53 protein-coding genes (2 of these 53 only partly in view) are annotated in these 56,099 nt (G+C 65.3%); 19 read left to right on the top strand and 34 right to left on the bottom strand.

Translation table 11 applies throughout. The features are described 5' to 3' along the window. From allB to ACR42D_RS03310, 10 genes are all read right to left on the bottom strand, one after another. On the bottom strand, positions 1-1,346 hold the 5' portion of the coding sequence (gene allB, locus ACR42D_RS03265) for an allantoinase AllB (protein WP_484565433.1). 34 nt of this gene lie to the left of the window's left edge; the window shows 1,346 of its 1,380 coding nt (coding positions 1-1,346); the start codon lies at positions 1,344-1,346; the stop codon falls past the left edge of the window. Next, positions 1,339-2,058 (bottom strand): aspartate/glutamate racemase family protein, encoded by a 720-nt coding sequence (locus ACR42D_RS03270; protein WP_484565434.1) that lies wholly within the window; start codon positions 2,056-2,058, stop codon positions 1,339-1,341. The genes allB and ACR42D_RS03270 overlap by 8 nt, the downstream gene beginning before the upstream one ends. Positions 2,059-2,069: 11 nt before the next feature. Further along, a complete protein-coding gene (locus tag ACR42D_RS03275) occupies positions 2,070-2,900 on the bottom strand; it encodes an ABC transporter permease (protein WP_484565435.1) in 831 nt (276 codons plus the stop codon). 18 nt (positions 2,901-2,918) lie between these two features. Next, entirely contained in the window at positions 2,919-3,767 is an 849-nt protein-coding gene (locus ACR42D_RS03280; RefSeq protein ID WP_484565436.1) for an ABC transporter permease, read from the bottom strand. A gap of 61 nt (positions 3,768-3,828) precedes the next feature. Beyond that, complete coding sequence (locus ACR42D_RS03285) at positions 3,829-5,124, bottom strand: ABC transporter substrate-binding protein (protein WP_484565437.1); 1,296 nt, start codon at positions 5,122-5,124, stop codon at positions 3,829-3,831. 16 nt (positions 5,125-5,140) lie between these two features. Beyond that, positions 5,141-6,253, bottom strand: a complete 1,113-nt coding sequence (locus ACR42D_RS03290; RefSeq protein WP_484565438.1) for an ABC transporter ATP-binding protein — start codon at positions 6,251-6,253, stop codon at positions 5,141-5,143. Positions 6,254-6,327: 74 nt separating this feature from the next. Beyond that, positions 6,328-7,056: an amino acid ABC transporter ATP-binding protein gene (locus ACR42D_RS03295; RefSeq protein WP_484565439.1), complete on the bottom strand. Its 729-nt coding sequence runs from the start codon at positions 7,054-7,056 to the stop codon at positions 6,328-6,330. Beyond that, entirely contained in the window at positions 7,037-7,693 is a 657-nt protein-coding gene (locus ACR42D_RS03300; protein WP_484565440.1) for an amino acid ABC transporter permease, read from the bottom strand. Before ACR42D_RS03300 ends, ACR42D_RS03295 begins: the two co-directional genes overlap by 20 nt. Further along, a complete protein-coding gene (locus ACR42D_RS03305; protein ID WP_484565441.1) occupies positions 7,690-8,358 on the bottom strand; it encodes an amino acid ABC transporter permease in 669 nt (222 codons plus the stop codon). The genes ACR42D_RS03300 and ACR42D_RS03305 overlap by 4 nt, the downstream gene beginning before the upstream one ends. Before the next feature lie 48 nt (positions 8,359-8,406). Then, positions 8,407-9,207, bottom strand: coding sequence for a transporter substrate-binding domain-containing protein (locus ACR42D_RS03310; protein WP_484565442.1), 801 nt, complete (start codon positions 9,205-9,207; stop codon positions 8,407-8,409). Between the two features lie 344 nt (positions 9,208-9,551). On the opposite strand from ACR42D_RS03310, the gene ACR42D_RS03315 reads away from it, so the two are divergent. From ACR42D_RS03315 to ACR42D_RS03335, 5 genes are all read left to right on the top strand, one after another. Next, positions 9,552-10,241, top strand: coding sequence for a FadR/GntR family transcriptional regulator (locus ACR42D_RS03315; RefSeq protein WP_484565443.1), 690 nt, complete (start codon positions 9,552-9,554; stop codon positions 10,239-10,241). A gap of 85 nt (positions 10,242-10,326) precedes the next feature. Further along, positions 10,327-10,773, top strand: a complete 447-nt coding sequence (locus ACR42D_RS03320) for a CGGC domain-containing protein (RefSeq protein WP_484565444.1) — start codon at positions 10,327-10,329, stop codon at positions 10,771-10,773. Positions 10,774-10,953: 180 nt separating this feature from the next. Further along, positions 10,954-11,625, top strand: a complete 672-nt coding sequence (locus ACR42D_RS03325) for a carbonic anhydrase (protein ID WP_484565445.1) — start codon at positions 10,954-10,956, stop codon at positions 11,623-11,625. A gap of 352 nt (positions 11,626-11,977) precedes the next feature. After that, the gene (locus ACR42D_RS03330) at positions 11,978-12,508 is read left to right on the top strand and encodes a DUF2087 domain-containing protein (RefSeq protein WP_484565446.1); all 531 of its coding nucleotides are present in this window, start codon (positions 11,978-11,980) and stop codon (positions 12,506-12,508) included. A gap of 336 nt (positions 12,509-12,844) precedes the next feature. Further along, positions 12,845-15,667, top strand: coding sequence for an FAD-binding and (Fe-S)-binding domain-containing protein (locus tag ACR42D_RS03335; RefSeq protein ID WP_484565447.1), 2,823 nt, complete (start codon positions 12,845-12,847; stop codon positions 15,665-15,667). Between the two features lie 540 nt (positions 15,668-16,207). Here the strand turns inward: ACR42D_RS03335 and ACR42D_RS03340 are convergent. The 3 genes from ACR42D_RS03340 to corA form a co-directional block, all read right to left on the bottom strand. Then, positions 16,208-16,810 carry a YceI family protein gene (locus ACR42D_RS03340; RefSeq protein ID WP_484565448.1) on the bottom strand — a complete coding sequence of 201 codons (603 nt, stop codon included), beginning with the start codon at positions 16,808-16,810 and terminating at the stop codon, positions 16,208-16,210. An 87-nt stretch (positions 16,811-16,897) separates the two neighbouring features. Beyond that, positions 16,898-17,182, bottom strand: coding sequence for a hypothetical protein (locus tag ACR42D_RS03345; protein ID WP_484565449.1), 285 nt, complete (start codon positions 17,180-17,182; stop codon positions 16,898-16,900). 22 nt (positions 17,183-17,204) lie between these two features. Beyond that, the gene (corA, locus tag ACR42D_RS03350; RefSeq protein ID WP_484565450.1) at positions 17,205-18,269 is read right to left on the bottom strand and encodes a magnesium/cobalt transporter CorA; all 1,065 of its coding nucleotides are present in this window, start codon (positions 18,267-18,269) and stop codon (positions 17,205-17,207) included. 137 nt (positions 18,270-18,406) lie between these two features. Between corA and ACR42D_RS03355 the strand changes: the two genes are divergently transcribed. Next, entirely contained in the window at positions 18,407-19,480 is a 1,074-nt protein-coding gene (locus ACR42D_RS03355; protein WP_484565451.1) for a mechanosensitive ion channel family protein, read from the top strand. Positions 19,481-19,599: 119 nt separating this feature from the next. Next, positions 19,600-19,776, top strand: coding sequence for a PLDc N-terminal domain-containing protein (locus ACR42D_RS03360; protein WP_484565452.1), 177 nt, complete (start codon positions 19,600-19,602; stop codon positions 19,774-19,776). A 26-nt stretch (positions 19,777-19,802) separates the two neighbouring features. On the opposite strand, the gene ACR42D_RS03365 is transcribed toward ACR42D_RS03360, so the two are convergent. From ACR42D_RS03365 to ACR42D_RS03380, 4 genes are all read right to left on the bottom strand, one after another. Next, on the bottom strand, positions 19,803-20,828 hold the full coding sequence (locus ACR42D_RS03365) for a succinylglutamate desuccinylase/aspartoacylase family protein (RefSeq protein WP_484565453.1): 1,026 nt from the start codon (positions 20,826-20,828) through the stop codon (positions 19,803-19,805). 31 nt (positions 20,829-20,859) lie between these two features. Beyond that, positions 20,860-21,765, bottom strand: coding sequence for a 30S ribosomal protein S6--L-glutamate ligase (gene rimK / locus ACR42D_RS03370; RefSeq protein ID WP_484565454.1), 906 nt, complete (start codon positions 21,763-21,765; stop codon positions 20,860-20,862). An 8-nt stretch (positions 21,766-21,773) separates the two neighbouring features. Then, complete coding sequence (locus ACR42D_RS03375) at positions 21,774-22,253, bottom strand: ATP-dependent zinc protease family protein (RefSeq protein ID WP_484565455.1); 480 nt, start codon at positions 22,251-22,253, stop codon at positions 21,774-21,776. 85 nt (positions 22,254-22,338) lie between these two features. Further along, a complete protein-coding gene (locus ACR42D_RS03380) occupies positions 22,339-24,174 on the bottom strand; it encodes an SLC13 family permease (protein WP_484565456.1) in 1,836 nt (611 codons plus the stop codon). Positions 24,175-24,395: 221 nt separating this feature from the next. Here ACR42D_RS03380 and ACR42D_RS03385 point away from each other — a divergent pair, with 221 nt between their 5' ends. From ACR42D_RS03385 to ACR42D_RS03395, 3 genes are read left to right on the top strand one after another with little or no spacing between them, the layout of a single operon-like run. Continuing rightward, complete coding sequence (locus ACR42D_RS03385) at positions 24,396-27,188, top strand: PAS domain-containing hybrid sensor histidine kinase/response regulator (protein ID WP_484565457.1); 2,793 nt, start codon at positions 24,396-24,398, stop codon at positions 27,186-27,188. Then, positions 27,185-28,357 (top strand): TMAO reductase system periplasmic protein TorT, encoded by a 1,173-nt coding sequence (gene torT, locus ACR42D_RS03390; RefSeq protein ID WP_484565458.1) that lies wholly within the window; start codon positions 27,185-27,187, stop codon positions 28,355-28,357. Before ACR42D_RS03385 ends, torT begins: the two co-directional genes overlap by 4 nt. Before the next feature lie 3 nt (positions 28,358-28,360). Further along, the gene (locus tag ACR42D_RS03395) at positions 28,361-30,310 is read left to right on the top strand and encodes a cache domain-containing protein (RefSeq protein WP_484565459.1); all 1,950 of its coding nucleotides are present in this window, start codon (positions 28,361-28,363) and stop codon (positions 30,308-30,310) included. Here ACR42D_RS03395 and ACR42D_RS03400 read toward each other — a convergent pair. The 5 genes from ACR42D_RS03400 to ACR42D_RS03420 all read right to left on the bottom strand — a co-directional run bounded on the left by ACR42D_RS03400 (position 30,307) and on the right by ACR42D_RS03420 (position 36,278). Beyond that, positions 30,307-31,503: a hybrid sensor histidine kinase/response regulator gene (locus tag ACR42D_RS03400; RefSeq protein ID WP_484565460.1), complete on the bottom strand. Its 1,197-nt coding sequence runs from the start codon at positions 31,501-31,503 to the stop codon at positions 30,307-30,309. The two genes, ACR42D_RS03395 and ACR42D_RS03400, sit on opposite strands and share 4 nt — an antisense overlap. A 92-nt stretch (positions 31,504-31,595) precedes the next feature. Next, the gene (locus tag ACR42D_RS03405) at positions 31,596-32,579 is read right to left on the bottom strand and encodes an ABC transporter permease (protein WP_484565461.1); all 984 of its coding nucleotides are present in this window, start codon (positions 32,577-32,579) and stop codon (positions 31,596-31,598) included. A 2-nt stretch (positions 32,580-32,581) separates the two neighbouring features. Continuing rightward, the gene (locus tag ACR42D_RS03410) at positions 32,582-33,625 is read right to left on the bottom strand and encodes an ABC transporter permease (protein ID WP_484565462.1); all 1,044 of its coding nucleotides are present in this window, start codon (positions 33,623-33,625) and stop codon (positions 32,582-32,584) included. Further along, the gene (locus tag ACR42D_RS03415) at positions 33,622-35,100 is read right to left on the bottom strand and encodes an ATP-binding cassette domain-containing protein (RefSeq protein ID WP_484565463.1); all 1,479 of its coding nucleotides are present in this window, start codon (positions 35,098-35,100) and stop codon (positions 33,622-33,624) included. The genes ACR42D_RS03410 and ACR42D_RS03415 overlap by 4 nt, the downstream gene beginning before the upstream one ends. Before the next feature lie 2 nt (positions 35,101-35,102). Continuing rightward, on the bottom strand, positions 35,103-36,278 hold the full coding sequence (locus tag ACR42D_RS03420) for a BMP family lipoprotein (RefSeq protein ID WP_484565464.1): 1,176 nt from the start codon (positions 36,276-36,278) through the stop codon (positions 35,103-35,105). Positions 36,279-36,666: 388 nt separating this feature from the next. Here ACR42D_RS03420 and greA point away from each other — a divergent pair, with 388 nt between their 5' ends. The 4 genes from greA (at position 36,667) to ACR42D_RS03440 (ending at position 41,230) form a co-directional block, all read left to right on the top strand. Beyond that, positions 36,667-37,155 carry a transcription elongation factor GreA gene (gene greA / locus ACR42D_RS03425; RefSeq protein ID WP_484565465.1) on the top strand — a complete coding sequence of 163 codons (489 nt, stop codon included), beginning with the start codon at positions 36,667-36,669 and terminating at the stop codon, positions 37,153-37,155. Positions 37,156-37,217: 62 nt separating this feature from the next. After that, positions 37,218-37,994, top strand: coding sequence for a hypothetical protein (locus ACR42D_RS03430; protein ID WP_484565466.1), 777 nt, complete (start codon positions 37,218-37,220; stop codon positions 37,992-37,994). After that, a complete protein-coding gene (locus ACR42D_RS03435) occupies positions 37,991-38,635 on the top strand; it encodes an RluA family pseudouridine synthase (protein WP_484565467.1) in 645 nt (214 codons plus the stop codon). The genes ACR42D_RS03430 and ACR42D_RS03435 overlap by 4 nt, the downstream gene beginning before the upstream one ends. Before the next feature lie 411 nt (positions 38,636-39,046). Beyond that, positions 39,047-41,230: a glutamine synthetase III family protein gene (locus ACR42D_RS03440; protein ID WP_484565468.1), complete on the top strand. Its 2,184-nt coding sequence runs from the start codon at positions 39,047-39,049 to the stop codon at positions 41,228-41,230. A 539-nt stretch (positions 41,231-41,769) separates the two neighbouring features. Here the strand turns inward: ACR42D_RS03440 and ACR42D_RS03445 are convergent. From ACR42D_RS03445 to ACR42D_RS03495, 11 genes are all read right to left on the bottom strand, one after another. Then, positions 41,770-42,030, bottom strand: coding sequence for an amphi-Trp domain-containing protein (locus ACR42D_RS03445; RefSeq protein ID WP_484565469.1), 261 nt, complete (start codon positions 42,028-42,030; stop codon positions 41,770-41,772). A 194-nt stretch (positions 42,031-42,224) separates the two neighbouring features. Beyond that, entirely contained in the window at positions 42,225-42,995 is a 771-nt protein-coding gene (locus tag ACR42D_RS03450) for a ParA family protein (protein WP_484565470.1), read from the bottom strand. Between the two features lie 16 nt (positions 42,996-43,011). Then, on the bottom strand, positions 43,012-43,197 hold the full coding sequence (locus tag ACR42D_RS03455; RefSeq protein ID WP_484565471.1) for a hypothetical protein: 186 nt from the start codon (positions 43,195-43,197) through the stop codon (positions 43,012-43,014). 35 nt (positions 43,198-43,232) lie between these two features. Next, positions 43,233-43,793, bottom strand: coding sequence for an amphi-Trp domain-containing protein (locus ACR42D_RS03460; RefSeq protein ID WP_484565472.1), 561 nt, complete (start codon positions 43,791-43,793; stop codon positions 43,233-43,235). Between the two features lie 26 nt (positions 43,794-43,819). Continuing rightward, positions 43,820-45,004 carry a GAK system CofD-like protein gene (locus ACR42D_RS03465; protein ID WP_484565473.1) on the bottom strand — a complete coding sequence of 395 codons (1,185 nt, stop codon included), beginning with the start codon at positions 45,002-45,004 and terminating at the stop codon, positions 43,820-43,822. A gap of 11 nt (positions 45,005-45,015) precedes the next feature. Continuing rightward, complete coding sequence (locus ACR42D_RS03470) at positions 45,016-46,113, bottom strand: HprK-related kinase B (protein WP_484565474.1); 1,098 nt, start codon at positions 46,111-46,113, stop codon at positions 45,016-45,018. Continuing rightward, entirely contained in the window at positions 46,110-46,982 is an 873-nt protein-coding gene (locus tag ACR42D_RS03475; protein ID WP_484565475.1) for a GAK system ATP-grasp enzyme, read from the bottom strand. The genes ACR42D_RS03470 and ACR42D_RS03475 overlap by 4 nt, the downstream gene beginning before the upstream one ends. An 18-nt stretch (positions 46,983-47,000) precedes the next feature. Further along, the gene (locus ACR42D_RS03480) at positions 47,001-48,653 is read right to left on the bottom strand and encodes a phosphate signaling complex PhoU family protein (RefSeq protein ID WP_484565476.1); all 1,653 of its coding nucleotides are present in this window, start codon (positions 48,651-48,653) and stop codon (positions 47,001-47,003) included. Between the two features lie 4 nt (positions 48,654-48,657). After that, the gene (locus tag ACR42D_RS03485; protein WP_484565477.1) at positions 48,658-48,924 is read right to left on the bottom strand and encodes an amphi-Trp domain-containing protein; all 267 of its coding nucleotides are present in this window, start codon (positions 48,922-48,924) and stop codon (positions 48,658-48,660) included. 17 nt (positions 48,925-48,941) lie between these two features. Continuing rightward, entirely contained in the window at positions 48,942-50,102 is a 1,161-nt protein-coding gene (locus ACR42D_RS03490) for a hypothetical protein (RefSeq protein WP_484565478.1), read from the bottom strand. A gap of 24 nt (positions 50,103-50,126) precedes the next feature. Beyond that, on the bottom strand, positions 50,127-50,651 hold the full coding sequence (locus ACR42D_RS03495; protein WP_484565479.1) for a GAK system XXXCH domain-containing protein: 525 nt from the start codon (positions 50,649-50,651) through the stop codon (positions 50,127-50,129). 188 nt (positions 50,652-50,839) lie between these two features. Here ACR42D_RS03495 and ACR42D_RS03500 point away from each other — a divergent pair, with 188 nt between their 5' ends. Continuing rightward, positions 50,840-52,564, top strand: a complete 1,725-nt coding sequence (locus ACR42D_RS03500; protein ID WP_484565480.1) for a bifunctional metallophosphatase/5'-nucleotidase — start codon at positions 50,840-50,842, stop codon at positions 52,562-52,564. A gap of 482 nt (positions 52,565-53,046) precedes the next feature. Here ACR42D_RS03500 and ACR42D_RS03505 read toward each other — a convergent pair whose 3' ends face one another. Then, positions 53,047-54,036, bottom strand: a complete 990-nt coding sequence (locus ACR42D_RS03505; protein ID WP_484565481.1) for a Gfo/Idh/MocA family protein — start codon at positions 54,034-54,036, stop codon at positions 53,047-53,049. A 108-nt stretch (positions 54,037-54,144) separates the two neighbouring features. Between ACR42D_RS03505 and ppnP the strand changes: the two genes are divergently transcribed. The 4 genes from ppnP to ACR42D_RS03525 form a co-directional block, all read left to right on the top strand. Next, positions 54,145-54,459 (top strand): pyrimidine/purine nucleoside phosphorylase, encoded by a 315-nt coding sequence (ppnP, locus tag ACR42D_RS03510; RefSeq protein ID WP_484565482.1) that lies wholly within the window; start codon positions 54,145-54,147, stop codon positions 54,457-54,459. A gap of 8 nt (positions 54,460-54,467) precedes the next feature. Beyond that, positions 54,468-54,878 (top strand): hypothetical protein, encoded by a 411-nt coding sequence (locus ACR42D_RS03515; RefSeq protein WP_484565483.1) that lies wholly within the window; start codon positions 54,468-54,470, stop codon positions 54,876-54,878. Between the two features lie 11 nt (positions 54,879-54,889). Beyond that, complete coding sequence (locus ACR42D_RS03520) at positions 54,890-55,687, top strand: substrate-binding periplasmic protein (RefSeq protein WP_484565484.1); 798 nt, start codon at positions 54,890-54,892, stop codon at positions 55,685-55,687. Positions 55,688-55,883: 196 nt separating this feature from the next. After that, positions 55,884-56,099, top strand: partial view of a UDP-glucose--hexose-1-phosphate uridylyltransferase gene (locus ACR42D_RS03525; protein ID WP_484565485.1) — the 5' end (the start) only. It continues 849 nt past the right edge of the window; 216 of the gene's 1,065 nt are visible here — the first part of the coding sequence; the start codon lies at positions 55,884-55,886; its stop codon lies off the right edge, out of view.

Below are 56,099 nucleotides of genomic sequence, written 5' to 3' on the forward strand. Positions count from 1 at the left end.
TTGCCGGAACCGGCGCGGCCGGTCGGCCGGTGCTTGCCCGTATCGGAATCGAATCGGCAGACCATCTCGCCCCGCAGCCACGTCTGTTCCACGCGGCCGGTGCAGGACAATCCGGCATAGGGGGTCTGCCTGTGCTTGGTCAGAAGATCCTCGGCCCGGATGGTCCATTCGGCCTCGGGGTCGAAGATCACGAAAGTCGCCTCGCTGCCCTCTTCAAGCGTGCCCTTGCGCGGATACTGGCCGATGAACCGCGCGGGTGCGGCGCTGTACAGCCGGACCAGGAGCTCGGGGGAGAGCCCGCGCCGGACCACGCCCTCGGTGTGCAGCAGGGGGAAGAGGAACTGGACCCCGTTGATGCCGCCCCAGCACCGGTTGAAGGAGTCGCGCTCCTTTTCGAAGGTCTCGGCGGGCGAGTGGTCCGTGCCGATGAAGTCCACGGCCCCCTCCTCGATGCGTCGCCACATGCCTTCCACGTCGTCGGCCGAGCGCACGGGCGGGGTGCACTTCAGCCGACCGCCGATGGCGCGCAGGTCGTCGGTGGTGCACAGCAGGTACTGCGGGCAGGTCTCCACGGTGACCGGCGCGCCGCGCTTCCTGGCCTCGGCGACCATGTCCACCACCTCGGGCAGGCTGGCGTGGCAGACGTGCAGGTGGCCGCCGGTCTCCTCGCACAGGCCGATGACATGCTTCGTGGCCTCGATCTCGGCCTCCGGGCAGTGGATGGCCAGGAAGCGGGAAATCTCGTCCTCGCCGCCGTGGTCTTGGCCCGCGATGCGGTCCATGACCGTCTGGTCCTCGCAGTGCACGCCCACAAAGGAGCCAAGCCGACGGGCTTCGGAAAAGCCGCGTTGCATGGTCTCCGGCGCGGGCATGGGGAAGCCGTCCCCGGCGTCGCAGGTGAACATCTTGAAGCCGTAGGCCCCGGCCCCGGCCATGGGGTCCATCCGGTCCACGTTGTCCTCCACCAGCCCGGCCCAGATCGCGTAGTCCACCACCGAGCCCCTGGCCGCGCGCTCGAACTTGTCGCGCACGTCGGTCTCGGAAAGGGTATACGGCTCGTTGGACAGGGGCATGTCCGCGAACAGGGTCACGCCCCCGGCCGCCGCAGAGGAGGAGCCGGTGAAATAGTCCTCGCGCCGGGTCAGTCCCGGCTCGTTGAAATGCACGTGTAGGTCGATGAACCCGGGCATGATCAGCTTGCCCGCGCAGTCAAGGACCTGTACGCCTTCAAACCGTGTACCGGGGGCCGCGATACGGGCCACTTCGCCGTCGCGGATACCGATGACGCAGTCGCGGGTGGCGTCCTCAAGGACCAGGCGGACGTTTTCGAGCACGAGATCAAACATGATGTTCTCCGCCGGATACCGGGGTTTTGGCCAGGGGGTATGCGTACCCGCCGGTCTTGCTCGTCCTGAGGTTCAGGGAGACGAGGGATTCCACGAACTTGATTGCGCAGGCCACGCCCTCGACCACGGGCGCGCCGAGTTCCTCGGCCAGGCGCGGGGCCAGATGGGCCATGCCGCCGCAGCCCAGGACCAGGGCGTCGGAGCGGTCCCTTTTCAGGACCTCGCGGGCCGCGTCGCGCAGGATCGCGTAGGCGGATTCGCCGTCCTCGAAGGCCAGGACCGGCAGCTGCGCGGCGTGCACGCCCCGGCAGCGGGCGGCCAATCCGTAGCGGGCCGCGTTGTCTTCGAGGATGGGCACGGACCGCTCCAGGGAGGTCAGGATGGAGAAGCGGCAGGCGAGCATGGTGGCCGCGTGCATGGCGGCCTCGCCGATGCCAAGCGTTGGTCCGGCGACCCGTTCGCGCACAGCGTCCACGCCCGTGTCGTCGAAACAGGCCAGTACGTAACCGTCCGCCGGGCCGCTCTCTTCCACCAGCTTGAGGGTGTGGAAGGCGGCGAGCACGCCGTCCGAATGCCCTTCGATGGACAGGGGCGCGCCGGGGGGGCGGATGCCCACGATTTCGGTGCCGGGCGCGGCCACGGCCTTGCCAGCGTCCGCGATGGTCCGGGTCATGGCCGGGCTGGAATTGGGGTTGATGAGCAGGATGCGCATGGGGATATCCTTTACCCGGCCTGGATGCGGTTGCGGCGGCGCTTGAGCAGGCTGAGGGCGACCAGGGTGCCGACAATGGCCACGAACGAGATGAGCGTGGTCAGGGTGCCGAGCGCGTAGAGCACGGGCGTGGTCACGTTGGTGGTCATGCCGAAGATCTCCAGCGGCAGGGTGTTCTGCGAGCCCGAGGTCATGATCGTGCGGGCGAACTCGTCATAGGACAGGGTGAAGCCGAACAACCCCACGCCCACCAGGCTCGGCAGTATCAGCGGGATGACCACGAAGCGCAAGGTCTGGAACGGGGTAGCGCACATGTCCGTGGCCGCGGCCTCGAAGGATTTGTCGAACCGGTTGAAGACCGCGAACATGATCAGCAGCCCGAAGGGCAGGGTCCAGGTCAGGTGCGCGCCGAACGCCGAGCCGTACCAGGTGGGCTCCACGCCCGCCTGGTTGAAGAGCAGGCCGATGCCCAGGCTGATCAGGATGGACGGGATGATCAGGCTGACCACGGTCAGGTAGAAGAGCACGCCGCTGCCCCTGAATTTTTTGCGGAAGGCCATGCCCGCCGAGAGCGAGACGACCACGGTGGTGACCATGACCGCCAGGGCCAGGAGCAGGGAGCGGGTCAGGGACCCGCCGAAGTCGCCCACGGCCTGCGTTTCGAACAGCTTGAAATACCAGTGCAGGGACATGCCGTTCATGGGAAAGGTCAGCCCGCCGGACGGCCCCTGGAAGGACAATATGCCGATGGTCAGGGTGGGGCCGTACAGGAAAAGGATGAACAGGGCGAAGAACGCGGACAGGAAGTAGAAGCTCTTCGGCCGTTTGCCGGTGGTGTTCATGATACGCTCCCTTGCGCCTTAGAGGTCTTCGCGGATGTTGGCGAAACGGAAGAGGATGGCGAGCATCATCAGGACCGTGAGCAGCAGGGTCACGGCCCCGGCGGCCGCCGCCGGATACTGCAGCAGGGTGATCTCGTTGTAGATGAGCACGCCCACCGAGGCGGACAGCCCGCCGGACATGAGGCGCACGGTGATGAAGTCGCCCATGACCAGGGTGAAGACGAAGATGGTCCCGATGGTGATCCCGGACTTGGACAGGGGGATGATCACCTGGGTCAGGACCTGCAGGGGCGAGGCCCCGGCGTCGATGGCCGCCTCGATCAGCTTGCGGTCGATGCGCATCATGGAGTTGAAGATGGGCACGACCATGAACAGCGTGTACAGGTGGACAAAGGCCAGGATCACCGAAAAATCGGAATAGAGCAGAAATTCCAGTGGATTGTCGATCAGCCCCATGGACAGCAGGGCCTGGTTGACCAGCCCGTTGCGCCCGAGCAGGGGAATCCACGAGATCATCCGGATGATGTTGGACGTCAGAAACGGAATGGTCGCCAGCAGGAAGCAGATGGTCTGGGACTTGGTGGTGCGCAGGTGGAAGGCCATGTAGTAGGCGGCGGTGAAGCCGATGACCAGCGTCAGGGCCCAGGAGGTCAGGGCGTAGAAGAAGGTCGTGCCGTAGGCCCGCCAGGTGACCGGCGAGGTCAGCAGGAAGTCGTAGTTGTCCCAGATGAAGTCCGGGATGATCGAGAAGGCGTTGTAGTCCCAGAAGCTGACCGCCACGATCATCACGGTGGGGATGACCAGGAAGACCAGCATGATGGCGAACAGCGGGAACGCCTGGAGATAGGAAAAGCGGGATTGCGTCATGGTGCGGCCCGTGTTGGGGCGGCTCCCCGGATGGCCGGGGAGCCGCCGCGTTGATTTCGTTCTAGGAGGCGATGAACTCGTTCCACTTGCGGATCATGTACTTGTTCTCGTCCATGACCGAGTTCCAGCAGGCCACGTGGCCCATGCGTTCGTCGTAGGAGCCGCCGTCGCGGACAGCGCCCTTCTTCTCCATGGTCACGCCCTCGGGGCTGACGATGTCGGCGGTGGCCGCCTTGCCTTCCATCCAGTAGTTCCATTCGTTTTCGGACATGTACTGCTTGGAGGTTTCCGGAGCCGCGCTGTAGTAGCCCTGGCGGTTCAGGTATGCGCCGGCCCAGCCGGAGATGTACCAGTTGAAGTACTCGTAGGCGGCCTCGAGCTCCAGGCCGGTCAGGTGGCGGGCGATGCCCAGGCCGCCACCCCAGGCGCGGTAGCCTTCCTCAAGAGGCTGGTACTTGCAGGGAATGCCCTTGGCGCGGACCGCGGCCACGGCCGGGGACCACATGGACTGGATGACGACCTCGCCCGAGGACATCAGGTTGACGGACTCGTCAAAGGACTTCCAGAAGGCGCGGAACTGGCCTTCCTTCTTGGCCTTCTTGAGGACCTCGATGGTCTTGTCGATCTCATCGCGGGTCATGTTGCCCTTGTCGCCGTACTTGATGACGCCCATGGACTCGCAGATCATGGCCGCGTCCATGATGCCGATGGACGGGATGTTCAGGATGGAGGTCTTGCCCTTGAAGGCCGGGTCCATGATGTCGCGCCAGTTGTTGATGGGGCGGCCCACCAGGTCCGGGCGGATGCCCAGGGTGTCGGCGTTGTAGATGGTCGGGATCAGGGTCATCCACCGGGTCTCGCGCTTGGCGAAGACGGTGTCCTCGTTCTTTTCCACGAAGCCCACGGTGTGCGGGGCCGTGCCCTGGGCGATGGCGGCGCCCGGGGTCAGCTGGCCGGTCTTGAAGAGCGGGGAAATCTTGTCGTAGAGCTTGATCTTGGAGGTGTCCATGGGCTGGATCACGCCGCTGGGGTAGACCTTCTTGCAGACCCAGTACTCGATGTCCGCGATATCGTAGGACTTGGGCTGGGTCACCGCGCGCTGGACCACGGCGTCGGAGTCGAGCGCGGTCATTTCGATGGTGAAGCCGAGGTCCGCCTTGACCTTCTCGGCGATGGCGTTGACGCTGGCCGTGCCCGTGCCGAACTGGCGCAGCTTGATGTTCTTGATGTTCTGGGCCCAGACCGTGGGGAAGCCGGTGATGACCGGCGCGGCCGCCACGGCGGCGGTGGCTGCCGCCGCCTTGCCCAGGAAGCTCCTGCGGCTCATCTTGCCGTCTTTCTTTGTTTCCTTAACCATGACTCTCTCTCCTGTGTCAGTTACTGGTTTCGCCTTTCCCGCCTTGAGAGGGAAATACGTTCATGTCGGCACAGTCCCAGCCCAGGGTAACCCGATCCCCGGGTGCGGGCGTGTCGGCAAAATATCGGTCGTCGGGCTCGCAGACCTGGACGGTCCGGCCCGATTCGGTCCGGCAGTGCAGGACCACGTGGGTACCCTGGTATTCGGCCATGGCGATGGTCGCGGGCACGGTCACGTCCGTGGCGTCGCGGCCCTCGCCCGCCAGGCGGACGCGGTCGGTGCGCACGGAAAAACCGTAGGTCCCGGAGCCATGAAGATTGGGCAGGTCGCAGCACCGCTCGGCGCGGGCCCCTTCCACGGTCAGCCGGTGCCCCTCGGACTGGGCCGCAAACTCGCCCTCGAAGATGTTGTGGCCGCCGATGAACCCGGCCACGAAGGGGGAGACCGGGGACTGGAAGACCTGGCGCGGGGTGCCCACCTGCCGGATGCCGCCGTCGGCCATGACCACGACCTTGTCGGCCAGGGCGAAGGCCTCTTCCTGGGAGTGGGTCACGTGGATGAAGGTCATGCCCAGTTCCTCCTGGATGTTCTTGAGCTCCTTGCGCATCTGCACGCGCAGGAAGGGATCCAGGGCGGACAGGGGCTCGTCCAGGAGGATGACCGAGGGCTTGGTGATCAGCGCCCGGGCCAGGGCCACGCGCTGCTGCTGGCCGCCGGACAGCTGGTCCGGCCTGACCTTGGCGAACCCGTCCATGTGGACCAGTTCGAGATATTCCATGGCCTGGGCGCGGCGGCTCTTCCTGGGCTCGCCCTTGAGCTTCAGGCTGAAGGCCACGTTGTCCACGCAGGACAGGTGCGGGAACAGGGCGTAGTTCTGGAACATGAGCGCGGTCTTGCGCTTGGCGGGCGGGTGGTTGGTGATGTTGCGGTTGTCCAGGAGGATGTCGCCGCTGGTCACGTCCTCGTGCCCGGAGATCATGCGCACGGCCGTGGACTTGCCGCACCCGCTGGGACCGAGCAGGCAGCAGTACTCGCCCGCCCGGACGGTCAGTTCGATGTTCTTGAGCGCTTCGACCTCGCCGTAATATTTGCCCACTGCGGACAGTTCCACTTTTCCGATGTCAGCCATGATGGTTCGCCGTTGTTTCAGTGTTGTCGCCGCTTTCCACTTGCCTTGGGTGCCTGGTCCTTGCGTGCGAAAAATCAGTCGATGGCCCGGATGAACGAGGCCAGCTCCGGGGTGGACGGCTCGGCAAAGAGCGCCCTGGGGTCGCCCTGCTCGTGGACCTTGCCCTGGTGCATGAAGATGAGCTTGTCGCCGACCTCGCGGGCGAAACGCATCTCGTGGGTGACCATGATCAATGTCATGCCCGCCTCGGCCAGCCCCCGGACCACCTCCAGGACCTCGCCCACCAGCTCGGGGTCGAGCGCCGAGGTGATCTCGTCGCAGAGCAGGACCTTGGGCCGCATGGCCAGGGACCGGGCGATGGCCACGCGCTGCTGCTGCCCGCCGGACAGCTGGTCCGGGTAGGCGTCGAACTTGTCGCCCAGGCCGACGCGGGTGAGCATCTCGCGGGCCAGTTCGGCGGCCTCGGCCTTGCCGGCCTTCTTGACCTGCCGGGGGGCGAGCATGACGTTTTCCCCGGCCGTCAGGTGGGGGAACAGGTTGAACTGCTGGAAGACCATGCCCACCTTGAGGCGCAGGTCGCGCAGGTCGCGCTCCATGCCGGTGCGGCGGTCTCCGTCGATGATCAGGATGCCGTCGTCGAAGGACTCCAGGCCGTTGATGATGCGCAGCAGGGTGGACTTGCCGGACCCGCTGCGGCCGATGATGGCCACGACCTCGCCCTCGCCGACCTTGAGATCGACGCCCTTGAGCACCTCGTTATCCCCGAAACTCTTATGAATGCCCTCAGCGGCCACAAGCGCCATGGAGCCTCCTTTCCACCCGCCGGGCCAGGGCCGACAGCGGGAAGCAGATGATGAAATATCCGGCGGCCACCAGCCCGTAGACAAGCAGCGGGCGGAAGGTCGCGTTGGAGATCATGGAACCGGTCTTGGTGATTTCCATGAAGCCGATGATCGATGTGACGGCCGTGCCCTTGACCACCTGGACCGAGAATCCCACGGTCGGGGGCACGGCGATGCGCACGGCCTGGGGCAGGATGACGAAGCGCATCTGCTGCCAGCGGGTCAGGGCCAGGCTCTCCCCGGCCTCCCACTGGCCCTTGGCGATGGACTCGACGCAGCCGCGCCAGATCTCGGCCAGGTAGGCGCTGGTGAACAGGGTCAGGCCCAGGGCGGCGGTGATGAACGGCGAGATGTCGAAGCCGAGCAGGCCGATGCCGAAGAAGATCAGGAAGAGCTGCATGAGCAGCGGGGTGTCCTGGAAAAATTCGATGTAGCCCCGGGCCAGCTTCGAAGTGAGCGGGCGGGGGGAGAGGCGCGCGACCAGGATCATCAGGCCGACCAGCCCGCCCGAGACAAAGGCGAGCAGGGACAATCCCACGGTCCAGGCCCCGCCCGTGAGCAGGTGGCGGACGATGTCCCAGAGGGTGAACTCGATCATGCCCGCCTCCCGTCGATGAACCGGTGTCCGAGGGCGTGGAGGGCGCGGCGGACCAGGATCGCCAGCAGCAGGTACATGAACGTGCTGAAGGCGTAGATCTCAAAGGCGCGGAAGGTCCGGGACTGGAGCAGGTTGGCCACGTAGGTCAGCTCCTGGGCGGCCACCTGGGAGCACACGGACGAGCCGAGCATGACGATGATGACCTGGCTGCACAGGGCGGGCCAGACGTTCTTCAGGGCGGGCCGCAGGATCACGAAGCGGAAGGTCTGCAGACGGCTCAGGGCCAGGGACTCGGCGGCCTCGATCTGGCCGCGCGGGATGGACATGACGCCCGCCCGGATGATCTCGGTGGAATAGGCCCCCAGGTTCAGGGCCATGGCCAGGAACGAGGCCTCCCAGCCGTTCAGCCTGACGCCCATGGCGGGCAGGCCGAAGAAGATGAAATAGAGCTGGACCAGGAAGGGCGTGTTGCGCACGCACTCCACGTAAACCGTGTAGACCGGGCAGAGGAAGCGCAGCCGCCAGGCCCGGGACACGGCTCCGAGGACCCCGGCCGCGATGCCCACGGCCGAACCGGCCACGGTCAGCAGGAGGGTGGACAGCGCCCCTTCGACGAACAACGGCCAGTTGTTCAGGATGGGCTCTATGGAAAACTGGTACGACATGCTGGGCCTTGGCGGGGCGGGAGGGTGACCCTCCCGCCCCGTGGATTTCTACAGGTTGGCGGGCAGGGGGTTGTGCAGCCACTTCTCGGCGATGGCGCCGAGGGAGCCGTCCTTCTTGGCGCTCTCGATTATGGCGTTGACCTCGGCCATGAGCTCGGGCTCTTCCTTGTTCAGGCCCACGTAGCAGGGCGAATTCTTGATCATGAACTTGGTCAGCAGCGGCTTGGCCGGCTTCTTGTCGTTGATGGAGGCGGCCACCACATTGCCGGTGGCGACCAGGTCCACCTGGCCGGACTGGTAGGCGGAGATGGTCGAGCTGTTGTCCTCGAACCGCTTGATGGTCGTGGATTCGGGCGCGATCTTGGTCAGCTCCAGATCCTCGATGGAGCCGCGGGTCACGGCCACGGTCTTGTCGGCCAGGTCGGCCGCGCCGCCGACCTTCTCGTCGGCCGTGCCGAACACGCCGTTGAAGAAGGGCGCGTAGGCCTCGGAGAAGTCGATCACCGCCGCGCGCTTGGGGTTCTTGCCCAGCGAGGAGATGACCAGGTCCACCTTGCCGGTGGTCAGGTAGGGGATGCGGTTGGTGCTGGTCACCGGGACCAGCTCGGTCTTGACGCCGAGCTTGGAGGCGATCAGCCGGGCCATGTCGATGTCGTAGCCGATGGGCTGCATGTCCGGGCCCACGGAGCCGAACGGCGGGAAATCCTGGGGAACGGCGACCTTGAGGACGCCGGCAGCCTTGATGCGGGTCAGGGCGCCGTCGGCGGCCAGGGCCGGGGCGGCCAGCAGGACCATGGCCAGGGCCAGGGCCAGCGCCAGCGTGCGGCAGATGCGGATTGCGGTTTTCATCTCTCTCTTCTCTCCGGTTGAATGCGTTCAGTGGTAAACCGTTTTGACCATCAGGTCAGACCGGTAAATCCGTGGTGGTACAGATTGCGGATATTGTCAATGTTAAAAATTAATCTCCGTGAAATTCTTTCAAAATTTACAAAATAGTTAAAACAAGACGTAAACAGTACAAAAATGTGCCTCAAAAAAATAAGTGGACAAAAAGCGGCGGGCTGTGGTTTAGATTGAATCGAGAGCTGGTAAGACCAGTTGGCCGGACGGTCCGGCCCGTACGAGAATGTAGTTTCGGTTCAGGAAAGGTCGATAAGGGTATGAGCGCATCATATGTAAAGGGGGCCGGTCGCATGTCGCGGTCGGACGAGGCGGTCGAGAGCATTCAGACTATGATCGCCGAAAACGGTTGGCCCGGCGGTTTCCAGTTGCCCTCCCAGCGGACCCTGGCCGAGGAGCTGGGTTTCAGCAGGCCCACGGTGCGCGAGGCGCTGGTGGCCTTGGAGACCATGGGCCGGGTGGAGATCAAGCCCGGCAAGGGGGCGTTCCTGTTGGACGGCGCAATGGCGGGCGCGGGCGTCGGCACGCCCCGCGCGATGGCCAATCCTTCGGTCCTGTCCGGCCGCGAATCCCAGATGTACCAGTTCCGCTACGCCATCGAACCGGCCATCGCCGGGCTGGTGGCGGTCAACGCCACGGCGGCCCAGAAGCACGACATGGGAGTGGTCGTGGCGGCCATGCGCACGGCCCTGGAGTCCCGGGACCTGACCGAGTTCTCCCGGCTCGACTTCGCCTTCCATTCCCATATGATCGAGGCGGCCAACAACCGGTTTTTCACCGAGGCCATCACTCCGTTTCTGGGCATATTCTTCGAGAGCCAGACGCTCCCGCTGGTTCTGGACGACAGCGTGCACGACACGGTGCGCGAGCACGAGGAGATCATGGGCCACATAATGGCCGGACGTTCGGCGGAAGCGCACAAGGCCATGGAGAAGCACGTGCGCGGCGTGGCCGAGCGGGCCGGAGTCGAGCTGGTCGAGTAGTCCCTCTTCATGACGAAATTTCCCCTTTCTCCTGGCGGAGTCCTGTCCGAAACCCTGGCCGGCGCACCCGGCCAAAGGAGTTGCCATGAGCAATCCAACCAAGATCGGCATCGTCATATGCGACCGCTATCGGCGTTGCGCCGGGGGCAAATGCCTGCGGGCGCTGAATAATCGTGAAGGCGCGTTCTCCCGTTACGAGGGAAAGGACGTGCAACTGGTCGGCTACACCACCTGCGCGGGCTGTCCGGGCGGTAACGTGGAGTATCTGGGCGACGAGATGGTCAAGAATGGGGTCCAGGTCATCCACCTGGCCACCGGCCTGCTGGTCGGCTATCCCCCGTGCCCGCACATCGAGACTTTCAAGAAATTCTTGGAAGGCCGCTACGGGATCGAGGTGGTTGTCGGCACCCATCCCATCCCGCAGAACTACTTCGACACCCATACCCGCCTGGGGTCCTGGGATGGCGAGCAGTGGCTGACCGTCCTGGCCCCGGCCATGGCGGACAAGGCCATGCGCAAGGCGTACGACTAGCCCGGGTCACCGGAGGAACGCTTTCGGGGGGCACCGGTTTCGGCCGGTGTCCCGCCTGTTTTTACGGGCTTTTATCCGCAGGAAGGGGGGTGGGGCGCATTGCCTCCCGCAAGGAAATCCTCTACTTGAAGAGGAACGGGAGCCAGGTTCCCGCCCACATCCAAGGAGGTGAAAAGTCCCATGAAAGACATACAGAAGTTCATTGCCGGTTTCCGGAATTTCCGAAAAGAGTATTTCAGCCGTGAGGACGCCCCGTTCGAGATTTTGCTCAAGGGGCAGAACCCGACAACCATGGTCATCGCGTGCAGCGATTCGCGGACCGATCCGTCGTTCATCATGCAGTGCGAGCCGGGCGACATCTTCGTGGTCCGCAACGTGGCCAACATCGTCCCGCCGTACGAGAGCGACGAGGGTTTCCACGGCGTGTCCTCGGCCATCGAGTACGCGGTCCAAGTCCTCAAGGTGGAGCATCTCATCGTGCTCGGCCACTCCCTGTGTGGCGGCATCGACGCTCTGATGCACGACGACAAGGTGCGGCACACCGAGTTTTTGTACAAGTGGCTGTCGGTCATGCGTCCGGTGCGCGAGGAGGTCGTGGACCACTTCGGCGAGGTCAACAAGAAGGCCTGCACCGCCTGCGAGATGGCGGGCATCCTGCGCTCGGTGCGCAATCTGACGACCTTTCCCTGGATCAAGGAGCGGGTGGACGCGGGCAAGCTCAGCCTGCACGGCTGGTATTTCGAGATGGAGTCGGGCCAACTGCTCAGCTACATGCGCGAGACCGAGACCTTCGAACCCTTGAGCATGTGCTGCCCGGTCCTCAAAAGAGAACAGGAGGACGAGCCGGAGTAGGGAGCAACTCCGCTCGCGAAGCGGTAAAAGCTCGCGCCGAAGGCGCAATAGCGGGATGCAAGGGCGCGAGTCCTTGCCCGCCGGAGGCGAAGTCATCCAACATCCGCCGCGCAGCGGCTTTCCTATCCTGACTTTCCCGAAAAAGCACAGGCCGCTCCCTCTTGCGCGCCGTATCGATCCGGCGTATACACGGGCTTGGTCGGCAGTTCACCCAGGCGTCGCCGCCCCGTTTCCGGGGAGCTAAACCTGCCATCATATCCTTTCCATTCGACACCTTGCAGCGTGCCGGGTCGGAAGTCGGCGACCACCGGCAGTCCCTTATCCGCGACAGGCGCGCAAGCGAGGATATGTCATGTCCAAAGTTCCCATGCCCTTTTACGCGGGGGATGTCTCCGCATTGGCGCGCACCCTGCGGCGCAAGCTCCAGGACGCCGAGACCGTGCCCGGCCATGTCGAGATGCTCAACATGCTCGTCAAGGCCGAAGGCTTTCGCAACTTCCAGCACTTCAAGGCCGAGTTCGACGCCCGTCAGGCCGTGGAACCGCCCGAGACGCGGACCGCCGAGGTCAACCTCAAACGCGTCAAGAAGGTGGTCCGCCTGTTCGACGAGCAGGGCTACCTGACGCGCTGGCCCAAGAAGTACTCCGAGCGGCTGCTCTGCCTGTGGGTCATGTGGTCCCGCATCGCGCCGCGCCGGGACTACAACGAATGCGAGATCAGCGAACTGCTCGAACAGCAACACCTGTTCGAGGACCACGCCTTGCTCAGGCGCGAGCTGGCCGACCACCACATGGTCGAGCGGACCAGCGACGGCCGCCGCTACCGGCGCATGGAAACCCCGCCGCCCGCCGAGGCCGTGGAGGTCTTCCGCCAACTGCGCTGACCGCTTTCGCGTCACGATTAACAATGGACCCCGGCTGTTAGGCCGGGGTCTTTTTTTGAGGAAAAATCAGGAAGGGTAAGCCGCTGCGCGGCAATGAATAGATGATTTCGCCTCCGGCGGGCAGCCCCAGCCCTTAGCGAGTCTTCGAGCTTTAGAGATGGCGACAGCAGCGATAGGACTCGCGCCCTTGCATCCCGCTATTGCGCCTTCGGCGCGGGTGTGCGTTTTGCGTAACGGGAGGGAAAATAATGGCGCCGGGTTGTAGTGATAAGGATAATCATGGTAGGTTTTTCCTTCGGGCCGTCCGGCCCGGGTTTCATACCAAGGAGATATCGAATGCTCACCGCCCCATATGATCAAATTCATAAGGAATTGCTGGCCTTCCTGCCCAAGGACCGGGTCTATACCGACCCCCTGCGCACCCTGGCCTACGGCACGGACGCCAGTTTCTACCGGCTCATCCCCAAGATCGTGGTCGACACGGACAGCGAGGACGAGGTGATCCGCATTCTGGCCGTGGTCAACGCCCATCAGGTGCCCGTGACCTTCCGCGCGGCCGGGACCAGCCTGTCCGGCCAGGCCATCAGCGACTCGGTGCTCATCCGGTTGGGCGACGGCTGGCGGCACTATCGTATTTTCGACGGCGCGGCCAAGATCGAATTGGAGCCGGGCATCATCGGCAGCCAAGCCAACAAATACCTGGCCCCGCACGGCAAGAAGATCGGCCCGGATCCCGCCTCCATCGACACCTGCAAGATCGGCGGCATCGTGGCCAACAACGCCTCGGGCATGTGCTGCGGCGTGGCCGAGAACTCCTACAAGACCCTGCACTCCATGCGGCTGGTTCTGGTGGACGGCACCACGCTCGACACCGGCGATCCCTTAAGCCGCGACGCCTTTGCCCGGAGTCATAAGCATATCCTGGACGGCCTGTCCGGGATGCGCGCCAAGGTCCTGGAAAACCAGGCCCTGGCCGAGCGCATCCGCCACAAGTTCAAGATCAAGAACACCACCGGCTACAGCCTGAACGCCATCGTGGACTTCGAGGACCCGTTCGAGATCCTGCAGCACCTCCTGGTGGGCAGCGAAGGGACCCTCGCGTTCATCTCCAAGGTCGTCTACAACACCGTGGTCGAACACCCGCATAAGGCCTCGGCCCTGATGCGTTTCCCGGACGTGCGCTCGGCCTGCCGGGCCGCCACCGCCCTGCGCGGCGGGGCCGTGTCCGCCGCCGAGATCATGGACCGCGCGTCCATCGCCTCGGTCCAGGACAAGCCGGGCATGCCCGAAGGGCTCGACAAGCTCGGCCCGGACGCCTGCGCCCTGTTGGTCGAGGTCCGCGCCGGGACCGCCGACGAACTCCGGAAGAAAATCGCCGACGTCAAGGAGATCATCAAGGACATCGAGCCGCTCGAACCGCACAAGTTCACGGACATCCCGGCCGAGTTCGGCAAGCTGTGGAACGTGCGCAAGGGCCTCTTCCCGGCCGTGGGCGCGGTGCGCGAGGCGGGCACCACGGTCATCATCGAGGACGTGGCCTTCCCCATCGAGTCCCTGGCCGACGGCGCTCTGGACCTCCAGGAGCTCTTCCGCGAGCACGGCTACGACAAGGCGATCATCTTCGGCCACGCGCTGGAGGGCAACCTGCACTTCGTCTTCACCCAGGACTTCAACGTGCAGGCCGAGATCGACCGCTACGAGGCGTTCATGAACGACGTCACCGACATGGTCGCCAACAAGTACCAGGGTTCGCTCAAGGCCGAGCACGGCACCGGCCGGAACATGGCCCATTTCGTGGAACTCGAATGGGGCCGCGACGCCTTCGCCCTCATGCGCGAGATCAAAACGCTCTTCGACCCCAGGGGGCTGCTCAACCCCGGCGTGATCATCAACGACGACCCGCGCGCCCACCTCAAGGACCTCAAGCCGTTGCCCGTGGCCGACGACATGGTCGACCGCTGCATCGAGTGCGGCTTCTGCGAGCCGGTCTGTCCGTCGCGCACCCTGACCCTGACCCCGCGCCAACGCATCGTGGCCTACCGCGAAATCTCCCGCCAGGAACAGGCGGGCGACGCGGCCGAGACCAAGCGGGCCTTCCACGACAGCTACGACTACGACGGCGAAGCCACCTGCGCGGCCGACGGCCTGTGCTCCGCCCGCTGTCCCGTGGCCATCGACACCGGCAAGTTCATCAAGCAGTACCGCGCCTGGGGACACGGCCGCTGGGCCAACGCCGCGGCCACCTTCACGGCCAACACCACGGGCATGACCATCCACGCCGTGTCCGGCGCGCTGCGCGTGGCCGGGGCGGCCCAGGACGTGCTCGGCGACCGCATCATGGACGCCGTGGCAAGCGGTCTGCACAAGGGCACGGGCAAGCACGTCCCCCGCTGGAACACCTCCATGCCCCGCGCCGCCACGCCCGCGCGTCTCAAGACCCCGGCCACCGGCAACCGCGTGGTCTACTTCCCCAGCTGCGTGGCCCGGCACATGGGTCCGGAAAAGCGCGACCCGGACAAGACCGCCATCCGCGACCGCACCCTGAGCCTGCTGGCCAAGGCGGGCTACGAGGTCGTCTACCCGGCCGACATGACCAAGCTGTGCTGCGGCCAGCCCTGGGAATCCAAGGGGTTCATCAAGCAGGGCGACGCCAAGCTCCGGGAGCTTGAATGCGCCCTGCGCGCGGCTTCAAACGGCGGCGAACTGCCCATCCTCTGCGACACCAGCCCATGCCTGTACCGCATGAAGGAGCACATCAAGGGCCTCAAGCTCTATGAGCCCGTGGAGTTCGCGGTCCAGTTCCTGGCCGACAAGCTGGAGTTCACCCCTGTCAACCGCAAGGTCGCCCTGCACATAACCTGCTCGTCGCGCAAGATGGGCCTGGCCGAGTCCATGGAGGCCCTGGTCCGCCGGTGCGCCCGCGAAGTGGTCGTGCCCGAGGAGGTCTTCTGCTGCGGCTTCGCCGGAGACCGGGGCTTCAACTACCCCGAGTTGAACCAGGCCGCGCTCAAGGACCTGCGCAAGCAGCTCGACGGCTGCACCATCGGCTACTCCACCTCGCGAACCTGCGAGATCGGCCTGTCCCTGCACGGCAAGGTGCCGTACAAGAATATCGTCTTCCTGCTCGACGAGGCCAGCTGGCCGAAGCGGGCGGAGTAGCGGAGCGGCGGGGGAGGGGATGCCTCCGGCGGGCCCTCGCCGGGCGGGCGTCTCCGAGCCTCAGCCGTTGGCGAGTCTTCGAGCCCTACGGATGAGGACAGCAGCGATCGGGCAGGGCGCTGCCCTGCACCCGCCAGGGAGCAAGGCCCCCTGGACCCCCATCGCCTCGCTGCGCTCGGAAGCGTGCGGCGGCGGAAGGCTTGGCCTTGGTCGCCTTCCGCCGTGCCGGTGGGCGATTTCGGGCGGAAAAAACGGATCGGACGGCGTGCTTTTTCGCGTGAAGAAGCACGCCGTTTTTTCCGCCCGAAATCGCGGGGGTTTGTTTTGGAAGTGATGGGGAGCCTATGAAGGCTTCTCCGTTTCATTCCCCCGCGAAGCGGTAACAAAAAGTTTAGGAAGGAAAGGGGGATGGGGGTCCGGGGGAAGGGGGAAAGGAAAGCCCTTTTCAAAGGGTTTCCTTTCCCCCTTCCCCCGGCCGCCGGAGGCGACAAAAAAAAGGACCCGGCGCACCAGCGCCGGGTCCTTTTTGATTGTCGTTGTCTACTTGGGTTGGATGGCTTCGAGGTCGACGGCTATGTTGACCGTATTGCCGACCATGAAGCCGCCGCCGTCCAGGGGGGCGTTCCAGTCCACGCCGTAGTCGCGGCGGTCGATGGAGAACAGGGCGGTGGCCCCTTTGCGGGTATTGCCCCAGGGGTCGACGCGCGGGTCGTCGAGGCCGGTGACGGTCAGTTCCACATCGTGGGAGGTGCCCTTGATGGTCAGGACGCCCGCCACGGTGAACCCCTTGTCGGCCGGGAAGACCCGGGTGCTCTTGAAGGTCATGGTCGGGTGGATTTCGGCCGCGAAGAAGTCGCCGCTCTTGAGATGGGCGTCACGCGCCTCGACCCCGGTATCGATGCTGTTCACGTCGATGGTGATGTCCAAGGCGGTGGGCTTGTCCTGCTCGAAGTCGATGGTGCCGGTCACGGCCGGGAACATGCCGCGCACTTGGGCGATCATCATATGCCGGATGGAGAAGTGGGCGGCGGAGTGGTCCGTGTCCACCTTCCAGGTCTGGGCGTTGGCCGTGGCGGCCAGGGTCAGGATCAGCAGCAGGGCTGCGGACGCGAACAGTGCGCGCTGGAGTTTGGTCTGTGTCATGGTCAGTATCCTCGGGTTGTCATACTCGTTGGTCCGTTCTTATGAAGATAATCTGTTTTCCGGGAACCGCAAGCGCGAACGGGACAATCAGGAGAACGGCGGCGGCTTGGGCTGCGACTTTTTGCTTTTGACGCACAGCCGGTAGGTCAGCAGTGCGCCGAAGATCGCGCCAATGAGCAGGGTGCCGAGCAGGAGCAGGATGCGCGAGGTGGCGAAGGTGAACCACAGGAACGAGACCTGGGTCTGTTCGGTGTTCTGGAGCAGGAAGACGATCCACAGGACGACCAGCGCGCCGATGGCGCCGAGGCGGATTTTCTGCCAGGTGGTCATGCCGGGCTTGGGCTGAGCCATGGGGGACGGGCTTTTTTCCATAAGGGCCTCCTTGTCGGGTGGACTAGATCCATTTTCGTTTCTTGAAATACAGGAGCATGCCCACGGCCACGCAGGTCATGCCCCCGAGAAGGATGAAGTAGCCGTAGCGCAGCTTCAACTCGGGCATGAAGTCGAAGTTCATGCCGTAGACCCCGGCCAGGAAGGACAGGGGGATGAAGATGGTGGCGAAGACGGTCAAAAACTTCATCACGTCGTTGAGCCGGTTGGCCACGGCCATGTTGTAGCTGTTCAGGTGGTCGTTGAGCATTTCGCGGTATATCTCCACGGCCTCGGTCACCTGCTCGGCCAGGTCCTCGAGATCGCGCAGGTACGGGTTGATCTCGTCGGTGACCAGTTCGTTCTCGGTCTTGGCCAGCTTGAGGGCTATCTCCCGGGCCGGGCGCACGGCCCGGCGCACGAAGGCCATCTCGCGGCGGTATACGTTGATCTCTTCGAGCAGTTCCGGGGTGGGCGCGTCCAGGAGGTCCTCGTCAAAGGCCTCGATGCGGTCGCCCAGAATCTCGACGACCTTGAGGTAGTTTTCGAAAACGCAGTCGAGCAGGGCGTAGAGCAGGTAGTCCGGGCCGCGCTGGCGCAACCTGCCGGATTTGCGGCGGATACGTTCGCGCACGGGCTCGAAAACGTCGCCGGGCTGTTCCTGGAAGGTGACCAGACAGCGCCCGGTGAGCACGCAGGAGAGCTGCTCGGAAAGGATGCGGTCGTGGTCCTCGTTGATGGAGAGCATCTTCAGGGTGATGAAGACCATTTCCGGGGACTCTTCCATCTTGGGCCGATGGCCGGTGTTGACGATGTCCTCGAGGATGAGCGGCGAGATGGAAAACGCCTTGCCCACGCGCTCCATGACCTCGGGCACGTGGAGGCCGTCCACGTTGAGCCAGGAGGAGGTCTTGCTGGTCAGGCATGGGGCGAGCGCGTCCGCGTCGGAGACGGTCTCGTCGCGCAGGGTGTCCTGGTCGTAGTCGATGATCCGCAGGCGGGGCGCGTCGGTCTTTTGCTGGCCGACGAAGATGAGCGAACCCGGCGGCTTGCCTGCGGTCTTGTCGTATTTTTTCAGGAATCGGGCCATGTGCTTCTCCGGTTTGTCCCTGTGGCGGCAAGGTCCGCCGCTTACACCGCCGTTGCCGGAAACTCCATATATGATATATCGTATCGACAACGGATGAAACCGTTTTTGCACGGAAAAGTCATCAAGGGAGTTTTTGCATGGATTCTACGTATACGGCCGGTTGGCTCATCAGGATTCTTCTGGCTCTGGTGGTCGGCGTGGGCGCGTTCACGCTGATCCGCCTGCTCAAGGGCGGCAAGGCTCGGCGATGGCACGATCTGCGCGAGCTGTTGTCGCGGTCCATGAAGCGGCGGGTGGTCCTGTTTCTGTCCGTTTTCGCCTCGGTCGTGGCCCTGTCCATCCTGGCCGCGCCGTCCCAGCTGCCGCCTGGCTGGTCCGGCCCGGCGGTGACAACCATGAACACGGCCTGGGTCCTCTTGGCGGCCTGGGCCGCGACCCTGGTCATGTCGGCCCTGACCGGCCTGGTCCGCTGGCGCTACGACATGGACAAGGAGGATAACCTGGGCGCACGCGAGGTCCAGACCAAGGTGCGCATCCTGAACCGGATCATCGTGATCATGATCTGGTTCGCGGCGGCGGCCGCCATCCTCATGCAGTTCGAGCGCTTCCGTTTGCTGGGCGGGACCATGCTGGCCTCCGCCGGCGTACTCAGCATCGTGCTCGGCATTTCGGCCCAGAAGACCTTCGGGTCGATCATCGCTGGCATCCAGATCGCCCTGGCCCACCCCATCAATCTGGACGACGTGGTCATCGTCGAGGGCGAGTGGGGGCGCATCGAGGAGATCACCTTCACCTACGTGGTGGTCCGGCTGTGGGACATGCGCCGCCTGGTGGTGCCGATCACCTATTTCACCGAGACCGTGTTCCAGAACTGGACCAAGAAGTCGGCCGAGATCATCGGTTCGGTCTTCTTGCAGGTGGACTACGCCACCCCGCTGGAACCGCTGCGCGCCGAGCTGACCCGGCTGTGCGAGGGGGCCGGTGCGTTGTGGAACGGCAAGACCTGCGTGCTCCAGGTGACCGACGCCGGAGCGGAGTCCATGACCCTGCGGGCCATCGTCAGCGCGCCGGACGCGTCCAGGGCGTGGGACCTGCGCTGCCTGGTACGCGAGGGGCTGATCACCTACCTCAACGAGCATTGTCCCGAGTGTCTGCCCAAGCGCCGCGTGTTGCTGCAGGAGGGCGGCCGGGGGCGTGAAGGGGAGTCGTGATCATGGATTCCACGTTGTGCGCCGGGATGAAAACATGTTAAGGTAGGATATCGTCTTTCTTGGAGAACGGCTCGGAGAAGGGCGACCGAACGCTCATTCGAACGCTGGAGTGGATTGTTATGACGGGATTTGGCGGATTGCTCGGACTGGTCGTTCTGGTGCTGGACGTCTATGCGCTGGTCAAGATTTTCCAGAGCTCGGCGGGCACCGGCGGCAAGGTCCTGTGGGTAGTGCTGGTGCTGCTCTTCCCGGTGCTCGGGTTCCTGTTCTGGTTCCTGATGGGCCCCAAGGGCTAGGCCCCGCGCATTGAATCTCTTTCGGGTCAGCGCGCCACCCTGGCGTCCATGACCATTTCCGAATATTCGTCCACCGAGGCCTGCGCCTGGCGTGGCGCGTCGAACCGGGCGATGTGCATGACCGCGTCGCCCTTGTAGACCGAGGCCAGGGACTGGTCGCCGATGATCACCCCGTCCCGGGGCGCGACCAGGTCCGTGGACCGGCCGCCGAACGGGTCGTGGATGGTCCCCAGGACCTCGCCCTGCCCGACGTGCTGGCCGAGTTTGGCCACGGCCCGGAACAGCCCGCTGGCCGGGGCCCGGCACCAGGCCCGGTCCGTGGCGATCTGCAGCGGGACCTGCCTGCGTCTGCGTTTGCCCGCCGGGAGCATGTTCAGCGATTCCAACACCGAGGTTATGCCGCGCAGGCCTGCGCGGATGGAGAACTCGTCGAAGCGCAGGGGCTCGCCCGCCTCGAAGAGCAGGACGCGTACGCCGCTCTCCTTGGCCGCCGCGCGCAGGGAGCCCTCCATGCCGGACAGGTCCAGGGCCAGGGGCGCGCCGAAGGCCTCGGCCATGGACAGGACCGCCGGGTCCTCCATGTCGCCCCGGATATGCGGCAGGTTCCGGCGGTGGTTGGAGCCGGTGTGCAGGTCGATGCCGTAGCCGCATTTCCTGACCACATTCTCGAAGAAGACCGAGGCCAGCTCCGAGGCCAGGGACCCGCCCTCCTTGCCGGGGAAGAACCGGTTCAGGTCGCGGCGGTCCGGCAGATAGCGCGTGTTGGCCATGAACCCGTAGATGTTCACGATGGGGATGGCGTAGAGCGTTCCGGCCAGCTGGTTCAGTCTCTTCAGGCGCAGCAGCCGCCGGATGATCTCCACGCCGTTGAGCTCGTCGCCGTGGATGGCCGCGCACACGAACAGGGCAGGGCCTTCGCGCCTGCCGTGGAAGACGTGGACCGGCATGGCCGAGCCCTGGCGCAGGAAGGTGTCGGGCACGGGCAGGAGCACCGTGGCGTGGCTGCCCGGGGCCACTTTCTGGCCCCCGATGGTGACGGACGCTCTGGTCATGTGACGGTCCTTTCGCGTGGCTGCGCCGGGGCTAGCCCTTGCCGCGCGTCTTGGTCTTGCCGGGCTTGGCGTTCTTCTCGATGAACTCGATGATCTTGTCCGAGATGTCGATGCCCGTGGCCTTTTCGATGCCCTCCAGGCCGGGGGAGGAGTTGACCTCCATGACCACCGGGCCGTGGTTGGAGCGCAACAGGTCCACGCCGCAGACGTTCAGCCCCATGATCCGGGCGGCCCGGACCGCGGTGGAGCGCTCCTCCGGGGTGATCTTGACCGGCTCGGCGCTCCCTCCGCGATGGATGTTGGAGCGGAACTCGCCCTTGCCCGCCGTGCGCCGCATGGCCGCGACCACCTTGCCGCCGACCACCAGGCAGCGGATGTCCGAGCCACGGGCTTCCTTGATGTATTCCTGGACCAGGATGTTGGCGTTGAGCCCCTGGAAGGCCTGGATGACGCTCTCGGCAGCGTGCCGGGTCTCGGCCAGGACCACGCCGATGCCCTGGGTGCCCTCCAGCAGCTTGACCACCAGGGGCGCGCCGCCGACCACGTCGATGAGGTCGCCGGTGAACTTGGTGGAGCTGGCGAAGCCGGTCACCGGCAGCCCGATGCCCTTGCGCGAGAGCAGCTGCAGGCTGCGCAGCTTGTCGCGGGAGCGGGTGATGGCGATGGACTCGTTTATGCTGTACACGCCCATCATCTCGAACTGGCGGACCACGGCGCAGCCGAAGAAGGTGATGGACGCGCCGATGCGCGGGATGACCGCGTCCACGGATTCCACCGGCTCGCCCTTGTAGTGGATGGACGGGCTGTGGGAGGTGATGTTCATGTAGCAGCGCAGGGGGTTGATGACCTCCACCTCGTGGCCGCGCGCCTTGGCGGCCTCGACCAGGGCCGTGGTGGAATACAGGCTGGCCTTGCGCGAGAGGATGATGATTTTCATATGGGCAGTTATCCTTTGTTCCGATTTGCGTACGCCCGTTTGCCGGGGGCGTTTCCGGCCTGCATGGACAGGGACGGGTCCACGACCAGCCGCCCGGACATGGCGTTGCGTCCGAGGAGCATGCGGAACTTCATCTCGTCCCGGTTGGTCAGGGTCAGTTCGATGGGCCAGGCCCGCCCGGCCAGAAGCAGGGTGGTGGCTATGACATGGCGGTTCTGGCTTTGTCCACCCGAATTGGTGACTTTTCTGCGGTCCAGCAGCGGGGCCGTGCACGGGATGACCAGATTGTCGTCGCCCTGCAGGGGGTGGACGTTGAAGGACACGTAGCGGACACCGTCGCGCTCGAAGGGGACGACGTCGAATGCGTGCAGGGCCGAGGTCCGGGCCCCGGTGTCCACCTTGACCTTGACGGCGGGCACGTTCAGGTCCGGCAGGCCGACCCATTCCCGCCAGCCGATGATCATCTTCGGTTCTTTGGGTTTCTTCATGGCGTTGGTTGTTGATTGTCGGCCCGGTTGACGGCGCGGGCCGGTTGCGGCGCGGGGGCGGAGCCCCCGTATGCGCCAGAATGCGTCACATATAGAAGAAAGGCAACAGGAACGAGAAGGCCCCCCACATGATCAGGACCAGGGGCACGCCCACCTTGAGGAAGTCGGAAAAGGCGTATTCGCCCGCGTTCATGACCAGCAGGTTGGTCTTGTAGGCCATGGGCGTGGCGTAGCTCATGTTCGCCCCGAAGAGCACGGCCAGGACGAAGGGCTCGGCGGGCAGCCCCATCTGCCGGGCGATGGACACGGCGATGGGCGTGCCGATGACCGCCGTGGCGTTGTTGGAGATGATGTTGGTCAGCCCGGCCATGAGCAGCATCAGGCCGCTTAGGACCATGGCGGGCGGCGCGCCGCCGGACAGGGCCACGAAGACCGAGCCGAGGTACTGGGCCCCGCCGGTCTTGATCATGGCCATGCCCAGCGCGAGGCTGGTGACCACGATGAGCACGACCTGGACGCTGAGCGCCCGGGTGGCGTCGCGCCAAGTCAGGCAACCGGTCAGGATCATGAGCAGGGCCCCGGCCGTGGCGCTGATGGCGATGGGCAGCACGCCTGTGGCCGCGGCCACGATCACGCCCAGCATGATGGCCAGGGCCAGGGAGGCCTTGCTGGAGTAGGGCAGGTCCATGGTCGAGTCGAGGACCAGGAAATCCGTGTTCCGCTTCAGGTCGGCGATGCTCGGGCGCGGGCCCTGGACGAGCAGGATGTCGCCCACGCGCAGCCGAAGGTCGCTGACGTGGTCCTCGATGCGCTCGTACCGCCTGCCGGAGCGGTGGATGGCCAGGGCGACGAGCCCGGTGCGCTCGGAAAAATGGTAGTCGCTCAGGGTCGTTCCGTGCAGCCTGGACCCTTGGAACACGGCGATCTCGGAGATCTGCTGATCCGGTTCGCGCAGGGGATTGTCTTCGCTGATGGGTTCGTCTTCGGACCCGACCGGGTACAGGGTGCCGCTCAGTATCCGCTCGAATTCCTTGAGTTTCTCCGGCGTGTCGCTGACAACCAGGTGGTCGCCGGGCGCCAGGGTCACGTCGGGCAGGAGCATGAGCTTGTTACCCTCGCCCCGCTCCAGGGCGTCGATCTTCATCTTGTTGCCGGTCATGTCCAGGGCCTTGAGCAGGGGCTGGCCGTCCAGGGGGCCGTCCGCGGTCACGGCCAGGTGGGCGGTGAATATCCGGGGCGAGGCGTCGGTCAGGCATATCTTGCGGTCGGGCAGCAGGCGCGGGGCGATGAGCCAGAGGTAGGCCGTGCCCAGCAATCCGGCGATCACGGCCGGCACGGCGAAGTCGAACATGCTGAACGGGGCCAGCCCCATCTCCATGGCTACGGCCACCACCAGGAGGTTGGTGGAGGTGCCGATGGTCGTGGTCGTGCCGCCGAGCAGGGTGGAGAAGCCCATGGGCATGAGCACCCGGGCCGCCGGGGTGTCGGTCTTGAGCGACACGCTGATGAGCACCGGCAGGAGCAGGACCACCACGGGCACGTTGTTGATGAAGGCGCTGATGAACCCGCCGAGCAGCAGGGTCAGGAGCAGGGAGAACCCCGGGCTGACCCGCCAGAACCGGGCCAGGGAACGGCCCACGGGGTCGAGCGCGCCGGTGCGCAGGATGCCCTGGCCCGCGATCATCAGCGCGCAGACCGCGACCAGGGCCTCGTTGCCGAATCCGAGAAAGAAGTCCACGGCCCGCAGGCGCGCGCCGTCCGCCGTAAAGGGCGCGACCTCGAAGCCCACGGCCAGGCAGACGAGGATGACCAGGCTGGAGGTCTCCAGGGGCAGCTTGTCCCGGCTGAACAGGACCAGGGCCAGGCCCGTGAGCAGAAGCACGGCAACGGCGTGGGGATTGGGCGGGAGGGGAATGGTCATGGCTGTTCCTGCGCATCGCGAGGCTGAGGGTGAAGGGCGGCCTTCCGGGGCTGGATGGCAGTATAGCACATTTCGGCGCGGCCGGTAATGGGCTTTGGCGCTTGATTTAGCGGGACCGGGCGGCGGATTCTAATCATATTCCGTCTCTCCCCTTTTCATGCTACGTGAGTTTGGAGGTGCCTATTGCGCTTTTCACGACCGGTCAACCCTCGGAGGAACAGGTGGGATACGAGAACCTAGAGCAGTGCGAACGGCGCATCGCCGAACTCGAGGCCGAGCTTTCGAATTCGGAACGGCGCTGGCGCAACGTCCTCGAATACGTGCCCCAGATAGCCGTGAGCCTGGACACGCGGGGGCGTGTGGTCTTCGCCAACCGCCACCTGCTCGATCTGACCGGCTGGACCCTCGATGAGGTGCGCGGGAAGAGCTGGTTCACGACCTTCCTGCCCGAGGACCTGCGCGACGAAATCCGCGAGCTGTTTCTGGCCACCATGGAGCGCAAGGACGTGGGCCCGCACTCCTGCCACGTGAACGACATCATCACCCGCGACGGGACCCGGCGGACCGTTTCCTGGTTCAGCGTCCTGAGCCTGGACGCCGAGGGCGCACTGCAGGACGTGACCAGCCTGGGCATCGACCTGACCGCCCAGGAGGAGGCGCGCGAAGCGGTCCAGGTCAGCGAGGAGCGGCTCAAGCTCGCCCTGGACGCGGCCAACGACTCGGTCTGGGACCTCAACTGCGAGACCAGGGAGGTCTTTGTCAGCCCGCAGCTGACCACGTTGCTGGGCTATCCCCCGAACACCATCGACGGCACCTACCAGGCCTGGTTGGAGCTGGTCCATCCAAATGACAGGGGACCGCTCGACAAGGCCCTGTGGGGTGCAGTGGAGCGCCGGGGGGCCTTTGAACACGAGATCCGCATCAAGGCCTCGGACGGCAACTGGAAGTGGGTTTTGAACCGGGGCAAGGTGGCCGAGTCCGTCGGTGAAAGGAGTCCGGTCCGCATGGTCGGGACCCTCCAGGACATCCACGCCCGCAAGGTCGCCGAGGAGGAGCTGCGCCGGGCCAAGATGGCCGCCGACCTGGCCAACAGCGCGCTCAAGGTCAACATGGCCCACCTGCGCACCCTCATGGAGACCATGCCCGAGCTGGTCTGGGTCAAGGACGTGGGCGGGGTCTATCTGTTCTGCAACCACCGTTTCGAGCGGTTGTACGGGGCCAAGGAGGCGGAGATCATCGGCCGCACGGACTTCGATTTCGTGGACGCCGACCTGGCCGAGTTCTTCCGCGGCCACGACCGCGCGGCCATGGAGTCGGGCAAACCGCGCGTCAACGAGGAGCAGGTCACCTACCGCGACGACGGCCATGTGGAGTACCTGGAGACCATCAAGACCCCGCTCTACGACAGCGACGGCAAGCTCATCGGCGTGCTCGGCGTGGCCCGCGACATCACCGAGCGCAAGCGCATCCTGGACAAGCTCAAGGACAGCGAGCGCCGCCACCGGGTCATCTTCGAGAACTCGCCCCTGGGCATGATCCGCATCGGCCGGGAAGGGCGCATCCTGGATTGCAACGACCGCTTCGTGGAGATGATGGGCTCCTCGCGCGACGCGCTGATCGGCTTCCAGATGCTGGGCATGAACAACCGCAAGATGAGCCGGGCCCTGGCCACGGCCGTGGACGGCGAACCCTCGGCCTACGAGGACTACTACGCCTCGGAGACCGGCGACAGGGAGGCCTACCTGCACATCCAGTTCAACCCCGTGAATCCCGGCCACTCGCCCACCGAGGTCATCGCCACCCTGGAGGACTTCAGCGAGCGCAAGCTGGACCGGGACGCCCTGCAGGAGGCCAAGGAGCAGGCCGAGGCGTTCAGCCGGTCCAAGACGGAATTTCTGACCAACATGAGCCACGAGATCCGGACCCCGCTCAACGGGATCATGGGCATGCTCCAGCTCATGCAGGCCACCGGACTGAGCGAGGAGCAGACCGAGTACACCGGGGCCGCGCTGCAGTCCACGCGGCGGCTACTGAACCTGCTGACCGATATCCTGGACCTGTCCCGGGTGGAGGCGGGCAAGCTGGTGATGCACAACGCCCCCTTCGACCTGGTGGAGACCTGCGAGCAGGTCTGCGACCTGTTCAAGCTGACCTCGACCCAGTCCGGGGTCACCCTGGTCTGCGAGCTGGGAGAGAACGTCCCGCGCCGCGTGGTCGGCGACGCGGTCCGGCTCCAGCAGGTCCTGACCAACCTGTTGGGCAACGCCTTCAAGTTCACGGCCTCGGGCAGGATCGTCATGTCCGCGCACCGGCTGCCGGACACGTCGCCGGACGGGTACCGCATCCTCTTTACCGTGGCCGACACCGGCGTGGGCATCCCGGACGGGATGGTCGACGTCCTGTTCGACGCCTTCACCCAGGTCAGCCACGGGTACACCCGCCAGCATCAGGGGGCCGGGCTCGGGCTGTCCATCTGCCGGAACCTGGTCGGCCTCATGGGCGGGACCATGGCCATAGAGAGCGAGCTGGGCAAGGGCACCACCCTGTACGTGTCCCTGCCCTTCGGCGTCGGCGATGAAGGCGGGCGCGCGGTGGATGGCGTCCGGGGCGTTCCCGTTGCCCGGGTCCGTCCGCTGTCCATCCTCCTGGCCGAGGACGAGCGGGTCAACAGCCTGGTCATGAAGCGCATCCTGGAGAAGTGCGGGCACAGCGTGGTCGCCGTGGAGAACGGCGAGCAGGTCCTCAAGGTCCTGCCCACAGCCCACTTCGACGTCATCCTCATGGACATCCAGATGCCGGTCATGGACGGGGTGGAGACCGCACGGGCCATCCGCGCGGGCGAGGCCGGGGAAGAGGCGGCCCGGATACCCATTGTGGCCGTGACCGCCTACGCCATGGTCGGGGACCGCGAGAAGTTCATCGACGCGGGCATGGACGGGTACGTGGTCAAGCCCATTGAAAGGGAAAAGCTGGAACAGGCCCTGGCCCGTGTCTGTCCGGGGAGCGTCTCATGAGACCGCATCGGGCCTGGCGCGGCGGCGTCCGGCACTGGGCGTGCCGACTGCTGATCCTGGCCCTGCTCGCGGCGGCCGCGCCGTCGTTCGGCGCGCACGATCCGCCGCCCTGGTGGCCCATCCAGGTCAAGAGTTGGTACGGCATCTACGATCCGGGCCGCAAGAAGCCGGGCCAGGCCGCGATCAGCCTGAACCGGCCCAGGCTCGAGGAGTGGGTCCCGCCCAGGGCGCCCTCGGGCCGGTACACCGTGGGCGTGTGCGTTCCCCATCTCAAGGACCCCTACTGGATCGCCGTGAACTACGGCATCATCGCCGAGGCGAGGCGGCTCGGCGTGGGCGTGCACATGACCGTGGCCGGGGGATACAACGAGGGGGCCCGCCAGATCGAGCATCTGCGCGCCCACCTCAAGGGCGGTGTGGACGGGGTCCTTCTCGCGGCCGTGGACTACGAGGGCGTGGACCCGGTCATCGAGGAGCTGCGCGAGGCGGGCATTCCGGTGGTGGAGGTGATCAACGACATCCTCGCCCCGGCCGTGTCGGCCAAGGCCCTGGTCTCCTTCCACGAGGTCGGCTACCTGGTGGGCGAATACGTGGCCGGGCACGCGGAGAAGGCCGGGCTGGACACGTTGCGCGTGGCCTTTTTTCCGGGTCCCAAGAACGCGGGCTGGGCCCCGGAGACCCTGGCCGGATTCATGGAGGCCATGGAGTATTATCCGGGCCGGGTGGACGTGGTCGACGTGGGCTGGGGGGACACCGGGCGCGAGGAGCAGGCCCGGATGGTCCGCCGGAGCCTGGACGAGAACCCGGAAGTCAACTACGTGATCGGCAACGCCGTGGCCGCCGAGGCCGCGGCCGATATCCTCAGGGAACGGCAGCGGGCCGACAGGGTCGCGGTGGTCTCGTCCTACATCATGCCCTCTCTCTACGACCGCATCGTCCGGGGCGAGGTCCTGGCCGCGGCCGCCGACCTGAACGTGTTCCAGGGCCGCATGGCCGTGGACATGATGGTCCGCATCTTCAACGGCGAGGTGCCGGGCAGGGACTTCCCCTTTCGCGCCGGGCCGTTCATTCCCATGGTGACCGCCGAAAATATCGCGAACTACCCTTACGAGGGGTTGTTCGGGCCGCGCGACTACCATCCGGTCTTCCACATGGACCCGGGGGAATAGGCCATGTTCCGGCTGGGCGACTCGCGCATACGGACCAAGCTGTACGTGGCCTACGCCGGAGCCTTCCTGGTTATCTTCCTGGTGGCGGGCGGGCTCATCCACGCTCAGGTCGGGGACCTTCTGCGCCGCGGCACCGAGAGCGAACTGGCCAAGACCACCGAGGCGTTGCGGACCATGGTCCGCGCCACGGTGGACGTGTCCATCCGCAACTACATGCGGGCCGTGTCCGAGAAGTGTCTGGACGAGGCCCGCAGCCTGGACCGCCAGGTCCAGCGCGGGCGGCTGACCGAGGCTGAAGCCAGGGACCGGGCCCGCGAGACGTTCCTGAGCATGACCATCGGCCGCGAGGGCAGGGTGTACTGCCTGAACAGCCAGGGCATCATGGTCGTCCACCACAAGCGCAGCCTGGAGGGCGTGGACATGTCCGGCCTGTCCTTCGTGCGCGAGCAGATCCGCCGCAAGGACGGGTTCATGACCTACGAGTGGAAGGAGCCGCTGGAGGCCGGGAGCCGCTCCAAGGCCGTGTACATGACCTATTTCGAGCCGTGGGACTGGATCATCTCCGCCTCGGCCTACCGCGAGGAATTCGCCCAGATCGTCAACGTGGAGGATTTCCGCCAGCGGTTCTTCGAACTGCGCTCCGGCCGATCCGGCTACCCCTTTGTCCTGGACCACGACGGCTACCTGTTGATCCACCCCTATCTGCGCGGGGTCCACTACAGCGACTACGAATCGCCGAGGATGAGCAGCGTGGCCGAGCGCATTGTCAACGAGCGCAACGGACATTTCGACTACCTGTGGCGCAACCCGGGGGAGACCGGGCTCAAGAAGAAGGTGGTCTATTTCAAGGACATCCCGGAGTTGGGCTGGATCGTGGCCTCGTCCAGCTACTACGAGGACTTCCAGCAGCCGCTCGATTCCATCGGCTACGTCATGCTCCTGGCCCTGGCCGTGGCCGTGCTGCTGATGATCCCGGTCTCGTTCGGCATCGGCGCACTGATCACCCGGCCCATCGACCGGCTCCAGGAGAACTTCGCCCGGGCCGCCGAGGGGGATTTCTCCGTGCGCATGGAGCAGCATTCGCGCGACGAGCTGGGGCTCATGGCCGGGTACTTCAACTCCTTCATGGAGCGGCTGACCGCCTACAGCGCGGACCTGGAAAACGAGATCGCCCGGCGCAGGGAGACGGAGAAGGAGCTCCTCGCCATGGACCGGGCCAAGTCCATGTTCCTGGCCTCGGCCTCCCACGAGCTGCGCACCCCGCTGACCTCCATCATCGGCTTCCTGCACCTCATGGAAAAACGCTTCCGCACCCGGTTCATGCCCGTGCTCGGGCCCCTGGACCCGGTGGGCCAGCAGGCGCGCAAGTTCGAGAAGAACCTGCATATCGTCCGCGTGGAGGCGGACCGGCTGGGCCGCCTGGTCAACGACCTCCTGGACCTGAGCAAGATCGAGGCGGGGCGCATGGAGTGGCGCGACAAAACCCTGTCCGTGGACGGGGTCCTGCGCCGCGCGGCCGAGGCCACAGGCGCGCTGGACGACGAGCGGCCGGGCGTGAAGCTGGTGGTCGAGTCCCTGGCCGAGCCCATGGCCATCCGGGCCGACGAGGACAAGATACACCAGGTGCTCATCAACCTGCTCAGCAACGCCTTCAAGAACACCGAGGCGGGCAGCGTGACCCTGTCCGCGGTCAAAACCGAGGCGGGCGCGTCCTTCTCGGTCTGCGATACCGGGCGGGGCATCTCCAGGGACGAGCAGGAGCGGATCTTCGACATCTTCTATCAGGGCAGGGATGAGAACAAACGGTCCACCAACGTCTTCGGCACCGGTCTGGGGCTGTCCATCTGCCGCCGGATCGTGGCCCACTACGAGAGCCGTCTGGTGGTCGATTCGGTGCTCGGAAAGGGAAGCTGCTTCCGCTTCACCATCCCCCTGGCGCGGGACGGGGATTAGGCCGGTTCGGCCTGGGACTTGTCTTCGGTGTTCAGGGAGAAGGGCAGGGAGACGAAGAAGGTGCTGCCCTCGCCCAGTGAGCTTTCCACGCGGATCTTCCCGCCCAGCTTCTCGACGAGGTACTTGGAGATGGTCAGGCCCACGCCCGGGCCGGAGAGCCGCTTGGTCATGACCTTTTCGCCGATCTCGAAGCTGTGGAAGATGGTCTCCAGCCGGTCGGACGGGATGCCCACGCCCGTGTCCGTGACCGCGAAGCGGATCATGACCCGGTCCTGGTCCGCCCCGGCGAATTGGTCCGGGTCGATGCGCACGTCCAGGGTGACCTTGCCCTTCTCGGTGTAGCGGAAGGCGTTGAGCAGGATGTTGTTCAGGGCCTGGGAGGTCTCGAGCGGCGCGCCGTACAGGGTATCTGGCAGGTCGCCGTTGGCGATGAACTCGAACTCGACTCCCTTTTTCACGGCATAGGCGTGGAACACGGCGGCCAGCCGCGACAGGACCTTGGGAAAATCGAAGAATTTGTGCTCGATGCTGACCGCGTCGGACTCGAGCATGGTCAGGTCCAGGAGCTGGTCGAACAGCCCGGCCAGTTGGGCGGCCCCGTCGTGCAGCGGGCGGATCAGCTCCAGCCGCTCGGGGTCGGTGTCGATCTCCAGCAGCAGGCTGGACAGTCCGAGGATGTGGTTGAGCGGGGTGCGCAGCTCATGGCTGATGTTGGCCAGGAAGGCCGACTTGGCGCGGCTGGCCTCGTCCGCCTTCTCCTTGCTCCTTTCCAGTTCGAGCGTCCGCTGGCGGACCTTTTCCTCGAGCACCCGGTTCTGGTTGTACAGGGCCAGATGGGTTCGGATGCGGGCCTGGACGATGGCCGGGTTGACCGGCTTGGTGATGTAGTCCACGGCCCCCAGGGCGAGCCCCTTGGCCTCGTCCTCGCTCTGCGACTTGGCGGTGATGAAGATGACCGGCACCGGGCTGGTCCGCTCCTCGCTCTTGAGCCTGCGGCAGACCTCGTAGCCGTCCATCTCGGGCATCATGATGTCCAGGAGGATGATGTCCGGGAGCACGTTGCGCACGATGTCCAGGGCCGTGACCCCGTTGAGCGCCACCAGCAGCTTGTAGTCGTCCTTGAGGACATCCACCAGCAGGTCGATGTTCAATCTGTTGTCGTCGACAACCAGGACGGTGGGACGTTCGCTCATTACCATCAGGGCTCCATGAATTCAGGGACTATTAGGGAGTTACCGCATTTCCCTGCACGGAGCAAGGGACTCCGCAAAGTAATCGAGGGGGGTCAGAGTCCTTTCTTGGGATCGAAGTCCTGGCCCAGGGCGGCGGGCGCCTCGATGGACCAGCTTCTGGACAGGGTCTTGAGGAGCGGGTGGCGGCGGACGATGTCCTGGACCCAGCCCATGCGGCCCATGTTCACGGCCAGCAGGGTCAGGATCATCATCGGGAAGGGGGCCACCTGGAAGACCGGAGCCGGGATGGATGGGAAGAGCTCCTGGAGGTAGATGCCCGAGACCTGCAGGGCGGCGAAGAAAAACGCGCCCAGCGCGGTGCGCACCGGGTGCCAGCCGCCGAAGATGACTATGGCCAGGGCGATCCAGCCCGCGCCCTCGCATCCCTGGGGCCTGCCCCAGCCGGGCTTCACGGCCAGGGAATAGGCGCTCCCGGCCAGCCCCACCAAAGCGCCGCCCGCCAGACAGTAGTACAGCCGCACCAGCCGCACGCGGATGCCGCGCCCGAACGCCGCGCGCGGGGATTCGCCCACGGCCCGCAGGCGCATGCCGCCCTCGGTGCGGTACATCCACCACCAGCAGAACGCGATGGCCGCCAGGCTCAGGTAGACCACCGGGGACTGGGAGCCGAAGATCAGCCCCACGAAGGGCGCCTTGCCCAGGCCCGGGATGGTCCACAGGCCGAGGTCCGGCCCGGGCTGGCGGGAGAAGTTGTGGCCCAGGAAGTAGGCCAGGTCGCGGGACAGCAGGGTCAGGATGAAGCCCACGGCCAGCTGGGACTGGCCGAGAAAGATACCGATGACGCCGAGCACGCCTGCGATGGCCGCGCCCACGGCCGCGCCCGCGGCCATGCCGAGCCACGGGGAGTCGAAGGTGGCCGAGCAGGCGAAGGCTGCCATGGCCGAGAGCAGGATGGAGCCGTCCAGGGACAGGTTGATGATGCCCGCCTTCTCGGTCAGGGTCTCGCCGAGGGTGGCCAGCACCAGCGGCGCTCCGGCCATGAGGATGGCGGCGATGGTCAGTGCGAACGTATCCATGATCAGTCCGCCTCCTTCCGTTGCCTGAGCCACAGCCGCAAGCCCTGCACGATGAACAGGGACAGGACCATGATCCCCTGGATCACGCCGGACAGGGAGGAGTCCAGGTTAAGCTGCAGGGGCAGCTGGATGGAGCCCACGTTGAGGATGGCGAAGAACAGGCAGATGAACGGGACCAGCGGCAGCCTGAACGAGGCCATCATGCCCACCAGCAGGGCGGTGTAGCCGTAGCCGGACGAGATGTTCGGCAGCAGCCGGTGGTAGACGCTCAGGACCTGGGTGGCCCCGGCCAGCCCGGCCAGGCCGCCGCAGAGCATGAACGCCTGGAGCAGGCGGCGGCGCGGCCCCAGGGCGAACAGGGTGGCCGCCTTGGGGTTCTCGCCCACGGCGCGCAGCCCGAGCCCCCACTTGGTCCGGTGGAGCAGGATGTAGACCAGGATCACGGCCGCGCAGGCCAGCATCAGCCCGACCCAGCTGACGGACATGTTGCCCAGCCTGGGCAGCCACAGGGAGATGTCCAGCGGCTTGGTGCCGGACATGGAGGCCACGCCGGGCCGCTTCCACGGGCCGAAGATGAGCCACAGGGTCACGCCCAGGGCCACGAAGTTGAGCCCCAGGCCGGAAAATATCTCGTGCACCCGGCCGAAGACGCGCAGCAGCCCGGCCAGCAGGGCCCAGAGCGCGCCGCCCGCAACCGATGCGGCCAGGGCCAGGATGATCACCCCGGTCCCGCCGCCGTCCTCGAAGGGGCGCAGGGCCGCGGTGGCGAAGATGGCCCCCATGATGACCTGGCCCTCCACGCCGATGTTCCACAGCCGGGCCGTGAACGGGATGAGCAGGCCCACGGAGCAGAGGGTCAGGGGCACCCATCCGGCCAGCACGCGGCCGACCTTGGACCATGAGCTGACCCCGCCCTTGAAGAGCACGTAGATGGTCTGAAGCGGCGGGGCCCCGGCGGGCCAGGCTACGATCACGGTCAGGGTCAGGGCCAGGAGCAGGGCCAGGGCGAGCCAGCCGGTCTGGGCCAGGAGGGAGTCGCGGTTCATGCCGCCGTCTCCTTGAGCTCGTCGTATTTCTTGCCGGCCATGAGCGCGCCGACCACTTCCATGGAGATGTCGTCGCCCTCGACCACGGCGGCCAGGGTCCGGTCGTAGAAGACGATGACCCGGTGGCTGTGCTCGAGCACCTCCTCCAGGTCCGGGGAAAAGAAAATCAAGGTGGCTCCGTCCGCGCAGCGGCGCTTGAGGTGGTTCCAGACCTGCCGGGCCGAGCCCGCGTCCAGGCCGCGCGTGGGGTGCTCCATGAGCAGCAGTTTCGTCTCGTCCGGGATGAGCGAGAGCAACAGCCGCTGCTGGTTGCCGCCGGACAACTCCACGGCGTGTGTCTCCGGGTGGGCCTGGAGGTTGAACTTGTCCACGCACTGGGAACGGTAGAACCCGGCCAGGTCGCCCTCCCGGTCCGGGAAGGCCAGGGTGATGTGCTCCATGAGGTTCAGGTCCGGGAACAGGGCCAGCCCCAGCCGGTCGGCGGGCACGAACTGGACCCCGGCCCTGCGCAGGGCGCGGAAGTCGTTGGCCGCAAAGGGCACGCCGTCCAGGTCGAAGGCGCCGCCGGGCATGCGGTCCAGGCCGCACAGGCCGCGCAGGAACAGTTCCTGGCCCGAGCCGTCGAGCCCGGCCAGGCCGATGCATTCGCCGGGCCTGGCCGTGAAATTCAGTCCGCCCATGGAGTACTTGGGCCCGGCGAAGAGCACGTCGCGCATGGCCAGCCGGGGCGTGGCGTTCTCGGCGGGCAGCTCGGGCAGAGGCTCCACCTCGCCGTCGGCCCCCTCGCCGAACATGAGCTGGACCAGCTCGCGCTCGTCGTAGGGCGGGTTCAGGGTGGAGACCAGCCGTCCCTGGCGCATGATGAAGATGGAGTCGGCCATCTCGAAGGCCTCGGACAGCTTGTGGGTCACGAGCACGATGGTGTGGCCCTCTTCGCGGGCCAGCTTCATGAGCAGGTCGAACAGGTCCTGTTTCTGCTCCGGGGTGATGCCGGTGGTCGGCTCGTCCAGGATCAGGGTGGTGGCCCCCAGGTCGAGCAGGCGCAGCAGTTCCAGGAGCTGGCGTTCGCCCACGGTCAGGCTGGACACGGGCTCGTCGGGCAGAAAGCAGGCGTCCAGGCGGAAGGACAGCTCGCCGATGACGTCGACCACTTCCTTCTTGGTCCGCTTGGGCGCGCCCAACTGGAAGTTTTCCCACACGGGCATGGCCGGGAAGTCCAGCGGGTCCTGGTAGAGCATGCCCACGCCCTTTTCCCGGGCCAGGGTCGGGGTCAGGTGGGTCAGGGACTCGCCGTCCATGACCAGTTCGCCGGACGTGGGCCGGGTATGGCCCGCGAGAATGCGCATGAGCGTGGACTTGCCCGCGCCGTTCTCGCCCACCAGGGCATAGATGCGGCCGGGTTCAAGCGTCAGGCTGATGCCGTCGTTGGCCCGAACCCGGCCGTAGTGCTTATGTATGTCGTTGAGAACGATCATCCCTATTCGGGGGAGGACAGTCCTTCCATGCCCTCAAGCAGTTGTTCCATGTACCAGATCTGCTTGTCGGTGGCCTTCTCGCCGGCCTTCAGGAACGGGGTGCCGTCCTGGTAGTTGAGCGGGCCGGTAAACAGGTTCAGATCGCCGGAGCCGAGCTTGGCGGTGAACTTGGCCAGTTCGGCCTTGGTCTCGGCGGACATGCCGGGGCCGGGCATGAAGCCCACCGGGGATTTGTCGTGGGCGTTGATGTCGGCCCAGTAGGGGGCGTCCCACTCGAAGCCGGGCTTGTAGGAACCGTCGGCCACGGACTTGGCCAGCTTGAGGAAGCCCGGCCCCCAGTTGAAATAGGGCACGCCGAGGCAGATGCCGCCCTGGCCCTCGCAGGCCTTTTCATAGTCGTAGGGCAGGGCCCAGACCTGCTTGCCCGCGTCCGCGCGCTGCTTGGCCACGGTCACGGCCTCGGGGGTGTCGATGCCGGAGATGAGCACGTCGTAACCGGCGTCATACAGGGAGCCGGCCACCTGGGTGGGGTCGGCGGTCACGCCGGGGATGTTGAACCAGAAGCCGATCCACTTGACGTTGAAGGTCAGGTCCTTGGCGTCCTTGCCGCGCACCTCGGTCCAGGCGTAGCGCGCGCCCAGGTAGGCGGCGGACATCAGGCGGCGGGTCTCCTCGTTGATCAGCGGGCCGACCACGCCGATCTTGCCGGTCTGGGTGGTCATGGCCGCGGTGAAACCGGCCATCATCTTGGAGTAGATCATCTTGGCGAACAGGTTGCCCAGGTTGGCCGGGGCCTTGCCGGACCAGGCGGAGTCGCCGGACACGTGGACAAAGGTCTTGTCCGGGTGCATGGCGGCGGCCTCCAGGATGCCGTCCTTCATGTCGTCGGAACCGGCGATGATCAGGTCCGCGCCCTTTTCGATCAGGTCGTCGGCCACCTGCGGGATGGTCAGGCCGGGACGGTCGGCGGGGTTGACCTTGTCGAGGTAGATCAGCTTGGCGCCGTCCATGTGGGCCTCGACGTATTTGCCGCCCTCATACTGGGCCTGGCTGTAGCCCTTGTCGTTGTAGGGGCCGACCAGGATCAGGCCGATGGTGAAATCCTTGGCGAAAGCCAGCCCGGACATGAGCATAAACGCGCTCAGGACCAGGACCGGCAGCATGGTGATACGTTTCATCCTCTCCTCCAGATTCGGTGCCCGCCCGTGACGGTGCGCGGCGTGTACAGCGGGCTGTTGTGGTGTGGCGGCCCCGAATGGGGTCGGCAAAAAAAGCGGCGGGACCGGTGTAGCCGACACTCCCGCAAAAGTCTATTCTTGGATTAGAAGCCGTGGTTGTGTCAACAGCTTGTTATTTGGATTAAGGATATGTACGGCCCGCCGGGCCGCCCTTTGCGCGGCGGGGCGGACGCGCCCACTTGACCATGGCGTTCGGATGTTCTATCTGAACATGCAGTCAGCTGGATTGACGAGCATGCAGCCGCGCGGCATTTCAAGGATCGCCGCGCGGCCTGTATCTTTTTTTTACTTTCCGACTGAGAATACAATTTAGAGAGGTTTTTTGACCATGGATCGCATTCCCATTTCGAAACAGGGATTTGAAAAGATTTCCCAAGAATTGGAAGATCTGAAGGCCCAACGGCCGGCCATCATCCAGGCGATCGCCGAAGCGCGCGCCGAGGGTGATCTCTCCGAGAACGCCGGGTATGACGCCGCCCGCGAGCGCCAAGGCATGCTCGAAGCGCGCATCACCTACATCAATTCGCATATGCCGCTGTTCGACGTGCTCGATCTGGACACGCTCACCGGCGAACGAGCCATATTCGGGGCCACCGTGGTGGTCGAGGACATCGACACCGAGGAGCGGCGCACCTTCACCCTGCTTGGCCCGGACGACGCGGACCACAAGAAGGGCTCCATCTCCGTGCTCTCGCCCATGGGCAAGGCCATCCTGGGCAAGGAGGAGGGCGACGAGGTCATCGTGGACGCCCCGCGCGGGCGCATCGAATACGAGATCGTCTCCGTGGAGTTCCGCGGCTCGGCCGGGCTGAAATAGCGCCGGCGCACACCCAATGCCATACCCGCCCCGCCGCCTCAGGGCGGCGGGGCGTTTTCATTATGCAGCCAACATCGATCCGTTCCCTCGGGGAGTTCGACCCCGCCATCGCCTGCCGCGGCTGGTGCGTCCGCTGCGGCCGGGAGCACACCCTGCCCATCGGCCCGGCGCGCGGCCCGGCGCTGGAGCTGTTCGACCGCATGGAGGCGGCCGGGCGCATCGACTTCGACTCGCCCGAGCCCGACCCCAGGCTGTCCACCGACTACCTCTACGGCCGGGCGGGCGGCCAGATGTTCGGCGTGCTTTCGGCCCTCGATCGGAGCGGCGCGACCGTGGTCCTCAAGGCGTTCTCGGGCCAGTACAACTCGGTCTGGGAGCTGGACGGCTGGGTTCCGCCGCTGATCGACACCGCCCGGTTCAAGCGGGACACCTTCGAGGCCGAGCAGCGCATCAAGGTGCTCGGCCGCGAGATCGTGGAGCAACCCCTGGGCTCCCCCGCCCGCGACCGCCTCATCCACAAGCGCAGGCGGGCGTCCGCGACCCTGATGCAGGAGATCCACGCCATGTACCGGCTGCCCAATTTTCGGGGCCAGATCGTGCCCCTGCCCCTGGCCGTGCACCCCGAGGGCAACGCGCCCACCGGCACGGGCGACTGCTGCGCGCCCAAGCTGCTCGGCTACGCCGCCACCCATCATCTCACTCCCCTGGGGCTGGCCGAGTTCTACTTCGGCCGGACCAACCGCTCCGGCACCCGTGAGCACGGCCGGTTCTACCCGTCCTGCCTGGACAAGTGCGGCCGCATCCTCGGCTTCATGCTCTGCGGCCTGGAGGGCGCGTGAACATCCCGGAAGGGCTGAACGTGGTCTACGAGGACGACGTCCTCGTGGTCGTGGACAAGCCGTCCGGCCTGCTGTCCGTGCCCGGCAAGGGCGAGGCCAACCAGGACTGCGTGGCCGCCCGGGTCCGGGCCCGGTATCCCGGCTGCATCGACCAGCCCTCGGTCCACCGGCTGGACCAGGACACCTCGGGACTGCTCGCCCTGGCGCTGACCGCCGAGGCCCACCGCGACCTGTCCGGTCAGTTCATGGACCGGCTGGTGGGCAAGCGGTACATCGCGCTCATCGACGGCGTGGTCGAAGGGCAGGGCGGGACCATCGAGCTGCAGTTCCGCCTGGACCCGGACAATCGCCCGTATCAGGTATACGACCCGGTGAACGGCAAGCGCGGCGTGACCCGCTGGCGCAAGCTCGGGGTGGAGAACGGCCGCACCCGGGTGGAGTTCATGCCCCACACCGGCCGCACCCACCAGCTCAGGCTGCACTCGGCCCACGAGAAGGGGCTGGGCTTTCCCATCGTGGGCGACCGCCTCTACGGCACCGGCACCGGGCCGGGCCAGCTCAAGCTCCACGCCTCGCTCCTGCGCCTGCGCCACCCCGTTACCCGCGCCCCCCTGGAGTTCTCCTCTCCGGCCCCGTTCTGAGCCGTTTCGCCCGGTATCAGCTTGAGGAAGCCCGGATACCATTTTTGTGTTTTTTCACGAGGCCGGTCCTTCGGCCTGTGAGAACCTTCCGAAGTGCCCGAGGTTGCGGCCTTTTTACCTTTCCATTTCCGTCAACGACTTTGGGAATTAAATGACATGGTTGTGAAAAAATGCGTTTTTTTTCACAAAAATGTCAGGGCAAAAGGGCGGAAAACAGGGGATAAACTACATTTTCGTAGTAAATATCGTTTCCCCGCGAGATGGCTTGGGCGTATCTATCTGGATATACGACCTTTTCATTGTTTGGCATATAACTTGGTATAAAGGGCGTCTAGACGACAAGGGTCAGGCGCCCCTTGGCCCGGCCGGACGCCGGAAAACCCATATTTAATTGCCTGGAAGGAGTATTACATGAGCGGATACCAGACTCGTCAGAACGCAATCAATGCGGTGACCAACTATCAACCCAGCATCGATACCCTGAATTTCGCGGAGACGGCCCCGGCCGAGATCTTCGGTTGCAACGTCTTCAACGAAAAAGTCATGAAGGCCATGCTGCCCAAGGAAGTCTACAAATCCTTGATGAAGACCAAGATGGCCGGCGAGAAGCTGGATCCGTCCGTGGCCGGCCCGGTGGCCGCCGCCATGAAGGAATGGGCCATGTCCAAGGGCGCGACCCATTACACCCACGTTTTCTACCCGCTGACCGGCCTGACCGCCGAGAAGCATGACGGCTTCCTGAACCCCGACGGCGAGGGCGGCGCCATCGCTGAATTCGACGGCAAGCTCCTGATCCAGGGCGAGCCCGACGCCTCCTCCTTCCCGTCCGGCGGCCTGCGCGCCACCTTCGAAGCCCGCGGCTACACCGCCTGGGACATGACCAACCCGGCCTACATCCTGGAGAACCCCAACGGCACCTTCCTGTGCATCCCGACCGCCTTCGTCTCCTGGAAAGGCCACGCCCTGGACAAGAAGACCCCGCTGCTGCGCGCCAACCAGGCCCTGAACAAGGCCGGCCGCCGCTTCCTCAAGCTGTTTGGTTCCGACGACGGCAACATGGTCATCTCCAACGCCGGTCCGGAGCAGGAATACTTCCTGGTCGACCGCAACTTCTTCTTCGCCCGTCCCGACCTGATGGTCTGCGGACGCACCCTGTTCGGCGCCAAGCCCTCCAAGGGCCAGGAACTGGACGACCACTACTTCGGCGCCATCCCGCGCCGCGTGCTCTCCTTCATGATGGAGGTCGAGCGTGAGCTGTACAAGCTGGGCGTGCCGGTCAAGACCCGCCACAACGAAGTGGCTCCCGGCCAGTTCGAGATCGCTCCGGTCTTCGAGCAGTCCAACCTGGCCACCGACCACAACCAGATGATCATGACCACCCTGAAGTCCGTGGCCAAGAAGTACGGCATGGCCTGCCTGCTGCACGAGAAGCCGTTCGCCGGCATCAACGGCTCGGGCAAGCACCTGAACTACTCCATCTCCACCGCCACCCAGGGCTCCCTGTACTCCCCGGGCAACACCCCGCACAAGAACATGCAGTTCCTGGCGGTCACCGCGGCCACCATCCGCGCCGTGGAGAAATACTCCAAGCTGCTCCGCGCCGTGGTCGCCTCCGCGGGCAACGACCATCGCCTGGGCGCCAACGAGGCCCCGCCGGCCATCATCTCCATCTTCCTGGGTGAGGAACTGGCCGAGATATTCAACCAGATCGAGCTGGGCGACCTCAAGGGCTGCAAGGCCAAGGGCTGCCTCGAGCTGGGCGTCGACACCCTGCCTCCGCTGCCCATGGATTCCGGCGACCGTAACCGCACCTCCCCGTTCGCCTTCACCGGCAACCGCTTCGAGTTCCGCGCGGTCGGCTCCAACCAGTCCATCGCCGGTGCCCAGGTGGCCCTGAACACCATCCTGGCCGAGTCCCTGGACTTCATCACCGACGAGATCACCAAGATCACCGGCGGTAAGAAGTCCGGCCTCAAGGAAGCCTGCCAGAAGGTCCTGCAGGGCATCATGAAGAAGCACGGCCATGTGATCTTCAACGGCGACGGCTACGCCGACGCCTGGCAGAAGGAAGCCGCCAAGCGCGGTCTGCCCAACCTGAAGACCACCCCGGACGCGCTGCCCGCCATCATCGACAAGGACGTGGTCGCGGTCTTCGAGAAGTACGGCGTCCTGTCCAAGGACGAACTGCACTCCCGCTACGAGATCTACCACGAGCAGTACAGCCAGCACATCGTCACCGAGTCCCTGCTGACCATCAAGGTCGCCAAGACCATCATCCTGCCCTCGGCCATCCGCTATCAGGGCGAACTGGCCCAGGTCGCCGCGTCCATCAAGGCCGCCGGCATCGAGCCCCGCACCATCCTGCTCCAGGAAGTCACCGACAAGCTGCGTGACCTCCAGCAGAGCATCGTGGCCCTGGAAAAGATCGTGGCCAAGGAGGACTTCAAGTCCGTCGAGGAAGACGCCAAGTACAAGGTCGAAAAGACCCTGCCCGCCATGCTCGCCGTCCGCGAAGTGGCCGACGCCCTCGAGGGCATCGTGGCCGACGACCTCTGGCCCCTCCCCAGCTACCAGGAAATGCTCTTCATCAAGTAAGCGCGCTCCTGCCAAACGCAAAAACAAGGGCCCCGGAAAACCGGGGCCCTTTTTTTGCGTTTGTCGGAGCGCGCGGGCGCGCGGCTTCCGATAGCGGGCCATCCGCACATTTTTCCAGGGGGGCTTTCATCCTCACGTAGACGGCTACGCAGCGGTGAAAGCCCCCCTGGAGAAAATGCACGGCTGACCCACTCTCGAAAGCCTTGGTCCGTGCCAGCGCGGGGGAGAGAGCCGCTGTCGGGTGGCGTTGCCACCCGAATCGCTCCAAAGAGGGAGGGGGGCGCGAGGTTGTGAGGGAGGAGAGAGGCGCTGTTTAGGGCTGGCGCCCCAAAGGCGCTCCATGGGGGGAAGTGGAATGAGATCGCCCCGCGAAGCGGCAATAAAAAGTTTGGGAAAAGGAGGGGATGGGGGTCCGGGGGAAGGGGAGGAAAGAGCCCTTTTCAAAGGGTTTTTCCTCCCCTTCCCCCGGCCGCCGGAGGCGAAAACAGAGCGGCCCGGCACTTTAGTGCCGGGCCGCTCTGTTTATCGAATGGCGGACGCTAGTCGCCGGAGATTTTGAGGGAATCGGCTTGGGTGCCGTCGTCGTGCCATTCGAGTTCGATTGCGCATTTGGCCTTGTCTTTCTTGCGAGCGAGCTTGAGCTCCACCTGCATGGTGTCGGGTACACCGAGGACCAGGGAGTCGTTTTCGTTTTCGGCGCGGATGACGCCGGACTCGAGCGAGTCGGCCAGGTCCTTGAGGTAGGCGACGACCTGGGCCGTGTCCATGGTCTGTTCTATCTTGATCTTGCCTTTGCCCATAGTCATCTCCTCGTTGCTCCCGGGGGCCCGGAAAAGGGGGGCGCGCGGGGCGGTTGTTTCGGCGCTTTTTACGGCGCAGGCCGGGGGGGCGGGTTGCGCGGCTTTGTCCGCCGGCTGCGTTTCAGGCGTTCGGCGGGCCGGGGCAGCGTCGGGGGTGACCCAGTCCAGGGGGTTGGTCCCGAGTCTCTCGTCGCTCATGGGGCACCTCTGCGGAGCAGTTCCAGGGCCAGGTTCCGGTAGTCGGCGGCCCCGTGGCTGCGGGGTTTGTAGGTGAAGATGTCCTTGCCGAAGCTGGGAGCCTCGGCCAGGGATATGTTGTCGCGGATGGTTGTCTCCAGCAGGGCGTCGCCGAAGTAGTCCCGGATCTTGCGCCGGATCTCCCGGTTGAGCTTGCGGGTGCGCTGGTAGCGGGTCATGAGGATGCCGGTCAGGGCCAGGTCCGGGTTCCAGCCCTCGCGGATGGCCTTGACCGTCTCCATGAGTTTGCCCAGGGACTGCAGGGCCAGGAACTCCGGCTGCACCGGCACGAGCAGCTCGCCCGCCGCGACCATGGCGTTCAGGGTGAGCATGCCGAGGTTGGGCGGGCAGTCGATGATGGCGAAGTCGTAGTCCGATGCTCGGGAAAGGGCGTCGCGCAGACGGGTCTCCCGGTCTTGGGCCGAGGCCAGGTCCACCTCGGTCCCGGCCAGGGCCACGGAGGCGGGGACCACCTTGAGCGGTCCGGCTTCCGTGGGACCGGCCTGCATGGCCACGGCGTCAAGCGGGCATTCGCGCATCAGCACCGCGCCCATGGTCCGGGGCAGCTCATGGGCCATGATGCCCAGGGAATAGGTCAGGTGCGCCTGGGGGTCGAGGTCCAGGAGCAGGACGCGCTCGTCCTGCCGGGCCAGGGCCGCCCCCAGGTTCACGGCGGTGGACGTCTTGCCCACGCCTCCTTTCTGGTTCAATACGGCGATGATGCGCATGGGGCCCCGCAGCGGTCTAGTGGGTGGTCTGCAGGGTGATCTTCTTGATGACGTACTCCCGTCCGTAGCGGCAGGTCAGGGCGTTGATCCGCTCCAGAATCCTGTCGCGCTCGTCCTCGAGCAGGTCGGGGGTTTCTTCCTTGATGCCGAACAGGTCGGCGACCTCGTTCCATTCGAAGCTCTTGTCGTGCATTTCGGTCATGGTCGTTTCTCCGCTATGCGCATGGGCGCGGTGTGTTATTTGTCTCCGGCGGGTTTGGCCGGTGCTTTTCGGGCGGTTTTCTTTTTGGCGGCCGTCTTTTTAGTCGCCGTCTTTTGGGTGGCGGGCTTCTTGGCCACAGGTTTTTTCGTCGTCGCCTTCGGGACCGCCGCCTTTCCGCCTTCGGGCCTGGCCTCGGGGGCGGCGGGGGCGGACTTGGCGGGCGTCTTCGCCGGTTCGGCCTTGGCCGGAGCCATGGCGGGTTTCCTGGCCGCCGGGGTCTTGGCCTCGGGCTGCACGGCGGGCGCGCCGCCCTCGGGCTGGACCACGGGCACGGTCTCGGGCCGGGTGTCGCCGATCTTCAGGTCGGCGGCCTCGGCCTCGGTCCAGCTCAGTTCAAAGGAAATCTTCTGCTTGTCCTTCTTGGCCTTGGCCTCCACCTTGACGGCCACCTGGGCCGAGGGTTTCATGACCACGTGCTCCTCGCCGCTCTCCAGCACGATGGTGCCGGACCGGAAGCTCTTGGCAAGGTCTTCGATGTAGGACACGGCGTCCTTGTATTCCAGGACCTTCTTGACGCTGATCTTCTGCTTATCCATGTTCGCAACCTCCTTGAAGTAGGCCGTCAGCACAGCGACAGCAAAAATTCGCTCAACGCGCGCCCGTCGATGTCCGGGCCGCTCTGTTCCGTGACGAGGGGGGCCTCGATGACCGTGAAACCGCGCTCTTCGAGGCGTTTCCTGCCGATGCCGCCCGCGTATCGTCCGTTCTTTGAATCCACCAGGATATAGCCCAGGACCTCGCCGCTTTCGGCCCCGGCGTCGGCGCGCAGGTGGCGGCAAAGCACCTCGGCCCGGTCGGCCACGGACATGCCCGGCGTCTCGGGGTCCGCGCCCGTGGACGGGACGAATATCTTGGGGCAGGTGTTGGCGGCCACGGCCCGGCCCACGCCGTCGGCCAGCAGGTTGGCCACCACGCTGGAATAGAAGCTGCCCGGCGGATAGCAGATCAGGTCCGCCTTGCCGATCCACTCCCTGACCTTGTTGCGGATGGCCGTGTGCACGCGCGCTTCGGAGTCCAGTGATGGGGCCAGCCAGATGTCCTCGATGGGCGAGGCGAGCGGGGCGGACTCCTTGCCGGTGATCAGGTGCTGGCCCACGATGGTCCTCCCGTCGGCCAGGCGTACGGCCAGGTGCAGGTCCTTGTTCACGGTCGGGCGAACCACGCCGCAGACCTGGACCAGCTTGGAGAAGAGATAGATGACCGGGTCGAGCTGGCGGCGGCTGGACAGGTACCCGGCGGTCAGGACCAGGTTGCCGATGGACGCCCCCTTGAGGTTGAAGTCGCCGGGCATGCGCTCCAGGAACTCGTAGAAATGGTTGCGGATGATCTTGCGCATGGGGTCCGGGATGCGCCGGACCAGGGGGTGCACCCCGGCGGCCATGGCGTCCAGCTCGCCGCGCAGGGCGTCCTGCTCGCCGTCCTTGGGCAGCCGGTGGGTGAACAGGTTGTAGATCTCGGGATTGCCCTTTACGGACTGGTCGGCCAGGGCCATGAGCCGGTTGCGGATGTCGCCCACGGCGGGCATGGCGAACGCCTTGCGGATGACGGCCGAACTGCCGCCCGAGTCGAACGGGGTGATCAGGTGGATGGAGTTGTGGGTGTAGCGGATGAGCTCCCGGGAGGTGTCGCGCAAGGCCGTGCCGCCGCTGAAGAAGAGCACGGAAGGCCCGAGTTCGGGGGCCCGTCTGAACTGCTCAAGCTTGCGGGGGTCCGGGATGGTGACGTCCCTGGTGACTCGAATGCGCACTGTCCGCTCCGTTAATCGGCCGGTAGACGGCCGGTTTCCATGAAATGCAAGCATACATCGGAAGCGCGGTCGAAGTCCACGCCTCCGGAGATTTCCATGACGTTTGTCCGGGCCAGCAGCTCGGCATAGGCCTCGGCGGGCGGATCGGCCCGCCGCGCCGGATCGTCGGGCAGGTAGAACAGCCCCGTGGACTTCACGAACGCGGGCAGGAGGTCGGCGCGCTCGCGCGGATCGACCAGGGCGGCGCACAGGGGCGCGTCCTCGCGCTTCCAGTTGAGGATGACCAGCGCGTCCATGGGGCAGCGCAGCTCGAACCGGCCCGGCCCGTAGCACTCGTCGATGAGCGCGTCGTACTTGTGTTCCAGTTGCCACAGTTCGTCCTGGGGCATGGACAGGAACTTCTCCCGCAGGTCCGGCTCCACGATGCAGCGCAGGTCCGGGTTGTTCAGGGCCGTGCCCGGGTTGATGCGCGGCTGCTTGGCCACGCCGTACATGAGCAGCCCGCCGCCGTCGGGCTCGACCATGACCCGGTCGTTGGAGATGAAGGTGGTCCCCCTGCTCATCAGGTGCAGGGCCAGGGTGGACTTGCCCGCGCCCGAGAATCCGGCCAGGGAGATGCCGCGTTCGCCCCAGCGCACCCCGGCCGCGTGGCCCAGGAAACCGCCCCGGTTGAGCTTCCACTCGATGAACCGGTTGTTCACGAAGTTGATGACCTGGTTGGAATTCTCAAGGCACGGCCCGACAGCCACGTTTTCGCCCTGGCCGAAGAGGAAGTGCATGCCGGTCAGCCGCTTGCGGACCACGCGCCCGTCGGGCAGGTCGGCCCACTCCTCCTTGATCTTGGTCTTGCCCGGATCGGGCTGTTTGACGTTGAAAGGCAGGTCGCACTCCACGTCCGGGCATTCGTGGGCCGAGATGTCGATCCGCGCGTCGCCCGGCTCCGCCAAAAACTCCTTGAAATAGTCGGCCAGGGCGCCGTTCAGTTCGCCCGTTGAGCTCAGGACCCGGATGCGGCAGCCGCCCAGGTCGAGGAAGAGTTCGCGTTCGGCCGGACAGGCCGTCTTCACGGCCTGGGCCAGCTCCCCGCGGGTCGTTCCGGTCAGCTTCATTTGAGTCTCTCCATGACGTAGTCCACGTAGCGCGCGGCCGCGTCGATGCCGCTGGTCTCCTGGATGCCCCTGAAGCCCCCGAACACGGAGACCTCGAAGACGTACGGGCCGTCGTCGGTGATGGCCACGTCCACGCAGGTGAAGTCGAGGTTGAAGTCGGCCTGGGCCCTGCGGGCCAGTTCGATGATCTCGGGCGCGGGCTCGTAGGGCCGGTATTTGCCGCCCGAGGCCGTGGTCGTGTTCCACGCCCCGTTGGTCTTGCACCGGGCGTATGTGGTCAGGTACTCGCCGCCCAAAAAGGCGATGCCCAGGTCCAGGTCGCCCAGGTCGATGGTCTTCTGGATGTACATGATCGGGTTTTCCGCCCGGTACTCCTCGATGGCCGCCCTGGCGTCGGGGCCGTTTTTGAGCACGGACATGCCGCGCGCCTTGGAGGTGTACAGCGGCTTGAACACGGCCTCGCCGTAGTTTTCAAGGGCCACCAGGGCCTGGTCCACGGACTCGGTGACGGTCGTGGGCGGCATGGGGATGTCCTTGAGCTGGAGGGAGACGGTGCATGACAGCCGGTCCAGGGCGCGCAGGATGGAGTAGGGCGAGCTGAATATCCTCAGTCCCTTCTCATGCAGGTAGCGCAGGACCTCGAGGCGGTCCAGGAGGTCCGGGGAGTAGCGCGCCCCGATCTTCTTGATGATCAGGGCGTCGAAGTCCGTCAGGTTGTGCCCGTTGTAGAAGGCGTCGCCCGAAGGCAGGTCCAGGCGCACGTCCTCCATGTTGATGAGCACGCGTTCGCCGCCGGTCTTTTCGGCCACGGTGTCCGCCAGTTTTTCGGAGGACCAGCCGCCCTCGATGCCAATGACTCCTATCTTCACGAATCGGCTCCTTGATGCCTAGTAGTAGAGGACGTCCTCGGGCAGGGAGAACTGCTCCCAGGCCCCGCCCCGGTATTGCTCGATCTTTTCCAGCAGGAACATGGACCGGTTGTACATCTCCTTGGCGAACTTGTAGTTCAGCTCGAACCGGGTGGAGGTGTAGAAACTGCGCGCCAGGGCGAAGGCCAGCCGGGCCTGGACCGTGGTGTCGCGGTTGCGCTGGGCGAATTCCCGGATGAACCCGTAGAATTGCTTGATGACCGCGTTGATGCGGTCTCGGTGGTCGCGGTCGAACAGGGGCACGCGGAAGTTGGACACCAGGAAGACCGAGGCGTCCTGGATGTAGTCGAAGTCCCGCGAGCGGTACAGGTCGATGTAGTGTATCTGCTGGGCCTCGTGGTTGTAGACCACGTTGTTGATGTTGAAATCCCCGTGGATGAAGACCGAGAAGGGCGCTTCCAACTCGTCCTCGGCATTGGCGCAGGCCGACAGCAGGGCCTCGGTGGAGTGGACCTCGGATCCGCCCAGGGACTTGGGGGTGCGCCAGAACTCGGGGTGGGTCTGGAGCACGCCCTCCAGCCGGGACTGGATCTGCCACATGTAGTTGGTCTTGATGGGCAGGTCGACCATGGTTTTGGTCCATGTCTCGAGCACCGTGTTTTCCAGGATGAACAGGGCGTTGCGCACCAGCTCGTCGTCGCCGGACAGGATCACCTCGTCCAGGGTGCAGCCGTTGAGGAACTCCACCAGCATGGACCCCTTGTCCGCGTCCTCGTGGAAGCCGTAGATATCGGCCACCAGGTCCGGGAAGAGCTGCTTCCAGCGCTGGATGGATTCGCGCTCCTTGCGGATCTTCTCCAGGTTGCCCTCCTTGTAGATTGACCCCTGCTTCTTCTCCTCCTGGGTCGGTTCGGCCTCGCGCTGCTCCACCTTGCCGATGCGGCAGCCCGAGCGCGTGCCCCAGATGGCGCTGAAGTCGATGTCGGAAAAGGAATCGCTGAACCCGGACTTGGACAGGGTTTGCTGCAACGCCTCGAACTGCTCGATCTTGATGCGCTCGCCGAGCAGGGAGAAGATGATCGCCTCGCCGATGTTCAGCAGCGCGTCGCCCACCCGCTCGAAGTAGCGGAAGATGAACAGCACCGTGACCAGGGACTGGGCGTCCCGGCCCATGCCCATCTCGTTCATGACCCGGTCGAAGCGGACCTTGTACACGTCGTCGAGCATGGGCTCGGCCTTGCAGATGTACAGGGCTTTGGACATGTCCTCGCCGTGGAAGGCGTCCAGGATGGCCCCCAGCCGCGAGAGCATGATCTCGAAGACCTCGGTGTAGTCGTAGCGCTGCACGAAGGACTGATCATCGAGATACTGCATCTGTTTGACGATGTTGACGAAATAGTCGGCGATCTTCTCCAGGTTCACGCAGATGACCTGGATGGCCCGGATCTTGTTCAGCTGGCGCTTGTCCAGGGAGTGGTCCGAGTGGATGCGCGAGTAACACTTGTTCTCGATGATCGTCTTGAGGTTGTCGATGTAGTCGTCGCGCGAGGTGATCTTGCCGTACCGTTTGCGCGACGGGGCATCCATGAACTTCTGCGTGGAGCGGGCCTGGTTTTCCACCTCGAAGACGATGAACTTGAAGTTCTCGTCCAGTCCTTCGAATGTCATCATGGGCTCAGCGCACCTTGATGAAGGCGTCTTCGGCCGGTTGGATCGAGGGGGCGTCTTTCCAGGACACCTTGATGGACAGCTTGTTCTCCGCGCCCTTCTTCTTGGCCTTGACCGTGAAGTTGAGCAGTCCCTGGGGCGCGAGGTGGATCTCGTCGCCGTTGGTGGAAAGGTCGATGGAGTGCTTCTCGAACCCGTCGATCAGGGACTCGAGGAACTCCTTGATGGACTCGCAGTCCTGCAGCGAATCGAATACGAATTTTTCTTCTGCCATGAGGTATCCTTGCCTGCCTATCCCGCCAGGCGGGCTTTGTACTCCTGAATCACCGAGCGTCTGGAGATGTTGTTGACGATGAGCTTCTTGCGGATGCGCAGGTCCTCCCAGGCCGGTTGGTAGCCGATCTCGCGGGCCGCCTTTTCCGTTTCCTGCTGGTCCTCGGGCTTGGTCTTCTCGCCCATGTGGCAGTCGTCGCCCATGAAGATGAGCTTGTCCCTGCCCGAGGCGCGCCGCCCGTTCTGTTCGTTGACCACGGAGATCAGAAACTCCGTGTATTCCTGCGACTGGGGATTCCAGACCTCGATGCCGTCCACGTCGTAGTCGCGCAGTAGGATGGGCCAGAACTGTTCCGGGTGGGGGATGACGACGCACCCGCCCAGGGAGCGGACCTCTTCGATGACCTCGCTGGCCCTGTAGAAGAAGGACAGGTCGAAACCCTCCTTGACCAGCTGCTTGACCGCCTTGAGATAGGCCTGGATACGGTCGGTCGCGGTGTCGCTGAGCTCCCCGCGCATGGCGTCGAACCAGTTGCGCAGGAGCTTGTTCTTGACCGACAGGCGCGGCACGTCGGTCCAGTGTTTATCCAGTAATCGCTCCACCTTGGAGACGTTGATGCGCACGAAGTCGATAAGTTCCCGATCGGCGCCCGTTGACTTGGCCGCCCGCTCGATGCGCGTCGCGTCGGGCCGGGTGATGGTGTGCATGAACTCGAACAGCTGGCCCGAGCGGTACTTGAAGGTATGAGACAGCATGGACTTGAGCACGCCCGCGTCCTGCACCCGCTCGTTGGCGAAGTGCAGGAGCAGCTGGACCTTGCGGTTGAAGCCGGACGAGAAGCAGTCCACCTCCACCCCGGTATAGCCGTCCCAGCTCATGAGCTGGTTGTGCTGGGTGGGGATGAGCAACTCGTCCGTGCGGTTGGGGAACATGGCGTCCACCCTCGCGCGGATGTGCTCCATGGGCACGAATTCCGGGTGCCAGTGCGTGGCCAGCAGAATCTCCTGGCGCACGTACACGTTCTTGGGCGAGACCACCTGGTCGATCTGCCACGGCTCAAGGTCGGTGGAAACCACGGCGAAGAACCGCTTCTCGTCGGCCTCGGTGATCTCCTCGTCAACATCCACCGGGATGGTCCGGCAGTCGCACGTTTTGGGGTCGGTCTTGATCAGTTTCATGGGCTTGATCCGGGGTCGGGTGTTTCAGTCGTACTTGGCGTGGCAGCGGCTCTTCTCGTGGACCAGCGTGTCCACGGCCGCGTGCATCCGCTCCAATTCGCCGGACTTGAAGGCCGCCTTGAGCTCCGCGCAGGCCTTGCCGTAGCTCTCGTAATATTCGTCCCCGTAGCCGGGGTAGGTGACCATCAGGGCCGAGTCGGCCAGAAAGGCGTCCACCGCCTCCTTGGGCGGCATGACCCCGTCGTGGGCCATCTTGACCAGCATCTTGAAGCTGGTGCGCATACGCTTCTTGAGGTCCTTGTACTTGGGCTTGACGATCTCGCCGTCCTCGCCCACCGCGTCGGGCGCGCACGGCTTGGCCGCCTTGAACTTGGCCTTGAGCCCGATCTGCCCGTATTCGTTCTTCACGGCGATCTTGATCTTGCGGAAGTCGTCCACGCAGGCGAATTCATCGTGGCCGCCGTTCTCCACGGCGTCCGCCAGTTCGCGGAAAAAGGCGGCCAATTCCTTGGGATCGAGATATCTGCTGATGGTCATGTCGTTGCTCATGGAAATCTCCCTTGAATATGAGTGGTTCGACCATACCGGGAAAACGTGCCGCAATACAATGCGCGTCGCGGAATTGTCACAATTGTTCACACAGCGGCCCGTGCCCGGCCACGGTCCGGCCTCCTGCCCGCAGCCATTCCATTTTGTTGTGAATGCTGGTACCGAACCCGTAATAGCCGGAGGTTTTCATGATACGCCTTATTGCCCGACTTGTCCTGGCCGTCGCGATCCTTTCGTGCCCGGTCGCGGCCCGCGCCCTGGACGTCACCCTGCTGCACGTCAACGACTCCCACTCCTACCTGGACCCCACCGCCGAAAAGATCGCCCCGCAGGGCAAGCCCACCTACGCCCGGCTGGGCGGCTGGGCGCGCCTGAAAAGCGTGGTGGACGGCGTGCGCGCCGAACAGGGCAACGTCGTCCTGCTCCACGCGGGCGACGCGGTGCAGGGCGGGCTCTACTACATGAAGTACGGGGGCAAGCCCGAGATGGAGCTGCTGGACCGGCTCGGCTTCGACGCCTTCACGCCCGGCAACCACGAGTTCGACCGGGGCGCGGTGTACCTGGCCCGGGTGCTGGGCTACACCAAGGTCCCGGTGGTCTGCGCCAACCTGGACGGTTCGGCGGTCCCGGACCTGGCCGCGCGGGTCCGGCCCTACATCATCGTGGAGCGGGGCGGCGACCGGATCGGGGTCATCGGCCTGATCACCCCGGACACCGAATTCATTTCCAGCCCCGGCGACGTCAAGTTCACGGACACGGTCCATACCGCGACCCTCCTCGTGCGCGAACTCCAGGCGCGCGGCGTGGACAAGATCGTGCTCCTGACCCACCAGGGGTTCGAGGCCGACAAGCGGCTGGCCGCCGAGGTCCCGGGCGTGGACGTCATCGTGGGCGGCCACTCCCACACCCTGCTCGGCAACGCCGGGACCGAGGCCATGGGGCTGCGCCCGGCCGCCGCCTATCCCACGGTGGTCAAGGGCGCGGACGGCAACGACGTGTACGTGGTCACGGCCTGGAAATGGGGCCGCGTGCTCGGCCGCCTGGACCTGACCTTCGACGACGCGGGCCGCGTCACCAGGGCCGAAGGCAAGCCCCTCCTGATCCTGGCCGACGGCTTCAAGCGCAAGAACGACGCCGGGCAGAAGATCGCATTAAAGGGCGCGGACCGCGAAGAGCTGCTCGCCTTCATCCAGTTCGACCCCGAGGCCGCCGTGGTGGACGCCGACCCGGCCGTGCGCAAGTTTCTCGGCCCGTTCAGCGAGGGCGTGGAGGCCATGCGCACCGAGGTCATCGGCGAGGCCGTCCTGCCCCTGCCGCACATCCGCGTGCCCGGCGTCACCGATTCCGGCGAGTCCCTGCCGCGCGGCAGCCTCATCGCGCCCCTGGTCTGCCAATCCATGCTCTTCCGGCTCAAGGGCACCGGCGAGCCCGCCGACATCGCCCTGCAGAACGCGGGCGGCGTGCGCGAGTCCGTGGACCAGGGCGACATCACCATGGGCACCGCCTACACGCTGCTGCCGTTCAACAATACCCTGGTCCTGCTCGGACTGACCGGCGAACAGATCAAAAAGGCGCTCGAAACCGGCGTGGACCGGGGCGGCGGGGCGTTCCTCTACGCAGGCGGGTTGCGCTACACCGCCGACATGCGCCGCCCCGAAGGCGGCCGCGTGCTCAGTGTCGACACCCTCGACAACGCGGGCAACTGGACGCCGCTCGACCCGACACGGACCTACCGCGTGGTCACCAACTCCTACCTCGCCTCGGGTGGCGACGGCTTCGATATCCTCAAATCCGCCGCGTCCAGCTACGACACCGGCTTTGTCGACGCCCAGGCGTTCATCGACTACGTCCGGCAACAACGCCTGCTCAAACCGCTGCCTACGACCGGCGTTACCTACATTCCCGCGAAATAGGCGGAGAATGCCTCCGGCGGGCCCTCGCCGGGCGGGCGTCTCCGACGGCCGGGGCGCTGCCCCGGACCCCGCCAGGGAACCCTTTGGGAAAAGGGTTCCCTGGACCCTCCCAAACCTTTTGTGTCGCCTGCGGCGAGGGCGTGTGCGCGAAATGGCGGCTCGTTTCGCGCGGGTGTTGGGTGGGCCCGGCTCGGCGGTGTCCCGAAGGATTCGCGCCGGACGTCCATGGTGCTCGGAGGGCCGTCCGGCGCGAACCCTTCGGGACGGTTGCCCACGCCGCCAGGCAGGGAGCGGGGCGAGAGAACGGGAGAAGGCGGCGTCTTGGACGACGGCGGGGGGGCTGCTTTATCGATCTGTCGCCGTCCGCGAAGCGGCAACAAAAAGTTTGGGAAAAGGAGGGGATGGGGGTCCGGGGGAAGGGGAGGAAAGAACCCTTTTCAAAGGGTTTTTCCTCCCCTTCCCCCGGCCGCCGGAGGCGCCACTCAGCAGTTTTGCCAGGTGCCGGATTCGGCGCTTTGGAACAGGGCGTCCACGGTGTGTTGGTTGGCGAAGGAGTCCATGATGGAGATGGGCGCGGGGGTGTCTTCGAGTATGGATTGGGCGAACGCTTCGGCCTGGAGGGTGTATTGGTCGCAGGGGGCGAAGGTAATGGTTCTGGTTTTGTCGTCCTGTTGGAGCAGGATTTCGGTGGGCTGGTCGGGCGGGGCGTTGAACGGGATGAGGATCTCGATGCGGCCCTTTTCGCCCAGGACGTTGACCCGCTGGTAGGGGGCCAGCTGGGTGGAGCAGGTGAAGGTGGACAGCCTGCCGTTGAAGTCGAGCATGCCCGAGAAGGTGCGGTCCGTGCAGAATCCGGGGTCGCGGTCCATCCAGCCGAAGGCGCGCCTGGGCTGGGCGTTGAACAGCAGGCGCGACAGGGAGACCTGGTAGCAGCCGATGTCCATGAGCCCGCCGCCGCCCATGTCGGCCTTGTTGCGGATATTGCCGGGGTCGGTGTTGAAATAGGAGAAGAAGGACTGGATCGTCGTCGGCGTGCCGATGGCCCCTTGGTCGACGAGCCGCTTGGCCTCCACCCATTGCGGGTGGAAGCGGTACATGAACGCCTCCATGACCTTGATGTCGGGGTGCGTGGCCTGGGCGTTGATCAGCCGGTTGACCTCGCCGTCGTTCAGGCCCATGGGCTTTTCGCAGAGCACATGCTTGTTCCGGGCCATGGCCTTGAGGGTCCATTCCACGTGCAGGTGGTTGGGCAGGGGGATGTAGACCGCGTCGATGTCCCGGTCGGCCAACAGTTCCTCGTAGCCGCCGTAGGCCTTGGGGATGCCGAGTTCCTCGGCGGCCTGTTGGGCGGCTTGCGCGTCGCGCGAACAGATGGCCGTGACCTCGCAGTTGTCGGCCCGCTGCATGCCGGGAATGACCTTGGTGCGGCCGATCTTGGCGGTGGACAGAACGCCGATGCGGATTTTCTTCATGGGCTCCCCCAGGGTTGACGGTGATTGCCGCCACCCAGTATAAACGGAATTCGTCACCACGCAAGCGCGGATATCCCCGCGATCCAGCCAACAACAACCGGAGAGAGCATGACCGCATTCGCCAACGTCACCATTAACAAAAAAGCCAACGTCTATTTCGACGGCAAGGTAACCAGCCGGACCATCACCCTGAGTGACGGCAGCGTGAAGACCCTTGGCATCATGCTGCCCGGCGAATACGAGTTCGGCACCGAAAAACCGGAATTCATGGAAATCACCGCCGGCGAGCTGTCCGTGCAGCTGCCCGGTTTCGACGAATGGGTGGCCGTGACCGCCGGGCAGAGCTTCAATGTCCCGGGCGAGTCCAAGTTCCGCCTCAAGGTCAGCTCCGTGACCGACTACTGTTGTTCTTACCTGGACTAGGAGGGACCGTGTCCGACGAAGGCCAGAGAATCGAGTTTGAAGGCAAGGGGCCCTATCTGTTTCAGGTCTTGGCCGATCCGCCCGAGGCCATGCTGCTGGAGGACCACGAGGTCTGCCTGTTCCAGTTCGGCCAGCTGTTTCTGCCCGTGGCCCTGTCCGCCTGCGGCCCCATGGCCGAGGCCCTGACCGAGATGTCGCAGGTCGCCGTGGGCCCGGAGCGCGAAGGCATGATCCCCCTGCAATTCGACCTCTCCGAGCCCCTGGAGCTGCCCCCCCTGACCGGCGTGGCCGGGACGAGCTTCCAGCACGGCGACGTCATCTATCTCGACGTGCGCTTCGGCGAGGCCGAGGCGCGGCTGTGTTTCTCCATACTGGCCGCCGCGGTCATCGGCCAGGTCCTGTCCCAGGTGGCCAGGTAGCGGACGGACCGATGGACCCGGCACGGCGTTTCCTGGACAGGCGGTTCGGGCCGCGCCGCACGGCGTGGCTCGCGCTGTGCCTGCTCCTGCTGGCCGTCCCCTGCCGGGCCCAACCCCTGCCGGCCTCCATCCTCCTGACCAGCGGGGAGTGGCCCCCGTTCTATTCCGCCTCCCTGCCCGGCGGCGGGTTCGCCAACCGCGTCATCCGCGAGAGCTTCGCCCTGGATGGGATTTCCGTCGATATTCTGTTCCTGCCCTGGCGCCGCGCCCTGGCCATGGCCGACCACGGACCTCCCGTGGGGTCGGCCGGCTGGCTGCCCATGGAGGAGCGCGAGAAACGGTTCCTCTTCAGCGACCCGGTCTTCACCTCGGACAGGGTCTTCTTCCACCGCAAGGACGTGCCTTTCGACTGGCGCAGGCTCGATGACGTACGCGACCTGCGCGTGGGCATCACCCTGGGCAGTGCCGAGGAGTTTCCGTTCAGGGATGTCCTGGCGCAAGGCAAGGGCAAGCTGGATGTGGCCGTGAGCTACGCGGCGGGCATGAAGATGCTCATCGCCGGGCGGGTGGACGTCTACGCCTGCAACAAGACCGTGGGCCTCTTCATCCTGGCCAACCGCGTCAGCATCGGTGCGGACCGGATCGCCTACAACCCCCGGCCGATCTTCACTGAGACCAACCACCTCATCCTCAGCCGCCGCCTGCCCTATGCCGAGGCGCTCATGGACCGCTTCAACCGGGGGCTGCGCAAACTGCGCGAAAGCGGCCGCTACGACCTGATCAGGCGGGAATATCCCGGCCTGAACTGACCTCTCCGCGCCCCCTGGCCGGGGGTTGTTTTCCCCTTCCCCCGGTTGACAAAGTGTCGTTTCTGTGATCTTTTTTCGGGTGTACCGCAAACGTTTGCGGCAACGTTTGCGGTGCCGACTGCAATGGGCTCGGAGAGACCGGGAGTCTTGGTCAAGACCTCTCTCCGGGGCGACCGTCAAGGGCTGAGGGGAAGACATGTTTTTCGAGGATCACCCGCACAGGCGGCTGAACCAGCTCACCGGCGAGTGGGTGCTGGTTTCTCCGCATCGCACCAAGCGGCCCTGGCAGGGCCAACAGGAGGCGCCCGACCGGGCGGCCTTGCCCGCCTATGACGAGCACTGCTACCTCTGCCCCGGCAATGGCCGGGCGGGCGGTGCGGTCAACCCGCAATATACGGACACCTTCGTCTTC

Source organism: Pseudodesulfovibrio sp. lm2024, assembly GCF_051175575.1.
GTDB classification, from domain to species: Bacteria; Desulfobacterota; Desulfovibrionia; order Desulfovibrionales; family Desulfovibrionaceae; genus Pseudodesulfovibrio; species Pseudodesulfovibrio caledoniensis.

Excerpts from the sequence above, each read along its gene's own strand:
- ACR42D_RS03445 (WP_484565469.1), bottom strand. The coding sequence starts at position 42,030 with ATGGGCAAAGGCAAGATCAAGATAGAACAGACCATGGACACGGCCCAG.
- ACR42D_RS03320 (WP_484565444.1), top strand. The coding sequence starts at position 10,327 with ATGAGCAATCCAACCAAGATCGGCATCGTCATATGCGACCGCTATCGG.
- ACR42D_RS03375 (WP_484565455.1), bottom strand. The coding sequence starts at position 22,253 with ATGAAGAAACCCAAAGAACCGAAGATGATCATCGGCTGGCGGGAATGG.
- ACR42D_RS03490 (WP_484565478.1), bottom strand. The coding sequence starts at position 50,102 with ATGAAACTGATCAAGACCGACCCCAAAACGTGCGACTGCCGGACCATC.
- ACR42D_RS03305 (WP_484565441.1), bottom strand. The coding sequence starts at position 8,358 with ATGTCGTACCAGTTTTCCATAGAGCCCATCCTGAACAACTGGCCGTTG.
- ACR42D_RS03340 (WP_484565448.1), bottom strand. The coding sequence starts at position 16,810 with ATGACACAGACCAAACTCCAGCGCGCACTGTTCGCGTCCGCAGCCCTG.
- ACR42D_RS03310 (WP_484565442.1), bottom strand. The coding sequence starts at position 9,207 with ATGAAAACCGCAATCCGCATCTGCCGCACGCTGGCGCTGGCCCTGGCC.
- ACR42D_RS03455 (WP_484565471.1), bottom strand. The coding sequence starts at position 43,197 with ATGACCGAAATGCACGACAAGAGCTTCGAATGGAACGAGGTCGCCGAC.
- ppnP (WP_484565482.1), top strand. The coding sequence starts at position 54,145 with ATGACCGCATTCGCCAACGTCACCATTAACAAAAAAGCCAACGTCTAT.
- ACR42D_RS03275 (WP_484565435.1), bottom strand. The coding sequence starts at position 2,900 with ATGAACACCACCGGCAAACGGCCGAAGAGCTTCTACTTCCTGTCCGCG.
- ACR42D_RS03300 (WP_484565440.1), bottom strand. The coding sequence starts at position 7,693 with ATGATCGAGTTCACCCTCTGGGACATCGTCCGCCACCTGCTCACGGGC.
- corA (WP_484565450.1), bottom strand. The coding sequence starts at position 18,269 with ATGGCCCGATTCCTGAAAAAATACGACAAGACCGCAGGCAAGCCGCCG.
- ACR42D_RS03440 (WP_484565468.1), top strand. The coding sequence starts at position 39,047 with ATGAGCGGATACCAGACTCGTCAGAACGCAATCAATGCGGTGACCAAC.
- ACR42D_RS03395 (WP_484565459.1), top strand. The coding sequence starts at position 28,361 with ATGTTCCGGCTGGGCGACTCGCGCATACGGACCAAGCTGTACGTGGCC.
- ACR42D_RS03345 (WP_484565449.1), bottom strand. The coding sequence starts at position 17,182 with ATGGAAAAAAGCCCGTCCCCCATGGCTCAGCCCAAGCCCGGCATGACC.
- ACR42D_RS03325 (WP_484565445.1), top strand. The coding sequence starts at position 10,954 with ATGAAAGACATACAGAAGTTCATTGCCGGTTTCCGGAATTTCCGAAAA.
- ACR42D_RS03410 (WP_484565462.1), bottom strand. The coding sequence starts at position 33,625 with ATGAACCGCGACTCCCTCCTGGCCCAGACCGGCTGGCTCGCCCTGGCC.
- ACR42D_RS03315 (WP_484565443.1), top strand. The coding sequence starts at position 9,552 with ATGTCGCGGTCGGACGAGGCGGTCGAGAGCATTCAGACTATGATCGCC.
- ACR42D_RS03360 (WP_484565452.1), top strand. The coding sequence starts at position 19,600 with ATGACGGGATTTGGCGGATTGCTCGGACTGGTCGTTCTGGTGCTGGAC.
- torT (WP_484565458.1), top strand. The coding sequence starts at position 27,185 with ATGAGACCGCATCGGGCCTGGCGCGGCGGCGTCCGGCACTGGGCGTGC.
- rimK (WP_484565454.1), bottom strand. The coding sequence starts at position 21,765 with ATGAAAATCATCATCCTCTCGCGCAAGGCCAGCCTGTATTCCACCACG.
- ACR42D_RS03400 (WP_484565460.1), bottom strand. The coding sequence starts at position 31,503 with ATGAGCGAACGTCCCACCGTCCTGGTTGTCGACGACAACAGATTGAAC.
- ACR42D_RS03355 (WP_484565451.1), top strand. The coding sequence starts at position 18,407 with ATGGATTCTACGTATACGGCCGGTTGGCTCATCAGGATTCTTCTGGCT.
- ACR42D_RS03485 (WP_484565477.1), bottom strand. The coding sequence starts at position 48,924 with ATGGCAGAAGAAAAATTCGTATTCGATTCGCTGCAGGACTGCGAGTCC.
- ACR42D_RS03335 (WP_484565447.1), top strand. The coding sequence starts at position 12,845 with ATGCTCACCGCCCCATATGATCAAATTCATAAGGAATTGCTGGCCTTC.
- ACR42D_RS03505 (WP_484565481.1), bottom strand. The coding sequence starts at position 54,036 with ATGAAGAAAATCCGCATCGGCGTTCTGTCCACCGCCAAGATCGGCCGC.
- ACR42D_RS03405 (WP_484565461.1), bottom strand. The coding sequence starts at position 32,579 with ATGGATACGTTCGCACTGACCATCGCCGCCATCCTCATGGCCGGAGCG.
- ACR42D_RS03500 (WP_484565480.1), top strand. The coding sequence starts at position 50,840 with ATGATACGCCTTATTGCCCGACTTGTCCTGGCCGTCGCGATCCTTTCG.
- ACR42D_RS03470 (WP_484565474.1), bottom strand. The coding sequence starts at position 46,113 with ATGAAGCTGACCGGAACGACCCGCGGGGAGCTGGCCCAGGCCGTGAAG.
- ACR42D_RS03365 (WP_484565453.1), bottom strand. The coding sequence starts at position 20,828 with ATGACCAGAGCGTCCGTCACCATCGGGGGCCAGAAAGTGGCCCCGGGC.
- ACR42D_RS03450 (WP_484565470.1), bottom strand. The coding sequence starts at position 42,995 with ATGCGCATCATCGCCGTATTGAACCAGAAAGGAGGCGTGGGCAAGACG.
- ACR42D_RS03420 (WP_484565464.1), bottom strand. The coding sequence starts at position 36,278 with ATGAAACGTATCACCATGCTGCCGGTCCTGGTCCTGAGCGCGTTTATG.
- ACR42D_RS03520 (WP_484565484.1), top strand. The coding sequence starts at position 54,890 with ATGGACCCGGCACGGCGTTTCCTGGACAGGCGGTTCGGGCCGCGCCGC.
- ACR42D_RS03430 (WP_484565466.1), top strand. The coding sequence starts at position 37,218 with ATGCAGCCAACATCGATCCGTTCCCTCGGGGAGTTCGACCCCGCCATC.
- ACR42D_RS03280 (WP_484565436.1), bottom strand. The coding sequence starts at position 3,767 with ATGACGCAATCCCGCTTTTCCTATCTCCAGGCGTTCCCGCTGTTCGCC.
- ACR42D_RS03460 (WP_484565472.1), bottom strand. The coding sequence starts at position 43,793 with ATGGATAAGCAGAAGATCAGCGTCAAGAAGGTCCTGGAATACAAGGAC.
- ACR42D_RS03270 (WP_484565434.1), bottom strand. The coding sequence starts at position 2,058 with ATGCGCATCCTGCTCATCAACCCCAATTCCAGCCCGGCCATGACCCGG.
- ACR42D_RS03285 (WP_484565437.1), bottom strand. The coding sequence starts at position 5,124 with ATGGTTAAGGAAACAAAGAAAGACGGCAAGATGAGCCGCAGGAGCTTC.
- ACR42D_RS03380 (WP_484565456.1), bottom strand. The coding sequence starts at position 24,174 with ATGACCATTCCCCTCCCGCCCAATCCCCACGCCGTTGCCGTGCTTCTG.
- ACR42D_RS03415 (WP_484565463.1), bottom strand. The coding sequence starts at position 35,100 with ATGATCGTTCTCAACGACATACATAAGCACTACGGCCGGGTTCGGGCC.
- ACR42D_RS03330 (WP_484565446.1), top strand. The coding sequence starts at position 11,978 with ATGTCCAAAGTTCCCATGCCCTTTTACGCGGGGGATGTCTCCGCATTG.
- greA (WP_484565465.1), top strand. The coding sequence starts at position 36,667 with ATGGATCGCATTCCCATTTCGAAACAGGGATTTGAAAAGATTTCCCAA.
- ACR42D_RS03295 (WP_484565439.1), bottom strand. The coding sequence starts at position 7,056 with ATGGCGCTTGTGGCCGCTGAGGGCATTCATAAGAGTTTCGGGGATAAC.
- ACR42D_RS03290 (WP_484565438.1), bottom strand. The coding sequence starts at position 6,253 with ATGGCTGACATCGGAAAAGTGGAACTGTCCGCAGTGGGCAAATATTAC.
- ACR42D_RS03495 (WP_484565479.1), bottom strand. The coding sequence starts at position 50,651 with ATGAGCAACGACATGACCATCAGCAGATATCTCGATCCCAAGGAATTG.
- ACR42D_RS03480 (WP_484565476.1), bottom strand. The coding sequence starts at position 48,653 with ATGATGACATTCGAAGGACTGGACGAGAACTTCAAGTTCATCGTCTTC.